The organism is Pseudomonas sp. FBCC-B1565 (genome assembly GCF_059133265.1).
In genome coordinates this window covers 6,573,911-6,628,817 of record NZ_CP101438.1, presented here as the reverse complement: position 1 = coordinate 6,628,817, position 54,907 = coordinate 6,573,911, and the positions used below count along the sequence as shown (strand labels likewise).

55 protein-coding genes and 1 pseudogene (2 of these 56 cut by a window edge) are annotated in these 54,907 nt (G+C 60.9%); 34 read left to right on the top strand and 22 right to left on the bottom strand.

Translation table 11 applies throughout. The annotated features are described in order from the left end of the window. Positions 1-474 carry the start of an LLM class flavin-dependent oxidoreductase gene (locus NL123_RS30505; RefSeq protein WP_021491416.1) on the bottom strand. 528 nt of this gene lie to the left of the window's left edge, so only the first 474 of its 1,002 coding nucleotides appear in the window; the start codon lies at positions 472-474; its stop codon lies beyond the left edge, outside the window. A gap of 218 nt (positions 475-692) precedes the next feature. Between NL123_RS30505 and NL123_RS30500 the strand changes: the two genes are divergently transcribed. Together NL123_RS30500 and NL123_RS30495 are read left to right on the top strand one after the other, a co-directional pair. After that, on the top strand, positions 693-1,124 hold the full coding sequence (locus NL123_RS30500) for an OsmC family protein (RefSeq protein ID WP_027608131.1): 432 nt from the start codon (positions 693-695) through the stop codon (positions 1,122-1,124). Between the two features lie 236 nt (positions 1,125-1,360). Then, on the top strand, positions 1,361-1,600 hold the full coding sequence (locus NL123_RS30495; protein ID WP_010207769.1) for a DUF1161 domain-containing protein: 240 nt from the start codon (positions 1,361-1,363) through the stop codon (positions 1,598-1,600). On the opposite strand, the gene NL123_RS30490 is transcribed toward NL123_RS30495, so the two are convergent. Next, a complete protein-coding gene (locus tag NL123_RS30490) occupies positions 1,601-2,023 on the bottom strand; it encodes a PA0061/PA0062 family lipoprotein (RefSeq protein ID WP_248485545.1) in 423 nt (140 codons plus the stop codon). Positions 2,024-2,163: 140 nt separating this feature from the next. Between NL123_RS30490 and NL123_RS30485 the strand changes: the two genes are divergently transcribed. Beyond that, on the top strand, positions 2,164-3,207 hold the full coding sequence (locus NL123_RS30485; RefSeq protein ID WP_494356967.1) for an aminopeptidase: 1,044 nt from the start codon (positions 2,164-2,166) through the stop codon (positions 3,205-3,207). 100 nt (positions 3,208-3,307) lie between these two features. Here the strand turns inward: NL123_RS30485 and NL123_RS30480 are convergent, their stop codons facing one another. Both NL123_RS30480 and NL123_RS30475 read right to left on the bottom strand, forming a co-directional pair. After that, a complete protein-coding gene (locus tag NL123_RS30480) occupies positions 3,308-3,967 on the bottom strand; it encodes an HAD family hydrolase (RefSeq protein WP_248485547.1) in 660 nt (219 codons plus the stop codon). Beyond that, a complete protein-coding gene (locus tag NL123_RS30475) occupies positions 3,964-4,506 on the bottom strand; it encodes a gamma carbonic anhydrase family protein (RefSeq protein WP_058424404.1) in 543 nt (180 codons plus the stop codon). Before NL123_RS30475 ends, NL123_RS30480 begins: the two co-directional genes overlap by 4 nt. 102 nt (positions 4,507-4,608) lie before the next feature. Between NL123_RS30475 and prlC the strand changes: the two genes are divergently transcribed. Both prlC and NL123_RS30465 read left to right on the top strand, forming a co-directional pair. Continuing rightward, positions 4,609-6,660, top strand: coding sequence for an oligopeptidase A (gene prlC / locus NL123_RS30470; protein ID WP_494356966.1), 2,052 nt, complete (start codon positions 4,609-4,611; stop codon positions 6,658-6,660). Beyond that, positions 6,657-6,932: a YheV family putative zinc ribbon protein gene (locus NL123_RS30465; RefSeq protein WP_020301415.1), complete on the top strand. Its 276-nt coding sequence runs from the start codon at positions 6,657-6,659 to the stop codon at positions 6,930-6,932. The genes prlC and NL123_RS30465 overlap by 4 nt, the downstream gene beginning before the upstream one ends. 7 nt (positions 6,933-6,939) lie before the next feature. Here the strand turns inward: NL123_RS30465 and NL123_RS30460 are convergent, their stop codons facing one another. Continuing rightward, positions 6,940-7,626, bottom strand: a complete 687-nt coding sequence (locus NL123_RS30460; protein WP_494356965.1) for a dual specificity protein phosphatase family protein — start codon at positions 7,624-7,626, stop codon at positions 6,940-6,942. A gap of 265 nt (positions 7,627-7,891) precedes the next feature. Between NL123_RS30460 and NL123_RS30455 the strand changes: the two genes are divergently transcribed. The 6 genes and pseudogenes from NL123_RS30455 (at position 7,892) to NL123_RS30430 (ending at position 15,468) form a co-directional block, all read left to right on the top strand. Beyond that, entirely contained in the window at positions 7,892-8,644 is a 753-nt protein-coding gene (locus NL123_RS30455) for a gluconate 2-dehydrogenase subunit 3 family protein (RefSeq protein ID WP_494356964.1), read from the top strand. A 2-nt stretch (positions 8,645-8,646) separates the two neighbouring features. Further along, positions 8,647-10,431, top strand: coding sequence for a GMC family oxidoreductase (locus NL123_RS30450; RefSeq protein ID WP_494358356.1), 1,785 nt, complete (start codon positions 8,647-8,649; stop codon positions 10,429-10,431). A 6-nt stretch (positions 10,432-10,437) separates the two neighbouring features. After that, a pseudogene (locus NL123_RS30445) lies at positions 10,438-11,753 on the top strand (c-type cytochrome). Positions 11,754-11,823: 70 nt separating this feature from the next. Beyond that, a complete protein-coding gene (locus NL123_RS30440; protein WP_494356963.1) occupies positions 11,824-12,882 on the top strand; it encodes a PA0069 family radical SAM protein in 1,059 nt (352 codons plus the stop codon). Positions 12,883-13,109: 227 nt separating this feature from the next. Next, positions 13,110-13,841 (top strand): carbonic anhydrase, encoded by a 732-nt coding sequence (locus NL123_RS30435; protein WP_248485554.1) that lies wholly within the window; start codon positions 13,110-13,112, stop codon positions 13,839-13,841. Between the two features lie 85 nt (positions 13,842-13,926). Beyond that, a complete protein-coding gene (locus NL123_RS30430) occupies positions 13,927-15,468 on the top strand; it encodes a SulP family inorganic anion transporter (RefSeq protein WP_494356962.1) in 1,542 nt (513 codons plus the stop codon). Positions 15,469-15,520: 52 nt separating this feature from the next. Here NL123_RS30430 and NL123_RS30425 read toward each other — a convergent pair whose 3' ends face one another. Next, a complete protein-coding gene (locus tag NL123_RS30425; protein WP_248485556.1) occupies positions 15,521-16,168 on the bottom strand; it encodes a hypothetical protein in 648 nt (215 codons plus the stop codon). A 367-nt stretch (positions 16,169-16,535) separates the two neighbouring features. Between NL123_RS30425 and coxB the strand changes: the two genes are divergently transcribed. The 4 genes from coxB to NL123_RS30405 all read left to right on the top strand — a co-directional run bounded on the left by coxB (position 16,536) and on the right by NL123_RS30405 (position 20,930). Beyond that, the gene (gene coxB, locus NL123_RS30420) at positions 16,536-17,663 is read left to right on the top strand and encodes a cytochrome c oxidase subunit II (RefSeq protein ID WP_494356961.1); all 1,128 of its coding nucleotides are present in this window, start codon (positions 16,536-16,538) and stop codon (positions 17,661-17,663) included. 58 nt (positions 17,664-17,721) lie between these two features. Beyond that, positions 17,722-19,308 carry a cytochrome c oxidase subunit I gene (gene ctaD, locus NL123_RS30415; RefSeq protein ID WP_016978771.1) on the top strand — a complete coding sequence of 529 codons (1,587 nt, stop codon included), beginning with the start codon at positions 17,722-17,724 and terminating at the stop codon, positions 19,306-19,308. Positions 19,309-19,455: 147 nt separating this feature from the next. Then, complete coding sequence (locus tag NL123_RS30410; RefSeq protein ID WP_179030113.1) at positions 19,456-20,007, top strand: cytochrome c oxidase assembly protein; 552 nt, start codon at positions 19,456-19,458, stop codon at positions 20,005-20,007. Between the two features lie 35 nt (positions 20,008-20,042). Beyond that, complete coding sequence (locus NL123_RS30405; protein WP_494356960.1) at positions 20,043-20,930, top strand: cytochrome c oxidase subunit 3; 888 nt, start codon at positions 20,043-20,045, stop codon at positions 20,928-20,930. A 6-nt stretch (positions 20,931-20,936) separates the two neighbouring features. On the opposite strand, the gene NL123_RS30400 is transcribed toward NL123_RS30405, so the two are convergent. Beyond that, positions 20,937-21,140 carry a twin transmembrane helix small protein gene (locus tag NL123_RS30400; RefSeq protein WP_058424417.1) on the bottom strand — a complete coding sequence of 68 codons (204 nt, stop codon included), beginning with the start codon at positions 21,138-21,140 and terminating at the stop codon, positions 20,937-20,939. A gap of 28 nt (positions 21,141-21,168) precedes the next feature. Between NL123_RS30400 and NL123_RS30395 the strand changes: the two genes are divergently transcribed. Genes NL123_RS30395 through NL123_RS30375 form a run of 5 tightly spaced genes read left to right on the top strand, consistent with a single transcriptional unit; the run spans position 21,169 to position 25,092 of the window. Then, positions 21,169-21,933, top strand: coding sequence for an SURF1 family protein (locus NL123_RS30395; protein WP_494356959.1), 765 nt, complete (start codon positions 21,169-21,171; stop codon positions 21,931-21,933). Further along, on the top strand, positions 21,899-22,483 hold the full coding sequence (locus NL123_RS30390; protein ID WP_494356958.1) for a PA_0111/PP_0108 family redox-active disulfide protein: 585 nt from the start codon (positions 21,899-21,901) through the stop codon (positions 22,481-22,483). Before NL123_RS30395 ends, NL123_RS30390 begins: the two co-directional genes overlap by 35 nt. Before the next feature lie 10 nt (positions 22,484-22,493). Beyond that, positions 22,494-23,573: a COX15/CtaA family protein gene (locus tag NL123_RS30385; RefSeq protein ID WP_494356957.1), complete on the top strand. Its 1,080-nt coding sequence runs from the start codon at positions 22,494-22,496 to the stop codon at positions 23,571-23,573. Then, positions 23,561-24,460 carry a heme o synthase gene (gene cyoE, locus NL123_RS30380; protein ID WP_071494776.1) on the top strand — a complete coding sequence of 300 codons (900 nt, stop codon included), beginning with the start codon at positions 23,561-23,563 and terminating at the stop codon, positions 24,458-24,460. Before NL123_RS30385 ends, cyoE begins: the two co-directional genes overlap by 13 nt. Next, positions 24,457-25,092: an SCO family protein gene (locus NL123_RS30375; protein WP_248485561.1), complete on the top strand. Its 636-nt coding sequence runs from the start codon at positions 24,457-24,459 to the stop codon at positions 25,090-25,092. Before cyoE ends, NL123_RS30375 begins: the two co-directional genes overlap by 4 nt. A 143-nt stretch (positions 25,093-25,235) precedes the next feature. On the opposite strand, the gene NL123_RS30370 is transcribed toward NL123_RS30375, so the two are convergent. The 3 genes from NL123_RS30370 to NL123_RS30360 are packed head-to-tail and all read right to left on the bottom strand — an operon-like array spanning position 25,236 to position 27,739. Further along, positions 25,236-26,006: a MetQ/NlpA family ABC transporter substrate-binding protein gene (locus NL123_RS30370; RefSeq protein WP_092241435.1), complete on the bottom strand. Its 771-nt coding sequence runs from the start codon at positions 26,004-26,006 to the stop codon at positions 25,236-25,238. A gap of 51 nt (positions 26,007-26,057) precedes the next feature. Then, positions 26,058-26,732, bottom strand: a complete 675-nt coding sequence (locus tag NL123_RS30365; protein ID WP_010207814.1) for a methionine ABC transporter permease — start codon at positions 26,730-26,732, stop codon at positions 26,058-26,060. Further along, positions 26,732-27,739, bottom strand: a complete 1,008-nt coding sequence (locus NL123_RS30360) for a methionine ABC transporter ATP-binding protein (RefSeq protein ID WP_494356956.1) — start codon at positions 27,737-27,739, stop codon at positions 26,732-26,734. The genes NL123_RS30365 and NL123_RS30360 overlap by 1 nt, the downstream gene beginning before the upstream one ends. 228 nt (positions 27,740-27,967) lie before the next feature. On the opposite strand from NL123_RS30360, the gene katE reads away from it, so the two are divergent. Beyond that, positions 27,968-30,097, top strand: a complete 2,130-nt coding sequence (gene katE, locus NL123_RS30355) for a catalase HPII (protein ID WP_248485564.1) — start codon at positions 27,968-27,970, stop codon at positions 30,095-30,097. 102 nt (positions 30,098-30,199) lie between these two features. Here the strand turns inward: katE and NL123_RS30350 are convergent, their stop codons facing one another. Genes NL123_RS30350 through NL123_RS30335 form a run of 4 tightly spaced genes read right to left on the bottom strand, consistent with a single transcriptional unit; the run spans position 30,200 to position 33,005 of the window. After that, complete coding sequence (locus NL123_RS30350; protein ID WP_071490943.1) at positions 30,200-30,919, bottom strand: PA5502 family lipoprotein; 720 nt, start codon at positions 30,917-30,919, stop codon at positions 30,200-30,202. Positions 30,920-30,956: 37 nt separating this feature from the next. Further along, positions 30,957-31,745 (bottom strand): zinc ABC transporter permease subunit ZnuB, encoded by a 789-nt coding sequence (gene znuB, locus NL123_RS30345; protein ID WP_248485566.1) that lies wholly within the window; start codon positions 31,743-31,745, stop codon positions 30,957-30,959. Next, the gene (gene znuC, locus NL123_RS30340; protein ID WP_058424427.1) at positions 31,738-32,523 is read right to left on the bottom strand and encodes a zinc ABC transporter ATP-binding protein ZnuC; all 786 of its coding nucleotides are present in this window, start codon (positions 32,521-32,523) and stop codon (positions 31,738-31,740) included. Before znuC ends, znuB begins: the two co-directional genes overlap by 8 nt. Further along, positions 32,523-33,005 (bottom strand): Fur family transcriptional regulator, encoded by a 483-nt coding sequence (locus NL123_RS30335; RefSeq protein WP_025854323.1) that lies wholly within the window; start codon positions 33,003-33,005, stop codon positions 32,523-32,525. The genes znuC and NL123_RS30335 overlap by 1 nt, the downstream gene beginning before the upstream one ends. Before the next feature lie 58 nt (positions 33,006-33,063). Here NL123_RS30335 and NL123_RS30330 point away from each other — a divergent pair, with 58 nt between their 5' ends. Further along, complete coding sequence (locus NL123_RS30330) at positions 33,064-33,993, top strand: zinc ABC transporter substrate-binding protein (protein ID WP_494356955.1); 930 nt, start codon at positions 33,064-33,066, stop codon at positions 33,991-33,993. A gap of 127 nt (positions 33,994-34,120) precedes the next feature. On the opposite strand, the gene NL123_RS30325 is transcribed toward NL123_RS30330, so the two are convergent. Further along, positions 34,121-35,074: a homoserine kinase gene (locus NL123_RS30325; protein WP_494356954.1), complete on the bottom strand. Its 954-nt coding sequence runs from the start codon at positions 35,072-35,074 to the stop codon at positions 34,121-34,123. A 56-nt stretch (positions 35,075-35,130) separates the two neighbouring features. Beyond that, a complete protein-coding gene (locus NL123_RS30320) occupies positions 35,131-35,421 on the bottom strand; it encodes a DUF2782 domain-containing protein (RefSeq protein WP_494356953.1) in 291 nt (96 codons plus the stop codon). A 74-nt stretch (positions 35,422-35,495) separates the two neighbouring features. On the opposite strand from NL123_RS30320, the gene polA reads away from it, so the two are divergent. Then, positions 35,496-38,273, top strand: coding sequence for a DNA polymerase I (gene polA, locus NL123_RS30315; RefSeq protein ID WP_494356952.1), 2,778 nt, complete (start codon positions 35,496-35,498; stop codon positions 38,271-38,273). A gap of 269 nt (positions 38,274-38,542) precedes the next feature. Here the strand turns inward: polA and yihA are convergent, their stop codons facing one another. Beyond that, positions 38,543-39,184, bottom strand: a complete 642-nt coding sequence (gene yihA, locus NL123_RS30310) for a ribosome biogenesis GTP-binding protein YihA/YsxC (protein ID WP_494356951.1) — start codon at positions 39,182-39,184, stop codon at positions 38,543-38,545. Positions 39,185-39,376: 192 nt separating this feature from the next. On the opposite strand from yihA, the gene NL123_RS30305 reads away from it, so the two are divergent. From NL123_RS30305 to NL123_RS30280, 6 genes are all read left to right on the top strand, one after another. Next, positions 39,377-39,679 (top strand): c-type cytochrome, encoded by a 303-nt coding sequence (locus tag NL123_RS30305; RefSeq protein WP_248485570.1) that lies wholly within the window; start codon positions 39,377-39,379, stop codon positions 39,677-39,679. A gap of 34 nt (positions 39,680-39,713) precedes the next feature. Then, positions 39,714-40,325, top strand: a complete 612-nt coding sequence (locus tag NL123_RS30300; protein WP_058424433.1) for a c-type cytochrome — start codon at positions 39,714-39,716, stop codon at positions 40,323-40,325. Between the two features lie 168 nt (positions 40,326-40,493). Continuing rightward, positions 40,494-41,129, top strand: coding sequence for a thiol:disulfide interchange protein DsbA (gene dsbA / locus NL123_RS30295; RefSeq protein ID WP_033899253.1), 636 nt, complete (start codon positions 40,494-40,496; stop codon positions 41,127-41,129). A 10-nt stretch (positions 41,130-41,139) separates the two neighbouring features. After that, the gene (locus NL123_RS30290; protein ID WP_058424434.1) at positions 41,140-42,018 is read left to right on the top strand and encodes an endonuclease/exonuclease/phosphatase family protein; all 879 of its coding nucleotides are present in this window, start codon (positions 41,140-41,142) and stop codon (positions 42,016-42,018) included. Beyond that, positions 42,015-44,057: a GGDEF domain-containing protein gene (locus tag NL123_RS30285; protein ID WP_494356950.1), complete on the top strand. Its 2,043-nt coding sequence runs from the start codon at positions 42,015-42,017 to the stop codon at positions 44,055-44,057. Before NL123_RS30290 ends, NL123_RS30285 begins: the two co-directional genes overlap by 4 nt. Before the next feature lie 88 nt (positions 44,058-44,145). Continuing rightward, positions 44,146-44,922, top strand: coding sequence for an N-acetylmuramoyl-L-alanine amidase (locus NL123_RS30280; protein WP_494356949.1), 777 nt, complete (start codon positions 44,146-44,148; stop codon positions 44,920-44,922). Here the strand turns inward: NL123_RS30280 and NL123_RS30275 are convergent. Then, positions 44,919-46,706 carry a KinB sensor domain-containing domain gene (locus tag NL123_RS30275; RefSeq protein ID WP_494356948.1) on the bottom strand — a complete coding sequence of 596 codons (1,788 nt, stop codon included), beginning with the start codon at positions 46,704-46,706 and terminating at the stop codon, positions 44,919-44,921. The two genes, NL123_RS30280 and NL123_RS30275, sit on opposite strands and share 4 nt — an antisense overlap. Positions 46,707-46,716: 10 nt before the next feature. After that, positions 46,717-48,063 carry a sigma-54-dependent response regulator transcription factor AlgB gene (gene algB / locus NL123_RS30270; RefSeq protein ID WP_058424438.1) on the bottom strand — a complete coding sequence of 449 codons (1,347 nt, stop codon included), beginning with the start codon at positions 48,061-48,063 and terminating at the stop codon, positions 46,717-46,719. 378 nt (positions 48,064-48,441) lie between these two features. Between algB and NL123_RS30265 the strand changes: the two genes are divergently transcribed. The 5 genes from NL123_RS30265 to NL123_RS30245 all read left to right on the top strand — a co-directional run bounded on the left by NL123_RS30265 (position 48,442) and on the right by NL123_RS30245 (position 52,819). After that, positions 48,442-48,726 (top strand): hypothetical protein, encoded by a 285-nt coding sequence (locus tag NL123_RS30265; RefSeq protein WP_494356947.1) that lies wholly within the window; start codon positions 48,442-48,444, stop codon positions 48,724-48,726. 72 nt (positions 48,727-48,798) lie between these two features. Next, entirely contained in the window at positions 48,799-48,963 is a 165-nt protein-coding gene (locus tag NL123_RS30260) for a DUF1328 domain-containing protein (protein WP_003170804.1), read from the top strand. A gap of 2 nt (positions 48,964-48,965) precedes the next feature. Then, entirely contained in the window at positions 48,966-49,433 is a 468-nt protein-coding gene (locus NL123_RS30255; RefSeq protein ID WP_071494790.1) for an inhibitor of vertebrate lysozyme family protein, read from the top strand. Positions 49,434-50,159: 726 nt separating this feature from the next. Beyond that, complete coding sequence (gene gltP / locus NL123_RS30250) at positions 50,160-51,491, top strand: glutamate/aspartate:proton symporter GltP (protein WP_058424440.1); 1,332 nt, start codon at positions 50,160-50,162, stop codon at positions 51,489-51,491. 98 nt (positions 51,492-51,589) lie between these two features. Then, a complete protein-coding gene (locus NL123_RS30245; protein ID WP_248485577.1) occupies positions 51,590-52,819 on the top strand; it encodes a nucleoside recognition domain-containing protein in 1,230 nt (409 codons plus the stop codon). Between the two features lie 92 nt (positions 52,820-52,911). Here the strand turns inward: NL123_RS30245 and NL123_RS30240 are convergent, their stop codons facing one another. The 3 genes in view from NL123_RS30240 to NL123_RS30230 are tightly spaced (at most 1 nt apart) and all read right to left on the bottom strand, a layout consistent with a single transcriptional unit that may run on beyond the window. Beyond that, on the bottom strand, positions 52,912-53,523 hold the full coding sequence (locus NL123_RS30240) for an ABC-type transport auxiliary lipoprotein family protein (protein ID WP_248485578.1): 612 nt from the start codon (positions 53,521-53,523) through the stop codon (positions 52,912-52,914). Beyond that, positions 53,520-54,458 (bottom strand): MlaD family protein, encoded by a 939-nt coding sequence (locus NL123_RS30235; protein WP_058424442.1) that lies wholly within the window; start codon positions 54,456-54,458, stop codon positions 53,520-53,522. Before NL123_RS30235 ends, NL123_RS30240 begins: the two co-directional genes overlap by 4 nt. Before the next feature lies 1 nt (position 54,459). Continuing rightward, on the bottom strand, positions 54,460-54,907 hold the 3' portion of the coding sequence (locus NL123_RS30230; RefSeq protein WP_071494793.1) for an ABC transporter ATP-binding protein. 356 nt of this gene lie beyond the right edge of the window; the window shows 448 of its 804 coding nt (coding positions 357-804); the start codon falls outside the window, past its right edge; its stop codon occupies positions 54,460-54,462.

The following is a 54,907-nucleotide window of genomic DNA, read 5'->3' as shown; positions in this document are numbered from 1 at the left end:
GGCGATCACCCGTTGGTCGGGCGTGCGTGGGCCGAGGTAGGCCATCAGCTCCGCCACGTCTTCGGGGAAATCGTCGGCACTGCCGGAGCGCTCACGGCGCAGGGCGCGGGCGGTCATCTGGTCGGAGCCGGGCGCGCGGCCCAGGCCCAGGTCGATTCGGCCGGGGTAGAGGCTTTCCAGGGTGCCGAACTGTTCGGCGATCACCAGTGGCGCATGGTTGGGCAGCATCACGCCGCCGGAGCCGACGCGAATCGTCGAGGTGCCGCCGGCCAGGTAACCCAGCAGCACCGAGGTGGCCGAACTGGCGATACCGTCCATGTTGTGGTGTTCAGCCACCCAGAAACGGTTGTAGCCGAACTTTTCCACGTGTTGGGCCAGGTCCAGGGAATTGCGCAGCGACTGCGCCGGACTGCCGTTGGCGCGCACGGGCACCAGGTCGAGGGTCGAGAACTTTACGTCGGACAGCGATTTCATAAGCCTGCTTCTCCAAAAGGGCCGCAGGCTTTTTAGACGAACCAAAACCTGCCGCTTCATGTGCATGCTCTATGCAATGAGGGCATATACCCGAGATTCAATAGCAGCCCAGGAAATTTCCTACTGAATCGCTAGGTTTCTCTTACAAGATGAACTTTGCCTGGCCGACTATCCTCAGAACCCTTACTGACGCAAAACCACCGTTTGAGGAGACCGCTATGAGTATCGTTAAAAAAGCATCCGCGCATTGGGAAGGTGACCTGAAGACTGGCCTGGGCTCCATTTCCACGGAAACCGGCGTGCTGCGTGAAGCGCCTTACGGCTTCAAGGCCCGTTTCGAGGGCGGTAAGGGCACCAACCCGGAAGAATTGATCGGTGCGGCCCACGCCGGCTGTTTCTCCATGGCGTTTTCCATGATTCTCGGCGATGCCGGGCTCAAGGCTGACAGCATTGACACCCAGGCCGAAGTGACCCTGGACCAGGTTGACGGTGGTTTTGCGATCACCGCTGTGCACCTGGTGCTCAAGGCCAAGATTCCGGGCGCGAGCCAGGCGCAGTTCGATGAACTGAGCAAAAAAGCCAAGGAAGGGTGCCCGGTGTCCAAAGTGCTGAACGCGAAAATCAGCCTGGATGCCACCCTGGTCAGCTAACGCAGCAGGTCCAATGTGGGAGGGGCGGTGCGACGATTCGACTTGCCCCCGATGGCGGTCTATCAGCAACAGAGATGTTGACTGACTCACCGCTATCGGGGGCAAGTCGAATCGTCGCACCGCCCCTCCCACATTTAGTTCTGCGTTAGATCAGAACTCGTGTTTTGTCAGTGTGGTCCTATTACCATGCAGCCTAGGCGCACACTCGTGCGCAGCGCATTCAGGGAGCTTCACACATGAAACGTTTTGCCTTGGCAATCATCTGCGGTGTATTGGCCACGTCGGCTGTGGCCGCGCCAAAAGACTGCGAAGAGCTCAGGAAGGAGATTGAGGTCAAGATCCAGGCTAACGCGGTGCCGTCCTACACCCTGGAGATCGTCAGCAAGGAAGAAGCCGACAAGCACGACAGCGCCATGGTGGTCGGCAGCTGTGAGAACGGCACCAAGGCCATCGTCTACCAGAAGAACAACGACTGATCAGATGCAGTTGACGCTGCGTTCTTCTGCGAGCAACTGACGCGCCGAGTCATACAACCGGATGTTGGGTGTGAAGGCCAGCGAGCGCCCTTCCAGCACATAGCGCTGGCCGGCCTGGAAGTGGTCGTATTCCAGGGTCATGAAGCAGGTGCGGTACATCATCTGGCTGAGCCCACCCAAACCGCCGCCGGCGGGGACTTCAAAGTCGAAACGCACCATCAGTTCATGATGGCCGGGCGGCATTTGGAAGAAACGTCCGTCATCCAGGTTCTTGCCGTCCAAGCGTTGCGCCATTACCAGCTTGGACCCCGGCGTCGGCGTGGTGAAATCAACCCACGCCTGCTGCGGGTCTGCCGGTGGCACCGGGGTGGTGGTGCAGGCACTGAGGAACAGGGCGGCGACGGGAAACCAGAGCTGACGCATGGCAGGCACTCACGTAGGAAAGAGTTCAGCCTGATGCCAGCGGCGACAGACTTCTTGTAAGTATAAACACGTCGTGCCATGGAAAAATTCCGCCTGGGCGCGATAGTCTGGCGAGCAAATTACCCAGGAGCGGTCGGGGCATGGTCAGGCGTTTTCTTCCAGGGTTGATGGTTGTGCTGCTCAGCGGCTGTTCCAGTGTCAGTTATTACGGTCAGTTGGCCAGTGGTCAATGGCAATTGCTGCGCGCCCGGGAGCCGGTGGCGCAGGTGATCGCTGACCCTTCCCGCCCAGTGCTGTTGCGCGAGCATCTGGCGCAATCGCAAAAGGCGCGTACGTTCGCCAGTGAACACCTGCATCTGCCTGACAACCAGAGCTACAGGTTGTATGCCGACATCGGCCGGCCTTATGTGGTCTGGAATGTCTTCGCCACGCAGGAGTTTTCCCTGTCTCCCGAAACCCATTGCTTCCCTATCGCGGGCTGTGTGGCCTATCGCGGCTACTACAACCAGGGCGCGGCGCGTGGTGAGGCGGCGTTGTTGAAGCAGCGAGGCATGGACGTGTCGATCGGCGGTGTCGAGGCCTATTCAACCTTGGGCTGGTTCAACGACCCGATCATGAATTCGATGATGAACTGGGGTGATGAGCGGCTGGCCACGTTGATCTTCCATGAGCTGGCGCACCAGCGTTTCTATGTGAAGGACGACACCGAGTTCAATGAGTCGTTTGCCAATTTCGTCGAGCAGGAAGGCACGCGCCAGTGGCGTGCTGCACGGGGCTTGGCGCCGCAGAGCCTGTCGGCGTCGAAGCAGCGTGATGAGTTCATTCAGCTGATCCTCGATACCCGCCAGCGCTTGGAAAAACTCTATGCCCAACCCTTGGCAACTGATGTGATGCGCCAGGCGAAGTCGGCCGAGTTCGAGCGTCTGCGTCGCGATTACCGGCAGCTGCGCGACAGCCAGTGGGGCGGGGACAAACGGTATGACGCGTGGATCAACCAACCCATGAACAATGCGCGGTTGCTACCGTTTGGGCTGTACGACCAGTGGGTGCCGGCGTTTGCGGCGTTGTTTGCGCGGGAAGGTGGGGATTGGGTGAGGTTTTATAAGGCGGTGGAGAAGCTGGGTGGGTTGCCGGTGGTGCAGCGCAAGGCGGCGTTGAGGCAGTTGGAAGGGGGTGCTCTTTAGGGCCTCATCGGGGGCAAGTCGAGTCGTCGCACCGCCCCTCACACATTTTGACCGTGTGCGCCGGTCAATTGTGGGAGGGGGCTTGCCCCCGATGGCGGTCTCAAAGTCGCTGCAAAAACGCCTGATGCATCTGATCCAGCGTTTCAAAATGCCAGGTCGGCGCCTCGGCATTCAGCTCCTCGAAACTGCCGAACCCATACCCCACCGCCGCCGAATCCAGCCCATTCTTGTGGGCGCCGATCAAGTCATGCTTGCGATCACCGATCATCAAGGTGGTGGCCGGGTCCAGGCCTTCCTCACTCATCAGGTGGGCAATCAGTTCGACTTTGTTGGTGCGCGTCCCGTCCAGCTCGCTGCCGTAGATCACCTTGAAGTGCTTGGCGAAATCGAAGTGCCGGGCGATTTCGCGGGCGAAGACCCAGGGCTTGGAGGTGGCGACATAGAGCTGGCGGCCTTGACCGTTCAACGCTTCCAGCAGCGGCATCACGCCGTCGAACACACGATTCTCATAAAGCCCGGTGACCTTGAAACGCTCGCGATAGAAATTCACCGCTTCCCAGGCCTTGGCCTCGTCGAAGCCGTAGAACTGCATGAACGCTTGCAGCAAGGGCGGGCCGATGAAATGTTCGAGTTTGGTCAGGTCCGGCTCGTCGATCCCCAGCTTGCCGAGGGCGTACTGGATCGAGCGGGTGATGCCCTCGCGTGGGTCGGTGAGCGTGCCGTCCAGGTCGAACAGGACGGTTTGGTAAGGCAGGGTCATCGGTCGAATCCTTCAGCCAGGTGCAGGTCTTTGAGCTTCACGTAGTTCGCGGCGCTGTAGGTGAAAAAGGCGCGTTCCTTGTCAGTCAATGGGCGAATCTGTTTGACCGGGCTACCGACATACAGGAAGCCGCTTTCGAGTTTCTTGCCCGGCGGCACCAGGCTGCCGGCGCCGATGATCACGTCGTCCTCGACCACGGCGCCGTCCATCACGATGCTGCCCATGCCGATCAGGATGCGGCTGCCGACTGTGCAGCCATGCAGCATGACCTTGTGGGCGATGGTCACGTCGTCGCCGATCAGCAGCGGGAAACCGTCCGGGTTGAACGGCCCGGCATGGGTGATATGCAGCACGCAGCCATCCTGCACGCTGGTGCGTGCACCGATGCGGATGCGGTGCATGTCGCCACGGATCACGGTCAGTGGCCAGACCGAGCTGTCGGCGCCGATTTCGACATCGCCGATCACCACCGCCGAAATATCGACAAAAGCCCCGGCGCCCAGGGCTGGCGTGTGGTTCTGATAGGTGCGAAGGGTCACGATAGCCTCTCTCTCTTCTGCTGATAGCTGCGGTGGGCGTTGATTGTAATTAAGATGGCCCCATCTTTGTTCTTACATGTTTCTTCAGCCAAGGTGCCCACCGTGAGCGCGAACAACCCTCTTCTGCAGTCCTACGACCTGCCGCCGTTCTCGGCGATCCGTGCCGAGCACGTCCAGCCGGCCATCGAACAGATCCTCGCCGACAACCGCGTTGCCATCGAAGGCATCCTGCAAAGCCAGGGCAAAAATCCGACATGGGCCGGTCTGGTCCTGGCGATGGACGAACTGAATGACCGCCTGGGCGCCGCCTGGAGCCCGGTCAGCCACCTCAACGCCGTGTGCAACAGCGCTGAACTGCGTGAAGCCTACGAAAGCTGCCTGCCGGCATTGAGCGCGTACTCTACCGAGATGGGCCAGAACCGCGCACTGTTCCAGGCCTTTGAAGCCTTGGCCAATAGCCCGGAAGCCGCCGGTTTCGACGTGGCGCAAAAAACCATCCTGGAACACTCCCTGCGTGACTTCCGCCTGTCCGGCATCGATCTGCCGCCAGAGCAGCAAAAACGCTACGCCGAAGTGCAGAGCAAGCTGTCGGAGCTGGGCAGCAAGTTCTCCAACCAGTTGCTGGACGCGACCCAGGCCTGGACCAAACACGTCACCGATGAAGCCACCCTCGCGGGCCTGACCGACTCGGCCAAGGCGCAGATGGCCGCCGCCGCCCAGGCCAAAGGCCTCGACGGCTGGCTGATCACCCTGGAATTCCCTAGCTACTACGCCGTCATGACCTACGCCCAGGATCGCGCGCTGCGTGAAGAAGTCTACGCAGCCTACTGCACCCGTGCGTCGGACCAAGGCCCGAATGCCGGTCAGAACGATAACGGCGCGGTGATGGAACAGATCCTCGACTTGCGCCAAGAGCTGGCTCAGTTGCTGGGTTACGCGTCGTTCTCCGAACTGAGCCTGGCCACCAAGATGGCCGAGTCCAGCGACCAAGTGCTGAGCTTCCTGCGTGACCTGGCCAAGCGCAGCAAGCCGTTCGCCGCCCAGGACCTGCAACAGCTCAAGGCCTATGCTGCCGAACAAGGCTGCGCCGACCTGCAAAGCTGGGACAGCGGTTTCTACGGCGAAAAACTCCGCGAGCAGCGCTACAGCGTGTCCCAGGAAGCCCTGCGCGCTTACTTCCCGATCGACAAAGTGCTGGGCGGCCTGTTCGCCATCGTGCAGCGCCTGTACGGCATCGAGATCGCCGAGCAGAAAGGCTTCGACACTTGGCACCCGGATGTGCGCCTGTTTGAAATCAAGGAAAACGGCCAGCACGTGGGCCGCTTCTTCTTTGACCTGTATGCCCGTGCCAACAAGCGCGGCGGTGCCTGGATGGACGGTGCCCGCGACCGTCGCCGCACCATCGACGGTGTGCTGCAAAGCCCGGTGGCCAACCTGGTGTGCAACTTCACCCCGGCCGACAGCGGCAAGCCTGCCCTGCTGACTCACGACGAAGTCACTACGCTGTTCCACGAATTCGGCCACGGCCTGCATCACCTGCTGACCCGCGTTGAACACGCTGGCGTGTCTGGCATCAACGGTGTGGCCTGGGATGCGGTGGAACTGCCGAGCCAGTTCATGGAGAACTGGTGCTGGGAGCCGGAAGGCCTGGCGCTGATCTCCGGTCACTATGAAACCGGCGAGCCGCTGCCCCAAGACCTGCTGGAAAAAATGCTCGCAGCGAAAAACTTCCAGTCCGGCCTGATGATGGTGCGCCAGCTGGAATTCTCGCTGTTCGACTTCGAACTGCATGCCACCCACGGTGATGGCCGCAGCGTGGCGCAGGTGCTGGAAGGCGTGCGCGATGAGGTATCGGTAATGCGTCCGCCGGCCTACAACCGCTTCCCCAACAGCTTTGCGCACATCTTTGCCGGCGGTTATGCGGCGGGTTACTACAGCTACAAGTGGGCCGAAGTGCTCTCGGCGGATGCCTTCTCCAAGTTCGAAGAAGACGGCGTACTCAACGCCGAAACCGGTCGTGCTTTCCGCGAGGCGATCCTGGCGCGTGGTGGCTCCCAGGAGCCGATGGTGCTGTTCGTCGACTTCCGCGGACGTGCGCCGTCGATTGACGCACTCTTGCGCCACAGCGGCCTGAGTGAGGACGCGGCAGCATGAGTGAAGGGCCTGTGATTACCAAAAAGCAGTTTATCGCCGGGGCGGTCTGCCCGGCGTGCAGTGAGCCGGACAAACTGAAGATGTGGACCGAGGACAGCGTGCCGCACCGTGAGTGTGTGGCCTGCGGTTATACCGACACGCTGAATGATCAAGGGTTGTCGGTGCCCAAGGAATTGGGCACGCGGGTCAATACCACGGCGTTGAAAGCGCCGGCGGACCCGAAGGTGCAGGCGGTGCAGTTTTTCCCCAATCCCAAGCTGAAAAAGGACTGATACCCGCTTAGGGTGTCAGCACCAATTCAGCGTCTTTCTTGGGTTCGACACGGCTGCTGCCGGCCGTGTTGAGCCAGCTTTTCATTGAGCACAGCGCGAATTCACTGGTGCTGCAGTCGCCATTTGCCAAGGCGGTGCGCAACTTGTCGATATCAGCCTTCATCATGTAGCGAACCCCGTCCTTGAAGCCGTTGCTGGTGCCAAACCCGCCCAGGGTCATTTCGTTCAGCGCGTCTTCCTTGCTCCACCCCTGAATCACCACTCGATACATCGCGGCCATCAGGCCGGTGCGATCAGAGCCATGCTTGCAATGCATCAGCACCGGGCCGTTGGCTTCGGCGTCCTGGATGGCCCTGAGTGCCGCCAGTACGTCGGAATCGTCGACATGGTTAGTGCGATAAGTCAGCTGTACCCGTTTGATATCAGATGACTTCAACCAGGCGGCATCAGATTCCGGCAAAAAGTTGATCACTGTACCGATCTTGAGTTTTTCCAACTCAGGCACGGCGCTGCTATCGGGCAAAGCGCTGCGATAGAGCGTTGGCGTCATTTGGTGCAGGTTGAATTGGTTGCCCACTGGCTGGGCCCACTCGGGTGAGCGAATGGACGAAGTCTCATCGGCCTGGGCGTGAACGGCGCCGAGCAGTGCCATGAGTGCCAGGCCGAGAGCAGGCAGCAATCGAGTGTTGGACATGCGCTTTGTGACCCAATAGGGAAATGGCTGATGGAGCGCAGATTCGCCCAGGGGGGGTCAACACCGTGTGAGGTGCTCGTCAAAGAAACGTGAATGGCCTCATCTGATCCGGTGTTTTTACCGCTCAAGCGATTCGTCCTGATGCTTAGGCTGCTATCATTTGTAACTATTGTTTGCCGGTGCCTGATATCCCACTGGCTTGCCACACATCACGCTGCTCCCAGAAGCGGCGGATAAACCCGTGACCACATGATGAGGTGCCACCATGTCTGATCAAGATCAAGACAACCCCCGGCGTGACTTTTTGCGCAAATCCTTGACCTTGATCCCGATGGTCACGGTTGCCAGCACCGGCCTTGGCGGCTCGATGCTGATGGCAACGCCTGAACCGGCGCAGGCCGCTCCCGCCAAGCCTGCGCCGAGTGAAAAGGCCTACGAGCCTACTTACTTCACGGCTGAGGAATGGGCGTTTATCAACGCCGCCGTCGAGCGCTTGATCCCCGCCGATGACCAAGGCCCGGGTGCCCTGGAAGCCGGGGCGCCGGAATACATCGACCGTCAGATGAACACCCCGTACGCCAGCGGTGCCCTGTGGTTTATGCAAGGCCCGTTCAACGCGGATGCTGCTCCAGAGATGGGCTGGCAGTCCAAACTGGTACCCAAGGACATCTATCGCCTGGGCATTGCCGCGACGGATGCCTGGTCGAAAGCCTTCAACGGTAAAACTTTTGCTGCGCAAGACAGCGCTACCCGAGACGACATGTTGCGTCGTCTGGAGGCTGGCGGAAGTGAAGTGACGGCGCATTTTGACGCGGTGCCGCCGAAGATGTTCTTCAACCTGTTGCTGCAAAACACCAAGGAAGGGTTCTTTTGCGACCCCATCCACGGTGGCAACAAAGGTATGGTCGGCTGGACCATGATCGGCTTCCCCGGCGCCCGCGCCGATTTCATGGACTGGGTTGAACGCAACGAGCAATACCCCTTCCCGGCAGTTTCCATCCGCGGCGAGAGGGCTTGAACGTGGCGACCATCATGAAGAAAGTGGATGCGGTGATCGTCGGTTTCGGCTGGACCGGCGCGATCATGGCCAAGGAACTGACCGAAGCAGGCCTCAACGTGGTCGCGCTGGAGCGTGGCCCGATGCAGGACACCTACCCGGACGGCAACTATCCCCAGGTCATCGACGAACTGACCTACAGCGTGCGTAAAAAACTCTTCCAGGATATTTCCAAAGAGACCGTGACCATTCGCCATAGCGTGAAGGACGTCGCCTTGCCCAACCGTCAGTTGGGCGCGTTCTTGCCGGGCAACGGCGTGGGCGGTGCGGGCCTGCATTGGTCGGGCGTGCATTTCCGTGTCGACCCGATCGAGCTGCGTATGCGCAGCCACTATGAGGAGCGCTACGGCAAACACTTCATCCCCAAGGACATGACCATCCAGGACTTCGGCGTAAGCTATGAAGAGCTGGAGCCGTTTTTCGACTACGCGGAAAAAGTCTTCGGCACCTCCGGTCAGGCCTGGACCGTGAATGGTCGGTTGGTAGGCGAAGGCCGTGGCGGCAACCCGTATGCACCGGACCGTTCCAATCCGTTTCCGTTGGAAGCGCAGAAGAATACCGTCTCCGCACAACTGTTTCAGAAAGCGGCTGCCGAGGTGGGTTACAAACCCTACAACCTGCCGTCCGCCAATACCTCGGGGCCGTATACCAATCCTTACGGTGCGCAGATGGGGCCGTGCAACTTCTGCGGTTTCTGTAGCGGCTATGTCTGCTACATGTATTCCAAGGCCTCGCCGAACGTGAACATCCTGCCGGCGCTGCGCCAGGTACCGAACTTTGAGCTGCGGCCCAATTCCCACGTGCTCAAGGTCAATCTCGACAGCACCAAGAGCAAGGCCACTGGCGTGACTTACATCGACGCCCAGGGCCGGGAATGTGAGCAGCCGGCGGACCTGGTGATCCTTGGCGCGTTCCAGTTCCACAACGTGCGTTTGATGCTGTTGTCGGGTATCGGCAAGCCCTATGACCCGATAACCAATGAGGGCGTGGTGGGCAGGAACTTCGCCTACCAGAACATGGCCACCATCAAGGCCTTCTTCGACAAAGATACCCATACCAACAACTTCATCGGTGCAGGCGGCAATGGCGTGGCCATCGATGACTTCAACGCCGACAACTTCGACCACGGCCCCCATGGCTTCGTGGGCGGTTCGCCGATGTGGGTCAACCAGGCTGGCAGCCGGCCGATTGCCGGCACGTCTAACCCTCCGGGCACTCCGGCCTGGGGTAGCGCGTGGAAGCGCGCCACGGCCGATTACTACACCCACCAGGTGTCGATGGATGCCCACGGCGCCCATCAATCCTACCGGGGCAACTATCTGGATCTGGACCCGGTGTACCGCGATGCCTACGGCCTGCCGCTGCTGCGGATGACGTTCGACTGGCAGGAAAACGACATCAAGATGAACCGCTTCATGGTCGAGAAAATGAGCAAGGTCGCCGAGGCGATGAACCCCAAGGCGATTGCCCTGCTCGGCAAAAAGGTCGGTGAGCATTTCAACACGGCGTCCTACCAGACCACCCACCTCAACGGCGGCGCGATCATGGGCACCGATCCGAAAACCAGTGCGTTGAACCGCTATTTGCAGTGCTGGGATGTGCACAACGTGTTTGTCCCTGGCGCGTCCGCTTTCCCACAAGGTTTGGGCTACAACCCTACCGGTCTGGTGGCGGCGCTGACCTACTGGTCGGCGCGGGCCATTCGCGAGCAGTACCTGAAAAACCCCGGCCCACTGGTTCAGGCATAAGGAGCGATGACCATGAAAGCACTTGTTATCGCCACCTTCGCCCTTTTCAGCAGCTGCTCTGTCAGTGCCGCTGAAAGCGATTTGATCAAGCAGGGTGAATACCTGGCCCGCGCCGGTGACTGCGTGGCCTGCCACACCGCCAAAGGCGGCAAACCCTTCGCCGGCGGCCTGCCAATGGAAACGCCGATTGGCGTGATCTATTCCACCAACATCACCCCGGACAAGACCGGCCTGGGCGACTACAGCTTCGAGGACTTCGACAAGGCCGTGCGCCATGGCGTCGCCAAGAGCGGTAGTACGCTTTACCCGGCAATGCCCTACCCGTCTTACGCGCGCGTCAGCGACAGCGACATGCAGGCGTTGTATGCGTATTTCATGAAGGGGGTCGAGCCGGTTGCTCAGCAGAACAAGGACAGCGATATTCCGTGGCCCTTGAGCATGCGTTGGCCGCTAGCGGCGTGGCGTTGGATGTTTGCGCCGGCGGTCGAAGCGCATCAGGCGCAAGCCGCCGCGGACCCGGTGGTGAGCCGCGGTGCCTACCTGGTGGAAGGTCTCGGCCACTGCGGCGCTTGCCATACCCCACGGGCCCTGACCATGCAGGAAAAAGCCTTGAGTGCCACCGACGGCAACGCTTTCCTGTCCGGCAGCGCGCCACTGGAGGGCTGGATCGCCAAAAGCCTGCGCGGTGACCACAAGGATGGCCTCGGCAGTTGGAGTGAGGAACAGTTGGTGCAATTCCTCAAGACCGGCCGCAGTGATCGCAGTGCGGTGTTTGGTGGCATGAGCGACGTTGTCGTCCACAGCATGCAGTACATGTCGGAGGATGACCTGACGGCTATCGCCCGTTACCTCAAGAGCTTGCCGGCGGTGGACTCCAAGGACCAGCCGCATCAGTACGACAAGCAGGTGGCCGAGGCGCTGTGGAAAGGCGATGACCGCAAGCCGGGCGCGTCGGTCTATATCGACAACTGCGCGGCCTGCCACCGTACCGACGGGCATGGCTATACGCGGGTGTTCCCGGCGCTGGCGGGTAACCCGGTGGTGCAGACGGCGGATGCCACGTCGTTGATCAACATCGTGTTGAACGGCGGCACCTTGCCGGCTACCCACGCGGCGCCCTCGACCTTCACCATGCCGGCGTTCGCCTGGCGTCTGTCGGATCAGGAAGTGGCGGATGTGGTCAGTTTCATTCGGGGCAGTTGGGGCAATAAAGGTGCGCCGGTGAAAGCTAACGATGTGGCGGACTTGCGCAAGAACGATATGCGCACCACCTCGGGCGATGACCTGGGCCAGGTCACGCAACGGCACTGATCGCTGGCTGACCGCCAAACGGCACTGGTCAGAAGCCCTGCGCCTCGATACTGTATATAAAAACAGTATCGAGGCGCTTTCATGTCTACTCCGCTGCCGCCCCGAGGCCGGGGCACGGCCACCAACCTGCACAACCGCTTCGCACCGACTGTCAGCGTGGTCGAGGATGACGGCTGGTTCCAGGAAGTGCCGCCGACCCAGGGCACTGAAGTGCGCATCGAAACGGCCAAGAGCATCATCACCCGCAACAACTCGCCGGACTTGCCGTTCGATCGTTCGATCAACCCCTACCGTGGTTGTGAGCATGGCTGTATCTACTGCTACGCGCGGCCGAGCCATGCCTATTGGGACATGTCGCCGGGGCTGGATTTCGAAACCAGACTGATCGCCAAGACCAACGCTGCCGATGTGCTGGAACAGCAGCTGTCGAAACCGGGTTACGTGTGCGCGCCGATCAACCTTGGGTCCAACACTGACCCGTACCAACCGATCGAGCGCGAATACAAGATCACCCGGCAAACCCTGCAAGTGCTGCTGCGCTATCGCCACCCGGTGACCATCATCACCAAGGGGTCGCTGATTTTACGCGATCTGGACCTGCTCACCGAGTTGGCGCGCCAGCGACTGGTGGCCGTGATGATCAGCCTCACCAGCCTGGACGACGAACTCAAGCGCATCCTGGAGCCACGCACGGCAGCGCCCAAGGCACGCCTGCGAGCGATCCGGGTGATGCGTGAGGCGGGGATCCCGGTGGGTGTGCTGTGCTCGCCGATGATCCCGATGATCAACGACAGTGAGTTGGAAAGCCTGTTGGCCGAAGCTCACGCAGCGGGCGCGCAAAGTGCGGCGTACATGATGCTGCGCCTGCCGCTGGAGGTGGCGCCGTTGTTCGAGGAGTGGCTGGCGGCGCATTACCCGCAGCGTGCGGCCCATGTGATGAGCCTGGTGCGCCAGGTGCGTGGCGGCGAGGTGTATGACAGCCGCTTCGGCGTGCGCATGCGTGGCGAAGGGCCGTTTGCCGATTTGCTGGCGCAGCGCTTCAGCAAGGCCATCAAGCGGCTGGGGCTCAACCGCCGGGAAGGGTTTAACCTGGATTGCACGGCGTTCTGTCCTCCGGGCAGACAGATGGCATTGTTGTAGACTGACAAGGAGGAATGCATCGTTCCTGTAGGAATAGTCGCGTTTTGACATCACTGAAACCCGCGATCTAGAGCGGTTCATTCAGTTTGAGTTAAGTTTCGACGGTTACCTTGTTCAGCGAGTGACTGATGAGTCGGCACTCTGGCCCCTGGCGTTTTACAACTAATCCACTGGCCAAGCGTCCAACTGACCTGAACACTCCCCTGCATTAATCAAGAGGATGAATCATGAGTGACAAGGATAAACAGCCGTTGGCTGCGTCGGCTTCTGCCCCTCAGGTGGCTGAAACCGCCGATGCAGCGCTAAAGCACATTGTTGACGGCTTTTTGCATTTCCATCACGACGTCTTCCCCCAGCAGGAAGAACTCTTCAAGAAACTCGCCACGGCCCAGAGCCCACGGGCGATGTTCATTACCTGCGCCGACTCGCGCATCGTGCCCGAGCTGATCACCCAAAGTTCTCCGGGCGATCTGTTCGTGACCCGTAACGTCGGCAACGTCGTACCGCCTTACGGCCAGATGAACGGCGGTGTTTCCACGGCTATCGAGTACGCGGTACTCGCCCTGGGCGTGCAGCACATCATCGTCTGCGGGCACTCCGATTGCGGCGCCATGCGCGCGGTGCTCAACCCCGACAGCCTGGAAAAGATGCCGACGGTCAAGGCCTGGCTGCGGCACGCCGAGGTCGCCAAGACCATGGTCCATGACAACTGCGACTGCGCCAATGAAGGCGAGAGCATGAAGGTGCTCACCGAAGAAAACGTCATCGCCCAACTGCAACATTTGCGTACCCACCCCTCCGTGGCTTCGCGCATGGCCAATGGTCATTTGTTTATCCACGGTTGGATCTACAACATCGAGACCAGCGAAATCAGCGCCTACGATGCCGATCAGTCGACGTTCCGACCGTTGAGCGGCGACGGACCGATCCCTTGCGCGACGCCTAAAGCGCGCTTCTAAAACACTTCCCTGCCGGGTAAAGCGGTGGCTGCCATGGACGCAGCCAGGCTTTACCGCGCCCGGCGAATGCCTCGGGAGAGCCATCATGCGTGCTGCTCAATTGAAAGCTGTATTGCCAAGGGAGCTGCTCGCTTCCGTGGTTGTGTTTCTGGTCGCCCTGCCCTTGTGCATGGGGATTGCGATCGCCTCCGGCATGCCACCGGCCAAAGGCCTGATTACCGGGATTATCGGTGGCCTGGTGGTGGGCTGGCTGGCGGGCTCGCCGTTGCAGGTCAGCGGCCCCGCGGCAGGGCTGGCGGTGCTGGTGTTCGAGTTGGTGCGCCAGCATGGCATGCTGATGCTCGGACCGATCCTGCTGCTGGCGGGATTCCTGCAGCTGGTTGCCGGGCGTTTGCGCCTGGGCTGCTGGTTTCGCGTCACGGCACCGGCGGTGGTGTACGGCATGCTGGCGGGGATTGGCGTGCTGATTGTGCTGTCGCAGATTCATGTGATGCTCGACGGCGCGCCCAAGCCTTCCGGGTTGGATAACCTGGCAGGCTTCCCGGCGGCACTGGCCGACGCAATCCCGACCCTGGGCGGTGGCCTCGGCTGGCAGGCAGGGTTACTCGGTTTGTCGACGATGCTGGTGATGTACGCCTGGGACAAATTGCGCCCGCAGAAGCTGCGCTTTGTGCCTGGCGCTTTGCTGGGCGTGGGCCTGACCACGGTGGTCAGCCTGGTGCTGGCGTTGCAGGTCAAGCGTGTCGAAGTCCCGGAAAACCTCGCCGATGCTATCGACTGGCTACGCCCCAGCGACCTGTTGAACCTCGCCGATCCCCAGCTGTTGATCGCGGCATTTGCCGTGGCGTTTATCGCGAGCGCTGAAACGCTGCTGTCTGCCGCGGCGGTCGACCGCATGCACAGCGGTCAGCGTTCGGATTTCGACAAGGAATTGTCTGCTCAAGGTGTCGGCAACATGCTCTGCGGCCTGGTCGGCGCCCTGCCGATGACCGGCGTGATTGTACGCAGCTCGGCCAACGTGCAGGCCGGCGCTACCACGCGCTTGTCGGCGATGTTCCATGGCCTGTGGCTGCTGGCGTTCGTGCTGTTGCTGTCGAGCGTGCTGCAAAGCATCCCGGTGGCGAGCCTGGCGGGAGTGCTGGTGTACACCGGTATCAAGCTGGTGGACATCAAGGCGTTCAAGGCACTGGGACGTTATGGGCGGATGCCGATGTTTACCTACGCGGCCACAGCGCTGGCAATCATCTTTACCGACCTGCTGACCGGCGTATTGGTGGGCTTCGGGTTGACGTTGGTCAAGCTGGCGTTCAAGGCTTCACGGCTCAAGGTCAGCCTGATCGACTTGCCTCAGGACGGTGAGATGGAGCTGCGCCTGACGGGTGCGGCGACCTTTCTGAAAGTGCCTGCGTTGACTCAAGTGTTGTCGACGGTGCCTGCCGGGACGACCGTGCATGTTCCGCTGAGCAACCTGAGTTACATCGACCATTCCTGCCTGGAGTTGCTGGAGGAATGGGGGCGGGCCAATGCGGCCAAGGGCTCGAAGCTGGTGATTGAGGCGCGCGGGTTGAAACGTAGGCTGGAAGGTCGGGTGAGGACGACGACAGGGATTGGCTCAGCGCCAGCCTGAACAGCAAACAACACCCCTTTAGGAGCTGGCAAGCCAGCTCCTAAAGGCGGGATCAGGCCGGCTGATCCAGCGCCAACTCAACCCCCAGCTGTCGCGACAGGCATGGCCAGCGCTTCCACGCGGCTTCGGTGTCCGGGCTCTTGAGCTGCTCGCGATAAGCCTCCACGGACTCCAGCGCAAAGCTGTCTTCGTTGAGCATTTCATCCACTGCGTGGTGCACCGCTTCATCCAGCTGGTTGGCGAAGGCTTCGCCGATCAGCTGATGGGCAATGACATTGGCCACTGTGGTATCGGCCGGAATCAACGGCTGGCCAAAGTGCTTGATATACAGATCGTTGACCTCTTCGACCAGGCGATGAGCCAGGTAGGCCTCATCCAGCAGGCCATCGAGACCTTCATGGCCGGCCAGGATAGCGGGCGGTTGCAGGAAGAAATGCTCGGCGATCTTCAGTACCGGCTTGATCTGGCTTTCGATACCGGCCTCGCGGGCCACGTCGTTGGCGGCGTCCAGCAAGTCCGGGACTAGGTCGATGTAGGCGGTGACAAAGCGTGTCATGACAATGTTGCGATCACCGTCAGCCAGAGATATGGCCGAATGCAGGTGCGGCAATTGTTTTTCCAGTTGCAGGGCAAGCTGGCCAGTGCTGGCTTCGTGTTGATGGGCACGGGAAATCTGCTCGCGCAATGCGGCGGTGTTCATGAAAGCTCCAGTGATGCAGGCGTAGGAAAAGGGAGAAGATAAGGTAGCTCGTTTATACGAGCGCCTCAGACGCATTTGTCATAATTATTTCATGGTTATGCGCCTGCGTTATATCGAATTGCCATCGTTCGTCGGATAAACGATTCCGTGCCCGGTTTTATTGGCTCCAGCCAGTCATTTCTACTCATTTGCCCCTACACATTGCGGGGTTGCAGAGCCTGTCTATACTCGGATTTGTACGCGATTAGCTGATGACGCCAGACTGCATAAGCAGGCAAGGCCAGGCGGTTGTAAGCAGTATGGAAGCCGCTCCCTTCGACGCAGGTGCAAACCGGCGGGATAACAAGAACGATAAGGGGAACCCGCAATGATGCGACATCCACATGTTTGGATGGGCCTCCTGTTGTGGTCGGTATTCGGCCAGGCACATGCCGCCTGGACAACGAATATGGCGCCAGGGGCGACAGAAGTCAGTCACGCTGTGTTCGACCTGCACATGACCATTTTCTGGATCTGTGTGGTGATTGGCATCATCGTGTTTGGCGCAATGTTCTGGTCGATGATCGTTCATCGCCGGTCCACGGGCCAGGTGGCGGCCAAGTTCCACGAGAGCACCACCGTGGAAATCCTCTGGACCGTCGTACCCTTGCTGATCCTGATCGCGATGGCCATTCCGGCGACCAAGACCCTGATCAATATCTACGACAGCAGTGAGTCGGATATCGACATCCAGGTCACCGGCTACCAGTGGAAGTGGCATTACAAATACCTGGGCCAGGATGTGGAGTTCTTCAGCAACCTGGCCACGCCCGCCGAACAGATCCACAACCAGGCGACCAAGGGCGAACATTACCTGCTGGAAGTCGACCAGCCGCTGGTGCTGCCAGTGGGCGCCAAGGTGCGCTTCCTGGTGACGGCCGCCGACGTGATCCACTCCTGGTGGGTGCCGGCGTTTGCGGTCAAGCGCGACGCCATCCCTGGCTTCGTCAACGAGGCCTGGACCCGTGTCGAGAAGCCTGGCATCTACCGTGGCCAGTGCGCCGAACTGTGCGGCAAGGACCACGGCTTCATGCCTATCGTGGTCGAGGTCAAGTCCAAGGCCGACTACGACACCTGGCTCGGCGAGCGCAAGGCAGAGGCCGCCAAGCTCAAGGAACTGACCTCCAAAGAGTGGACCCTGGAAGAGTTGGTGGCCCGTGGCGACAAGGTCTACCACACCACCTGCGTGGCCTGTCACCAGGCCGAAGGCCAGGGCCTGCCGCCGATGTTCCCGGCGCTCAAGGGTTCGAAGATCGCCACCGGTCCTGCCGCCGATCACCTGAGCCTCGTGTACCACGGCAAGCCCGGCACCGCGATGGCGGCATTCGGCAAGCAGCTCTCGGAAGTGGACATCGCCGCCGTGGTGACCTATGAGCGCAACGCCTGGGGCAACAACAAAGGCAACATGGTCACGCCTAAAGACGTGCTGGCCATCAAGCAGGCGGAAAGCAAATGACCTCTCCCATGGCATTGACCTCGACCCGCCCCGCCCACTCGCTTGCAGGAGAACGACCATGAGCGCTGTGATCGACGACCATGGTCACGCCGACCATGCCCACGGCCCCGCCAAGGGTCTGATGCGCTGGGTGCTGACCACCAACCACAAAGACATCGGCACCATGTACCTGTGGTTCGCCTTCGCCATGTTCCTGCTCGGCGGCTCGTTCGCCATGGTGATCCGTGCCGAGCTGTTCCAGCCCGGCCTGCAGATCGTGCAGCCGGCGTTCTTCAACCAGATGACCACCATGCACGGGCTGATCATGGTGTTCGGCGCAGTGATGCCGGCGTTTGTCGGCCTGGCCAACTGGATGATCCCGTTGATGATCGGCGCGCCTGACATGGCCCTGCCGCGCATGAACAACTTCAGTTTCTGGCTGTTGCCGGCGGCCTTCCTGCTGCTGGTCTCGACGCTGTTCACGCCAGGCGGTGGGCCGAACTTCGGCTGGACCTTCTATGCGCCGCTCTCCACCACCTACGCGCCGGAAAGCGTGACGTTCTTTATCTTCGCCATCCACCTGATGGGCATCAGCTCGATCATGGGCGCGATCAACGTGGTTGCCACCATCCTCAACCTGCGTGCGCCGGGCATGACCTTGATGAAAATGCCGCTGTTCGTGTGGACCTGGCTGATCACCGCGTTCCTGCTGATCGCGGTCATGCCGGTGCTGGCCGGTTGCGTGACCATGATGCTGATGGACATCCACTTCGGCACCAGCTTCTTCAGCGCGGCCGGCGGTGGTGACCCGGTGCTGTTCCAGCACGTGTTCTGGTTCTTCGGCCACCCCGAGGTGTACATCATGATCCTGCCGGCCTTCGGCGCCGTCAGTTCGATCATCCCGACCTTTTCGCGCAAGCCATTGTTCGGCTACACGTCGATGGTCTACGCCACGGCGAGCATTGCGTTCCTGTCGTTCATCGTGTGGGCGCACCACATGTTCGTGGTGGGCATCCCGTTGGTGGGCGAGCTGTTCTTCATGTACGCCACCCTGCTGATTGCCGTGCCCACCGGGGTGAAGGTGTTCAACTGGGTCAGCACCATGTGGCAAGGCTCGCTGACCTTCGAGACGCCGATGCTGTTTGCCGTGGCCTTCGTGATCCTGTTCACCATCGGCGGTTTCTCCGGGCTGATGCTGGCGATTGCCCCGGCGGACTTCCAGTACCACGACACCTATTTCGTGGTGGCGCACTTCCATTACGTACTGGTGCCCGGTGCGATCTTCGGCATCTTCGCCTCGGCCTACTACTGGCTGCCGAAATGGACCGGCCACATGTACGACGAAACCCTGGGCAAGCTGCACTTCTGGCTGTCTTTCGTGGGCATGAACATGGCGTTCTTCCCCATGCACTTCGTCGGGCTGGCGGGCATGCCGCGCCGGGTGCCGGACTACAACCTGCAGTTCGCTGACTTCAACATGGTCTCGTCGATCGGCGCATTCATGTTCGGCGCCACGCAGATCTTCTTCCTGTTTATCGTGATCAAGTGCATCCGTGGCGGCCCGCCGGCGCCGGCCAAGCCCTGGGATGGCGCTGAAGGCCTGGAGTGGAGTATCCCTTCGCCGGCGCCGTACCACACCTTCACCACGCCGCCGGAGGTCAAATGAACACGCCTTGGCACTGCGTACACGGCCAATGTGGGAGGGGGCTTGCCCCCGATGGCGGTGTGTCAGCCGACATCACGATTGGCTGTAAAACACCTATCGGGAGCAAGTCCCCTCCCACAATGGCCTCATTCACATTGGGTGGGCGTCATGGCTGAATCCTTGCCGATCAAGCGCCTGGTCACGCGCCTGCTGATCCTGGTGGTGGCAATGTTCGCCTTCGGCTTTGCGCTGGTGCCGATCTACGACGTGATGTGCAAGGCGTTCGGCATCAACGGCAAGACCGCCGGGCAGTATGAGGGCGAGCAGGTTGTCGACCCGACGCGACAGGTGCGCGTGCAGTTCCTGTCCACCAACGCCATCGACATGGTCTGGGATTTCTACGCCAAGGCTGACGAAGTGGTGGTCAACCCGGGTGCGGTAACCGAGATGCTCTTCGTGGCCCACAACCCCACCGACAAGCCGATGACCGCCCAGGCCGTACCGAGCATTTCCCCGGCCGAAGCGGCGATGTATTTCCACAAGACCGAATGCTTTTGCTTCACCCAGCAAGTGCTGCAGCCGGGCCAGCGCATCGAGATGCCGGTGCGTTTCATCGTCGACCGCGACATGCCCAAGGATGTGAAGCATCTGACCCTGGCGTACACGCTGTTCGATATCACTGCGCGCCAACCGCCCGTGGCTGTGCACAGCGGCGGCTAGCTACTGTTTGCCCCCTCAATCAGGAGAGCGAATACATGTCGACTCATGATACGTACTACGTACCGGCGCAAAGCAAATGGCCGATAATTGCCACGATTGGCCTGCTGGTCACCGTGTATGGACTGGCTGTGTGGTTCAACGACTTGAAGGCGGCACGCCCGGAATCCCACGGCCCGTGGATCTTTTTCGTCGGCGGGCTGCTGCTGGCCTACATGCTGTTCGGCTGGTTTGGTGCGGTGATCAAGGAAAGCCGCGCCGGTTTGTACAGTTCGCAGATGGACCGCTCGTTCCGCTGGGGCATGACCTGGTTCATCTTTTCCGAAGTGATGTTCTTTATCGCCTTCTTCGGTGCGCTGTTTTATGTGCGGCATATGTCCGGCCCGTGGTTGGGCGGTGAGGGTCACAAGGGCATTGCGCACATGCTGTGGCCGAACTTCGAGTTTGCCTGGCCGTTGCTCAACAACCCTGACCCCAAAATGTATCCCGCGCCTGAAGGCACCATCAGCCCTTGGGGTCTGCCGCTGGTCAATACCATCCTGCTGGTGAGTTCCAGCGTGACCATCACTATCGCTCACCATGCCCTGCGCAAAGGCCATCGCGGCGCGCTGAAAATCTGGTTGGCGATCACCGTCCTGCTGGGTATGGCGTTCCTGGGCTTCCAGGCCGAGGAATACATCCACGCGTACAAAGAGTTGGGGCTGACGCTCGGCTCCGGCGTCTATGGCGCGACCTTCTTCATGCTCACCGGCTTCCACGGCGCCCACGTGACCATCGGCACCCTCATTCTGTTCGTGATGCTGATGCGCATCCTCAAGGGGCATTTCAATGCCGAGCACCAGTTCGGCTTCGAGGCGGCAAGCTGGTATTGGCACTTTGTGGACGTGGTGTGGATCGGGCTGTTTTTCTTCGTCTACGTGTTGTGAGACGGCTTACCACGGCGCATGAGAAACCAGTTGGCCGCTGAAAAAGCCCCAGGTGATCAAGGCCAGGGTGATCACGGCCAGTACGACACGCACGGTCAGGGCGTTGACGAGGCGGTTGGAGTTGCCCTCGTCCTTGACCAGAAAGAACAAGCCACTGAACAGGCTCACGACGGTCGCGATCAGCATCAGGGCAATGGCGGCTTTGAGCATGGTCGGGCTCCACGGGGATGGGCGGGCAATGAAAACAAGTATAGCCAGCGCCGCAAAACGCTTTCGTCCAGGGATCGCACCCACCCTAGTGGTGCTGGTGCTGCTGCCCCTGATGGTGGGGTTGGGGTTCTGGCAACTGTCGCGCGGCCATGAAAAGCAGCGGCTGGTGGATAGTTATGCCGAGCGGCGCGCAGCCGAGCCGGTCAGTAGTGCGCAACTCAATGACATGCCAGACCCGGCCTTTCGCCGCGTGCGCCTGCGCGGGCAGTTGGATGCCGAGCACAGCGTGTTTCTCGATAACCGCATGCGCGACGGCAAGGCCGGCGTAGAGCTGCTGCAACCCTTCCACGATCAGGCCAGCGGCCTGTGGCTGTTGCTCAACCGCGGCTGGCTGCCTTGGCCGGACCGGCGCACACCGCCAGCCTTCAGCACCCCGGAGCAGACGTTGAATCTGGATGCCTGGGTCTACGTCGCCCCTGGCGAAACCTTCCAACTGCACGCCGACCCCGTCAGCGCGCAATGGCCACGCCTGCTGACGGCGCTGCACCCTGCCGCGTTGTGGGCGCAATTGGGCCGCAGCGGTTTCGCCTACGAACTGCGCGCCGAACCCGGCCCCGGCACTTACGAAACCACCTGGCCCATCGTGGCCATGGGCCCGGAAAAACACCTGGCGTATGCCGTGCAGTGGTTCGCCATGTCGCTGGCGTTGCTGGCGCTTTACCTCTACCTCGGATGGCACAACAAAAAGGAGAAGCCCCATGGGAGCGGCCATGAATCCACCCAACATGTCTGAGGTGCCTGATCGGCGCAAAGGCCGTTGGCAGTTGATCCTGATCCTGATGATGGTGATCGGCCCGATGGCGCTGGCCACCTTCATGTACAAGCTGCAGTTCTGGGTGCCGGACAGTCGCAGCTACCACGGCGAGATGATCGGCAACGGCCAGACCCGCGCCGACATTGGCGTGCCGGCCGATGAGCAGCGCTGGCAACTGCTGGTCACCGCGCCCGCCGCGTGTGCCGCCGATTGCCAGCAACTGGTCTACCTCGCACGCCAATTGCAGATTGGCCTGGGGCGCGACGCTTCCCGTGCCAGCCATGCCTTGGCCAGTGCGCAGCCGCTGGGCAGCGACTATGACGCCAAGCTCAAGGCCGAGTACCCGCAACTGCAACGCTACCCGCTGGACTTGTCGACCTTCAGTAAAAATGCCGCTGCGCCGGGCGATGCGCAGCTGTGGATCGTCGACCCCCACGGCAACCTGGTGCTGCGCTACGACGCCAGGGTCAAGGGCAAGGACTTGCTCAACGACCTGCGCCATCTGCTGAAACTGTCGAACATCGGATAGGGGCATCGTCATGGCCAAACCTGGATTTCGCCTCGCGTTGTTTGCGACCTTGCTGGCGCTGATTGTCGTGCTGCTGGGGGCGTATACCCGCCTGACCCACGCCGGCCTGGGGTGCCCGGATTGGCCCGGCTGCTACGGCTTTATCAGCGTGCCCAACACCGAAGCCCAGTTGGCCCATGCCGAGCTGCATTTCCCCGATACACCGGTGGAGGCCGACAAGGGCTGGGCCGAGATGACGCATCGCTACTTCGCCGGCACCTTGGGCTTGTTGATTGTGTTGCTGGCGGCGCGCTCGTGGAGCCATCGGCGCAATCCGGGCCAGCCGGTGAAACTGCCGCTGTTCGTGCTGGCGGTGGTGTTCGCCCAGGCGGCATTTGGCATGTGGACGGTGACATTGAAGCTATGGCCGCAGGTGGTGACGGGGCATTTGCTGGGTGGTTTTGCGACCTTGAGCCTGCTGTTCTTGCTGACCCTGCGTTTGTCCGGCGTATTGCCCGCCTTGATCGTGCCCAAGCGCCTGCAATATTGGGCGACGGCAGGCCTGGTGCTGGTGATCGGCCAGATTGCATTGGGCGGCTGGGTCAGTTCGAACTATGCGGCGGTGGCCTGTATCGATTTGCCGACCTGTCATGGCGAGTGGTGGCCGGCAGCCGATTTTGCCAATGGCTTCCATCTCACCCAACACATCGGCCCCAATTACCTCGGTGGGCAGTTGGACAGCGAAGCGCGCACCGCCATCCACCTGACCCACCGCATCGGTGCCGTGATCGTCAGCCTGGTGCTGCTGGGGCTTGCCTGGCAATTGCGCGCGGTCGGCATGACGCGGTTGGCTGGCTTGCTGCTGATCGCCCTGGCGGCGCAAATCTGCCTGGGCCTGAGCAATGTGTATTTCCATCTGCCGCTGCCGGTTGCAGTGGGCCATAACGCGGGCGGTGCGGCGTTGTTGCTCACGCTGGTACTGGTCAACTACCACGCCCGCACCAGCCTGGTCCGGGTGCGCAACCAGCTGCCGTTCGGCTGGCGCTTTATCCCGCGCAAGCACGTATCGGGCCTCGTTACCCTTAAAGGAGAGATGCCATGGCGACCTTGATCGGCGCGCGTCACGGTCAGGCCATCTGGCGTGATTATCTGGAGCTGACCAAGCCGAAGGTGGTGGTGCTGATGCTCATCACCTCGCTGGTGGGGATGTTCCTGGCGACCCGCGCCGGTGTGCCGTGGACCGTACTGGTGTTTGGCAACCTGGGGATTGCCCTGTGTGCCGGTGGCGCGGCGGCGGTGAATCATGTGGTGGATCGGCGGATCGATGCGGTGATGGCGCGCACCCACAAGCGGCCGTTGGCGCAAGGCCGTGTGTCGCCGCTGGCGGCGCTGGCCTTTGCTTTGTTTCTGGCTGTTGCAGGGTTGGCTCTGCTGCTGGCGTTTACCAACCCTCTGGCGGCTTGGCTGACGCTGGCCTCGCTGCTCGGCTATGCAGTGATCTACACCGGCTTTCTCAAGCGTGCGACCCCGCAGAATATTGTCATCGGCGGCTTGGCCGGGGCTGCGCCGCCTCTGTTGGGCTGGGTCGCCGTGACCGGGCATATCAGCGCCGAGCCCCTGCTGTTGGTGCTGATCATCTTCGCCTGGACCCCGCCACACTTCTGGGCCTTGGCCATCCATCGCAAGGAAGAATACGCCAAGGCCGATATCCCGATGCTGCCGGTTACCCACGGCGAGCACTACACCAAGGTGCACATCCTGCTCTACACCTTCGCCCTGCTGGCGGTGAGCCTGATGCCCTACGTGATCCACATGAGCGGCCTGCTGTACCTCGGCTGCGCCCTGGTATTGGGCGGGCGCTTTCTGCAATGGGCCTGGGTGTTGTACCGTGGCGGTCGGCCGCACGCGGCGATCAACACCTTCAAGTACTCTATCTGGTACCTGCTGCTGCTGTTTATCGCCCTGCTCGTAGACCACTACCTACTGTTGAACCTATGACTCGAACTCAAAAGACTGTCTTCATCCTGGTGGCCCTGGTGGCATTGATCATGGGCCTGACCGTTAACAAAGTGCTCTCGGGCAAGGGCCAGGGCGACCCCACTGCCTTGATCGACGCCGGCATCATCCTGCTGCCGCAAAGTCGTCAACTGCCGCCGGTGACCATGACCAACCAGGACGGCCAGCCAGTGCTGGTCAATGAATTGAAAGGCAAGTGGAGCCTGTTGTTCTTCGGCTACACCTTCTGCCCGGACATCTGCCCGACTACCCTCGCCCAGCTGCGCCAGATCAAGAGCGAGCTGCCTAAAGAGGCTGTGGATAAGTTGCAGGTGATTTTGGTCAGTGTGGACCCGAACCGCGATACGTCGACCCAGCTCAAGCAGTACCTGGGCTACTTCGACCCGCAGTTCCAGGGCCTGACGGGCGCGAATGTGGAGGAGGTGCAGAAGGTCTCGAATGCGGTGAGCATCCCGTTTATTCCGGCGGACACCAGTAAGCCGAACTACACCGTCGACCACAGCGGCAACCTGGCGCTGATCGGGCCGGATGGAACGCAGCGTGGGTTTATTCGTGCGCCGCTGAACAACCAGAAGCTGGTGGCGCAGTTGCCAGCGTTGCTGCAGCGTCAATAACAGGCGACACATAACAAATGTGGGAGGGGGCTTGCCCCCGATAGCAGTGGGTCAGCCACCAAAGCAGTGACTGACACTCAGCAATCGGGGGCAAGCCCCCTCCCACATTTTTTGATCTCCAGTACTTGGGAGATCGGGTTACATCAGAACGCCGGCTTGATCGCGCCTTTGTACTTCTCTTCGATGAATTGCTTCACTTCAGGCGTGTGCAGGGCTGCAACCAGCTTCTTCACGGCGTCCGAGTCCTTGTTGTCTTCGCGGGTCACCAGGATGTTCACGTAAGGCGAGTCGCTGCCCTCGATCACCAGCGCATCCTTGGACGGGTCCAGCTTGGCTTCCAGCGCGTAGTTGGTGTTGATCAGCGCCAAGTCGACCTGGGTCAGTACGCGCGGCAGGGTAGCGGCTTCCAGCTCGCGGAATTTCAGGCCTTTAGGGTTGGCGGTGATGTCCTTGATGGTCGACAGGATATTGGTCGGGTCCTTCAAGGTGATCAGGCCGTTCTTGGCCAGCAGCAACAGTGCGCGACCACCGTTGGTGGCGTCGTTGGGGATCACCACGTTGGCACCGCTAGGCAGCTCGTCCAGCTTCTTGTACTTGCTGGAGTACGCGCCCAGAGGCTCCAGGTGCACCGCGCCAACGCTCACCAGGTGAGTGCCCTTGGCTTTATTGAATTCATCCAGGTACGGCTGGTGTTGGAAGAAGTTGGCGTCCAGGCGCTTTTCCGCGACCTGTACGTTCGGCTGCACGTAGTCGGTGAAGACTTTGACCTGCAGGTCCACGCCTTCTTTGGCGAGGGCAGGCTTCACGAATTCGAGGATTTCCGCGTGTGGGACCGGCGAAGCGGCGACCGTGATGGTCTCGGCGTGGGCGGAAAACGCGGCAACGGCGGCGAAAGCAACCAGTAGTTTTTTCATCCAACAAGCTCCTTGTTCGGGCATGTGCCGGCATGTCACCGGCAATGGCCGTTATTTTCGAGAAAAGTGCACCACCAGCTTGTCGCCGACGGTTTGCAGAATTTGCACCAGGATCAACAGCATCACCACTGTGACCACCATCACGTCAGTCTGGAAACGCTGGTAACCGAAACGGATCGCCAGGTCGCCCAGGCCACCGGCACCCACCACACCGGCCATGGCCGTGTAGGACACCAGTGTAATCGCCGTCACCGTGATCGCCGCGAAAATGCCCGGGCGGGCTTCGGGCAGCAAGGCGTTGGTGATGATCTGGCGCGTGCTGGCGCCCATGGACTGGGTGGCTTCGATGATGCCGCGGTCCACTTCGCGCAGCGCGGTTTCCACCAGGCGTGCAAAGAACGGGGTCGCGCCCACCACCAGTGGCGGAATCGCACCGGCCACGCCCAGCGAAGTGCCGGTGATCAGCACGGTGAACGGGATCATCACGATCAGCAGGATGATGAACGGCAGCGAGCGCAGGATATTCACGATCAGCGACAGCAGCGCGTACAGGCCTTTCTGTTCGAACAGTTGGCGCGGGCTGGTCAGGAACAGCAGCACGCCCAGGGGCAGGCCCAGCACCACGGTGAAGAACAGCGAGCCGAACAGCATGGTCATGGTGTCGCCGGTGGCCAGCCAGATTTCGGACCAGTCGATATTGGCGAAGAAACTCAACAGGACGTCCATTAGCGCAGGATCTCCATGTGGACATCAGCGGCGGTGAAGCGCGCAAACGCGGCTTCCATGTCTCCACCGGTGACGGCGAGGGTCAATTGCCCGTAAGGGATGTCTTTGATGCGGTCGATACGACCGGCGAGGATGCTGTAGTCCACGCCTGTTTCGCGGGCGACGGTGCCCAGCAGCGGCGCGTAGGTCGCTTCGCCCTGGAACGTCAGGCGCACGATACGGCCTGGCACGTGGGCGAAGTCGTCGCGCTGCTCGTTTTCGTCGACCTGCTCGGACTCTTGCACGAAGCGCTTGGTCGTCGCGTGCTTGGGGTGCAGGAACACATCGGCCACCGAGCCTTGCTCGACGATCACGCCAGCGTCCATCACCGCCACCTGGTCGCAGACGCGGCGGATCACGTCCATTTCATGGGTGATCAGCACGATGGTGAGCTTCAACTCGCGGTTGATCTCGGCCAGCAGTTGCAATACCGAGGCGGTGGTCTGCGGGTCAAGGGCGCTGGTGGCTTCGTCGCACAGCAGGATCTTTGGTTTGGTCGCCAGGGCGCGGGCGATGCCGACGCGTTGTTTCTGGCCACCGGACAACTGCGCCGGATACTTTTTGGCGTGGTCCGACAGGCCGACGCGGGCGAGCAGTTCTGCGACGCGCAGGTCGATGTCCTTGCGCGACAGTTCGCCGGCCAGGGTCAGCGGCAGTGCCACGTTGTCGGCCACGGTCTTGGAGGCCAGCAGGTTGAAGTGCTGGAAGATCATCCCGACCTGCTGACGGAAGCGGCGCAGACCGTTGGCGTCCAGGGCGGTGACTTCTTCGCCGTCTACCGTGATCTTGCCACCGCTCGGTTCCTCGAGGCGGTTGATCAGGCGCAGCAGGGTGCTTTTACCCGCACCGGAGTGGCCGATCAGGCCGAACACCTGGCCGTTTGCAACACTCAGGCTGGTGGCGTGCAGTGCGGGAATATCCCTACCGGCGACGCGGTAGGTTTTATGGACGTTTTGAAACTCGATCACGTAGCGAACCTTGTGGGGCGCATGGAAAAGGGATCAGCGGTTAGCCGGGCGCGCATTTTAGCCTGTCCGTATAGCGTTTCTTAGCATTTATTTCGCATTCAACCAGCGATTTGGCAATAACGCGATCAAAGGTCATAAAAAAGGAACGGCCCAAAACCCCATCAGTCACTACTTAAGCAATGCGATTCCCGGGTGCCGTGCCTGGGTCTGAATAAGGAGTTTTGACTGATGAGTACGAAAAAGCCAAAGAGCGAACTCGCAGGGACCGACACCCTGGACCGTAAGAACACCAATGCCAAGCTAGAGTCTTTGGAAGAATTCCGCTCCGACGCTACCGGCCAGGCCCTGCGTACCAACCAGGGTGTGAAGATCTCCGACAACCAGAACAGCTTGAAGGTCGGCGCACGCGGGCCGTCGCTGCTCGAAGATTTCATCATGCGTGAAAAAATCACGCACTTTGACCATGAGCGTATCCCGGAGCGCATCGTGCATGCCCGTGGTACTGGCGCCCATGGCTATTTTCAGACTTACGAGAACCATTCGGCGCTGACCAAGGCCGGGTTCCTGCGTAACCCTGGGCATAAAACGCCGGTCTTCACGCGTTTTTCCACCGTGCAAGGCCCGCGTGGTTCGGGTGACACCGTACGTGACGTGCGCGGTTTTGCCGTGAAGTTCTTCACCGAAGAAGGCAACTTCGATCTGGTGGGCAACAACATGCCGGTGTTTTTCATTCAGGACGCGATCAAGTTTCCTGACTTCGTGCACGCCGTGAAGCCCGAGCCGCACAATGAAATCCCTACAGGCGGCTCGGCGCACGATACGTTCTGGGACTTCGTCTCGTTGCAGCCTGAATCGGCGCACATGGTGATCTGGGCGATGTCTGACCGCGCCATTCCAAAAAGCCTGCGCAGCATGCAGGGTTTCGGCGTGCACACCTTTCGCCTGGTAAACGCCGAAGGCAAATCCAACTTCGTCAAATTCCACTGGCGCCCTACAGCCGGTACCTGCTCGCTGGTGTGGGACGAAGCGCAAAAGTTGGCCGGTAAAGATACCGACTACCACCGCCGCGACCTCTGGGAAGCCATTGAGATGGGCGACTACCCCGAGTGGGAGTTGGGCGTACAGGTGATTCCCGAGGACAAGGAGCATGCGTTCGACTTCGATATCCTCGACCCGACCAAGCTGATTCCTGAGGAACTGGTGCCGATCACGCCGCTGGGTAAGATGGTGCTCAACCGCAACCCGGACAACTTCTTCGCTGAAGTCGAGCAGGTGGCGTTCTGCCCAGGCCATATCGTGCCGGGTATCGACTTCTCCAATGACCCACTGCTGCAAGGTCGGTTGTTTTCCTACACCGATACGCAAATCAGCCGACTCGGCGGGCCGAATTTTCACCAGTTGCCGATCAACCAGCCTGTGACGCCGCTGCATAACAACCAGCGCGATGCCATGCACCGCAGCACCATCGATAAAGGGCGCGCCGCTTATGAGCCGAACTCCATCGATGGCGGCTGGCCGAAAGAAACCCCACCGGCTGCGCAGGATGGCGGTTTTGAGTCCTACCCTGAGCGTATCGACGCGCACAAGATCCGTGAGCGCAGCGAGTCGTTCGGCGATCACTTCTCCCAGGCGCGTCTGTTCTTCCACAGCATGAGCAAGCACGAGCAGGAGCACATCATTGCTGCCTACAGCTTTGAGCTGGGCAAGGTCGAGCGCGAGTTTATCCGTGCGCGTCAGGTCAACGAGATCCTGGCTAATATCGACCTTGAACTGGCCAAACGCGTGGCGCAGAACCTGGGGCTGCCCGCGCCGACCAAAGGCACGGTGCCGGTACGTAAAACCCAGCCGGAGCGTTCGCCTGCGCTGAGCCAGGCGAATTTGCTGCCGGGCGATATCAAGACCCGCAAGGTGGCGATCCTGGCAGCCAACGGGGTGGACGGGGCGGCGATTGCTGCATTGAAGAAGGCGCTGCAGGCCGAAGGTGCGCATGCCAAGCTGCTGGGGCCGACCTCGGCGCCGGTGAAGACGGCCGATGGCAAGAGCCTGCCGGTGGATGCATCGATGGAAGGCCTGCCGTCGGTTGCGTTTGATGCAGTGTTCATCCCTGGCGGGAAAGATTCGGTGAAGGCGCTGAGTGGCGATGGGGTGGCGCTGCATTACGTGCTGGAGGCGTACAAGCACCTGAAGGCGATTGCCGTGGCCAGTGATGCCAAGCCTCTGTTGGATCTGCTGAAGCTTGAGGCGGATGCGGGGTTGATCGTGGGCGCGGACGCTAAGGCGTTCAAGGCGTTCTTTGCCGCGATTGGGCAGCATCGGGTGTGGGATCGTGAGGCGAAGGCCAAGGCGATTCCGGCTTAAGTCTTTGGTTGTTTGTTAGATTGTCATCGGGGGCAAGCCCCCTCCCACATTTTGAGCTGTGAATACATTAAAAGTGTGGGAGGGGGCTTTCCCCCGATGGTTTTATTCCGCCTTGCGCGGAATCAGCACAACCTGCGCCGGAATCTTCTTCAGAATCTGCCGGTGAATCTTCAGGTCATACCCCGAATCAATTCGCTTCACCCGTTTGGTCAGCAACGTGGCCAGCCATGGGTAATCCTCTGTGCGCGGCGCCTGGATGCTTACATCGCACTGGTAATTCACCACATCGGTGGCAATCGCATCCAGCTGATGGCGCAGCTCTTCGATGTTGGTGAGGTTCAGTGCCACGGTGGTGCTGGGTGCCGTGGGGTCGATGACCTTGGCGGCGGGCTTGGCCTCGGCGGCTTTCAGGTCGGCTTCGGCTTTGTCCAGTTCGGCCTTGCGCGCATGGCTGATGGCGCTGTTGACGCCACCGGTCAGCGCGGGTGCCTTGGGCATCAGGGCGCGGGCACGGCTCAGGGCGGTCGCCGCAGCGTTTACGTCGCCCTTTTGCAGCACGATCTGGCTGCGTTGCAAGTAGGCTTCAGCCAATTGCCGCTGGTAGGTTTCCAGCGCCGGGTCGTTGGGCGACTGGGCTTGCAGCGCCGCTAGCTGGTCTTCTGCGGTGGCCAGTTCGCTGCTGGCCAGGTTTTGTTCCAGCTGTGCGATGGCCGCAGCGCGTGCGTCCGGGGCCTCTGGGACGGCGGGCGGTGTGCTTTGACAGGCGCCCAGCAGCAGGGAAAATGCGGCAAGGAGCAGATAACGGGAGGTGAACGGCTTCATTCCTGCGACTCTCTATTTGCGCAAAAAGCGAGCAAGTCTACACCCCTCGACGGGGCAGGACAAAACTCAGCAGAAACAGGGCGGCGGCCGTGACCACAATCGACGGCCCGGCCGGCGTGTCCTTGAACCAGGACAACGCCAGGCCCCCGCACACAGCGAGCATCCCCAGCAGGCTGGCGCCCACCGCCATCTGCTCCGGTGAGCGGGCGTGGCGCTGGGCAGCGGCCGCGGGAATGATCAGCAGCGACGTGATCAACAATACGCCGACAATCTTCATCGCGACAGCGATCACCACGGCGATCAATAACATCAGGGCCATGCGCAGGGCCGGCACGGGCAAGCCTTCTACCGTAGCCAGTTCTTCATGCACGGTAATCGCCAGCAGCGGGCGCCACAGGGCGACCAGCAGCACCAGTACAGCCGCGCTGCCGCCGAGGATCCAGGCAAGGTCGCCGGGGCTGATCGCCAGCAGGTCGCCGAACAGGTAGGCCATCAAGTCGATGCGCACTTCATGCATGAAGCTCAGCACCACCAGGCCCAGGGACAGGGTGCTTGGCGCCAGGATGCCGAGCAAGGTGTCGGAGGCCAGGGGCTGGCGCTGTTGCAGGGTCACCAGCAGTACCGCCAACAACAGGCAGCCGACTGTCACGGCGATGGTCGGGCTGACATCCAACAGAAAGCCCAGGGCCACGCCCAGCAACGCGGCGTGCGACAAGGTGTCGCCAAAATAGGCCATGCGCCGCCAGACCACAAACGAGCCCAATGGGCCCGCCACCAACGCCAAAGCCAAGCCTGCCAGCAGGGCGTAGAGCAGAAAATCAGCCATGCTTGCAGCTATCTCCATGAACGTGGGTGTGAGGGGCGGCGGGGTCATCGACGACGGCGCCGTGCAGATCGTGGGCGTGGTCATGATGATGGTGGTAGATCGCCAGGCTCTGGGCGTTCTTGCCGAACAGCTCGACGAACGCCGGGTCGCCGCTGACCTGTTCCGGATGGCCCGAGCAGCACACGTGGCGGTTGAGGCACACCACCTGATCGGTGGTGCTCATCACCAGGTGCAAATCGTGGGATACCATCAGCACACCGCAACCATGACGGTCGCGCAGGCGGGTGATGAGGCTGTACAGCTCGGCCTGGCCGGCGACGTCGACGCCCTGCACGGGCTCATCCAGCACCAGCAACTCCGGCTCGCGCAGCAGGGCGCGCGCCAGCAGCACGCGCTGCATTTCGCCGCCGGAAATGCTTTGCACTGGGCTGTCGATCACCTGTTCGGCACCGACTTCCTTGAGCGCAGCCTGGGCGCGTGCACGGTCCACGCCAGGCACCAGGCGCAGGAAACGCAGGACGGACAATGGCAGGGTCGGATCCACATGCAGTTTCTGCGGCATGTAGCCAACACGCAGCCTGGGCTTGCGCCACACACTGCCGGTGTCGGGCTTGAGCAGGCCCAGCACGGCGCGCACCAGGGTGGTCTTGCCGGCGCCGTTGGGGCCGATCAGGGTAACGATCTGCCCCGGTTCCACGCTCAGTGCGATGTTATCCAGCACGTTTTGCCCGGCGAACGTGACCCCGACCTGTTCCAGGCGGATTAACGCGTTGCTCATCAAGCCCCCTGGCAGCCCGAGCACAGGCCGACCACTTCGACCGTTTGCCCTTCGACCCGGAAGCCGACCTCGGCAGAACTTTTGATGATGGCGTCGCTGATGCTTTTTTGTTCAAGCTCGATGGCGGCGTGGCACTCGCGGCAGATCAGGAACTGGCCCTGGTGTGCGTGTTCCGGGTGGCTGCAGCCGACGAAGGCGTTCAGCGAGGCGATTCGGTGCACCAGGCCGTTTTCCAGCAGGAAATCCAGCGCGCGGTACACGGTAGGCGGCGCGGCGCGGCGGCCGTCCTGCTCGCTGAGCACGCCGAGAATGTCGTAGGCGCCCAGCGGCTTGTGGCTCTGCCACACCAATTCCAGCACGCGGCGACGCAGTGCGGTCAGGCGCAGACCCTTCTGTGTGCACAGGGTGTCGGCCTCCGACAGCGCGGTATGCACGCAGTGAGAGTGGTCGTGGGGACGGCTGGCAAGCGGTGTTTTAGGCATGAGCGGCGACAGATATTTGATAGAGACGTTATTATGTTACCCGTTCCTACGCCATTGAGTGGTCATCGTGTCCCGACTTTTTCCCGTTTTTGTCGTATTTGTCACCAGTTTGTTCATTACTGGCGCCGCTCAGGCCGAGGTCAAGGTGTTGACCAGCATCAAGCCGTTGCAGTTGATCGCAGCGGCTGTACAGGACGGTGTGGCGGTTCCGGAGGTGCTGTTGCCACCCGGCGCGTCGCCGCATAACTATGCGTTGCGTCCATCCGACGTACGGCGTGTGCAGTCGGTTGACCTGCTGTACTGGATCGGCCCGGATATGGAGAGTTTCCTGCCCCGTGTGCTGAAAGGTCGTGCGGCTGCAACTGTGGCGGTGCAGGATCTGCCAGGCATGAAGTTGCGTCGTTTTGCCGAAGATAGCCACTCACACGCCGATGAAGCCGACGCGCATGATCACGATCACCGTCCAGGCAGCCTCGATGCGCACCTGTGGCTGTCGACCGTCAATGCGCGTGTGATTGCAGCACGTATGGCGACTGACCTGGCCGCCGCCGACCCTGCCAACGCCGCGCGTTACCAGAGCAACGTGAAAACCTTCGACGAGCGTCTGGATGCCCTGGATGCTCGCCTGAAAGCCCGCCTTGCGCCGATCGATGGCAAGCCTTACTTCGTGTTCCACGAAGCCTTCGATTATTTCGAAGACGCTTATGGGCTCAAGCATGCCGGTGTGTTCAGCGTGGCCGCCGAGGTCCAGCCGGGCGCCCAGCATGTGGCGGCGATGCGCACCCGTTTGCAGGAAGTGGGCAAGACGTGTGTGTTCAGTGAACCGCCGTTGCGTCCGCGCCTGGCTGAAACGCTGGTGGCCGGGTTGCCGGTGAAGTTGGCGGAGTTGGATGCGCTGGGGGGTTACACGCCGGCCACGGCTCAGGGTTATGAGCAGGTGCTGGATAAGTTGGGCAACGATCTGGCGGGTTGCCTGGAGTCACTCTGACAGCAAACGACGACCAAATGTGGGAGGGGGCTTGCCCCCGATGGCGGTGTGTCAGTCACTAATATTTCGACTGATTCACTGCAATCGGGGGCAAGCCCCCTCCCACATTTTTTGATCTCACAGGTCTTTAGAGGGCAAATGGCAGTTGCACGGTGACCTGCTGACGCTGCACCAGCCGATGTTCGAACTCCGCCGGGTCATGGATCAACACATCCTGCCCGGCAAACGACTCAGCGGCGATCAAGCGTGACAGCCAGAACCGCACACAGGCCACGCGCAACATCGTCGGCCACAGTTCTGCCTCTTTCGCGGTAAACGGCCGCAGCCCCGCATACGCCCCCAGCAATGCCCGGGCGCGTTGACCATCAAGCACCCCATCGGCGTCCGAGCACCAGTCATTCAGGGCGATTGCCACGTCGTACAACATCGGGCCGGAGCAGGCGTTGTAGAAGTCGATCAGGCCGGTGAGGTGCGTGCCTTCGAACATCGCGTTGTCGCGGAACAGGTCGGCGTGCACGTTGGCGCGTGGCAGGGCGAGGATTTCGGCCTTGTGCGCTGCGATCTCGGTCAGGGCATCTTGCAGCAGGCGCTGCTGTGCGGCGTTCAGGTGCGAAATCAGTTGCGCACCTTCACTGAGCATCCAGTCCAGGCCACGATCGGTCTTGCGTTCGAGGACTTTCTCGCCCTGCGTGGCCAGGTGCAGATGGCCCAGCAGGTCGCCGACCTGGGCGCAATGCTGGGCGTTGGCATCCTTGATGTGCTTGCCGGCCAGGCGCGGTTGCAGCAGCGCCGGTTTGCCTTTGAGTTCGCGCAAGGCCACGCCATCGGTGGTGCGCAGGGCGTAAGGCACCGGCAGGTCGGCGTCGTGGAGCACGTCGAGCAGTTCGATGAAGAACGGCATTTCCGCAACCGGGCCACGCTCGACCAGGGTCAGGACGAACTCACCCTGCTCCAGGCTGACAAAGAAATTGGTGTTTTCGCTACCGGCGGCAATCCCCTGGAAGTCGATCAGGCGGCCGAGGCCGTATGGGGCGAGAAAGGTTTCCAGCTCAGGCCGAGCCAGGGGGGTGAACACAGACATGGTTAAAACTGCCAGTACGGGCGCCGCGGTGTGCGGCGCCAATTGAAGTTAAGAAATCATTTCCATTCGAAGATCTTCCATGACGGGATCAGCATATCCGGCTGGTCAGAACGGATGAAGTTCGCATCGGTTCCGTCCGCGCGCACCAGGAAATACGGCGGCGCGCCTTTTACAGTTACCTTGATCGCGTACAGGAAACCGTTTTGGCGATATTCCTGGATAGTTCTGTCGCCTTCCGTGCGAATGGTCACTTCCGGATCACCCGAAGGCGCGCTGTCCGCCGCCCTGGCAGCCATCGGAGTGAGTGCAATCAAGCCAGTCAACAGCAGGCGATTGAATGTACGCATGATAACCTTGTCCCTTTGTCGTCATTGGTCCGGCTATTCTAGCGCCTGACCCGCCGAAAAGGTTGATTCTGCTCATGAGCCAAGCACCCCTCGTCCTGGTGGACGGTTCTTCCTATCTGTACCGCGCCTTCCATGCGTTGCCACCGCTGACCACCTCTAAAGGCCTGCCTACCGGCGCGGTCAAGGGCGTGTTGAACATGCTCAAGAGCCTGCGCAAGCAGTACCCGGGTAGCCCCTTCGCGGTGGTGTTCGACGCCAAGGGTGGGACCTTTCGCGATGATATGTACGCCGAATACAAGGCCAACCGCCCGAGCATGCCCGATGACATGCGCGTGCAAATCGAGCCGTTGCACCAGAGTGTGATCGCACTGGGCTTCCCGTTGCTGTGCGTCGAAGGCGTCGAGGCCGATGACGTGATCGGCACCCTGGCGCGCAGCAGTGCGGCGGCTGACCGCCCGGTGGTGATCTCCACCGGCGACAAGGACATGGCGCAACTGGTCGACGGGCACATTACCTTGGTCAACACCATGACCGGTAGCGCGATGGACATCGAGGGCGTGAAGGAGAAATTCGGTGTCGCTCCCGAGCAGATCATCGACTATCTGGCGCTGATGGGCGATTCGTCCGACAACATACCGGGCGTTCCGGGCATTGGCCCGAAGACTGCTTCCGGCTTGCTGGTCGGCGTGAACGGCGGCATCAAAGAGCTTTATGAGCAGCTGGATATCGTGCCGACCTTGCCTATCCGTGGCGCCAAGACGCTGCCGGCCAAGCTGGAAGAGCATCGGGAGAGTGCTTTTCTTTCCTACCAGTTGGCGACGATCAAGTGTGATGTGCCGTTGGATGTTGGCCTGGATGATCTGCACCTGACCGAGCCGGATCGCGAGAAGCTGCTGGAGTTGTACACGTTGCTGGAGTTCAAGAGCTGGATTGATGAGATCCAGCGCGACGCCAAGCGTTTGGAGCTCAAGGCTGCGCCGGTTGCCGAGGAAGCTGTTGAGGCGGCAGCACCGGCAGAGACCCTCTACACCACCATCCTCGACCAGGCGACGTTCGACATCTGGTTGAAGAAGCTCAACGACGCGAAGTTGTTCGCCTTCGACACCGAAACCACCGGTATCGATGCCCAGCAGGCGCAGTTGGTCGGCGTCTCCTTCGCTGTGCAGGCCCATGAGGCGGCCTACATCCCGCTGACCCATTCCTACATCGGCGCGCCGGAGCAGTTGGACCGCGACACTGTGCTGCTGGCCCTGAAACCGCTGCTGGAAGACCCGACCAAGCTCAAGGTCGGTCAGCACGCCAAGTTCGACATGAACATCCTGGCCAACTGCGCCATCGGTGGCGACCCGGCGCAGGGCATCACCGTGCGCGGCATCGCGTTCGACACCATGCTTGAATCCTATGTGCTGAACTCCACGGCAACCCGCCATGACATGGACAGCCTGGCCAAGAAGTACCTGGACTACGACACCGTCGCCTTCCAGGACATCGCCGGCAGGGGCGCCAAGCAGTTGACCTTCGACCAGATCGCCCTGGAGCAGGCCGGCCCTTATGCGGCCGAAGATGCCGATGTGACCTTGCGTCTGCACCAGGCGTTGTTTGCACAGCTGACGGCCATCCCGAGCCTGGCGAGTGTACTCACGGATATCGAGATTCCATTGGTATCGGTGTTGGCCCGTATCGAGCGTCAGGGTGCGCTGGTGGACAAGGACCTGCTAGGTGTCCAGAGCATCGAGCTGGGCAACAAGATGGTCGAGCTGGAGCGTCAGGCGTTCGAGATTGCCGGTGAAGAATTCAACCTGGGCTCGCCCAAGCAGCTCGGCGCGATTCTTTACGAAAAACTCGGCCTGCCGGTACTGAAAAAAACCGGCAAGGGCCAGGCGTCCACCGCCGAAGAAGTGCTGGCCAAGTTGGCTGAAGATGACTACCCGTTGCCCAAGGTGCTGATGCAGTACCGCAGCATGAGCAAGCTGAAAAGCACCTACACCGACCGCCTGCCGGAACAGATCAACCCGCGCACAGGGCGTATCCACACCTCCTATCACCAGGCGGTGGCGGCGACCGGCCGCTTGTCTTCCAGTGATCCGAATCTGCAAAACATCCCGGTGCGCACCGCCGAAGGGCGGCGGATTCGCCAGGCGTTTGTCGCGCCCAACGGCTATAAGCTGCTGGCGGCGGACTATTCGCAGATCGAGCTGAGGATCATGGCGCACCTGTCCAAGGACGAAGGCTTGATGAACGCCTTCCGTCACAACCTGGACGTGCACACCGCCACGGCCGCCGAGGTGTTCAAGGTTGAGCTGGGCGAGGTCACCTCCGACCAGCGCCGCAGTGCCAAGGCGATCAACTTCGGTCTGATCTACGGCATGGGCGCGCAGAAGCTGGGCAAGGATATTGGCGTCGATACCAAGACGGCCAAGGCCTACATCGATGTGTATTTCGCCCGTTATCCCGGGGTTCGCGAGTACATGGAGCGCACCCGCGCCCAGGCGGCAGACCAGGGTTACGTGGAAACCTTCTTCGGCCGCCGCCTGTACTTGCCCGACATCAACTCCAACAAGCCCCAGGAGCGCGCGGCCGCTGAGCGCACCGCGATCAACGCGCCGATGCAGGGCACTGCCGCAGATATCATCAAGAAAGCCATGGTGCTGGTGGACAACTGGCTGACGGATTCGGGCCTGGATGCCAAGGTGATCCTGCAGGTGCACGATGAATTGGTACTGGAGGTGCGTGAGGACTTGGTGGCGCAGGTCAGCGAGAAGATTCGCGAGCACATGAGTGCGGCTGCGAAGCTGGACGTACCGCTGCTGGTGGAAGTGGGTGTGGGCAATAACTGGGATGAAGCGCACTGATTTGCGGGCTCTGCCATCGCGTTGAGTGGTGGCAGAGTGCTTTAGTGCGGAAATCACTGTCGGTTATTTCAAATAGTTTTTCTGGCCTGCCGGAACTTAACCCGTGAACTGCTACTCAGAGTTACTGAATGGGTGGTGAAGCCCTTCAATGCTCCTATGTTGTGTTAAGTGTTGGCAGATATCTGGACCCCGCCCTAGCGGTCCGGAACTTGAACCCCGAACTTCCCCTCCCCATACGAAGTCCGGGGTTTTTTTTGCCTGCAGAAAAGTTATTCCGCGAGTTCCGCGCCCTTGTCCGCCAATTCCATCCAGCCAGCCAGCACGGTGTAAGCCTCTTCCAGGCCCATGCGCTTTGGTGCCGAGAACAGCTGGATAGTGATCGCGTCGCCCCAGCCTTTACGGATTTCGGACTGCACTTTGAGCAAGGTGTTCTTGGCCGCGCCGTAGGTGAGCTTGTCTGCCTTGGTCAACAGGATATGCATCGGCATGCCGCTGGCGACCGTCCAATCGAGCATCAACAGGTCGAAATCGGTCATCGGATGGCGGATGTCCATCATCAGAATCAAACCTTTCAAACTCTCCCGGCCACCCAGGTAAGCCTCCAGGTGACGCTGCCAGTGCAGCTTCAACGGGATAGGTACTTTTGCGTAACCGTAGCCCGGCAGGTCGACCAGACGCCGATCATCGTCTAGCTTGAAGAAATTGAGGAGTTGCGTGCGGCCCGGGGTTTTCGAGGTGCGTGCCAGGCTGGCGTGAGTCAGGGTGTTCAGTGCGCTGGACTTACCGGCGTTGGAACGACCGGCAAAGGCGACTTCAAAGCCTTCGTCATCGGGGCATTGGTCAACTTTGGCGGCGCTGAGCATGAACGTGGACTGTTGGCACAGGCCGAGGATGGGATTCTTGAGTTGCATGAGATTTCCGATGTGGGCGGTGCCGAGAAAGGGTGCGGCAAGCGGTGTCGTTTCCGTTTCAGTAGCGCCAGTATATAATGCCGCAGATTTTGTGTGTGCTTTGTCCCAGCGAAGGATGAAGTTCACGGGAGCGATAGACCTTTATTGCGCATTAGAACGCAAAACGCTCTCAAACCCTGAAATGGTCGACGTATGACCAGGTGGTTGCTCGCTATCGGTGTCCTGGTCCCGCTTTGCGGCGCTCAGGCTACACAGGATCCGGAAGCGGTGTACAACCGAGTTTGCGTGGCTTGCCATGCCGGCCAGTTGCCCAACGCCCCCAGACGGGGTGACCAGGCAGCCTGGGCGCCAAGACTGGCGCAGGGCATGGACACGCTGGTGCAACACGTGACCCAGGGTTTCAAGGCAATGCCGCCGCGTGGTTTGTGCATGGACTGCAGTACTGAGGATTACCAGGCCATCATTGAATTGATGGTGAGTAAACCCGGTAGATAACTCTTAAACCCCTTAGCCGTAGTTGGATTAGCTGATGAACAAACTGATCGTGAGTCTGCTGTTGACCTTGGGCATCACCGGTGTTGCCCATGCTGCAGGCGACGCTACAGCGGGCCAGGCGAAAGCCGCCGTATGTGGTGCTTGCCATGGACCGGATGGTAACAGCCCGGCGCCGAACTTCCCCAAACTGGCCGGCCAGGGCGAGCGTTACTTGACCAAGCAGATGCAGGATATCAAGTCCGGCAAGCGCACGGTCCTGGAAATGACCGGCTTGTTGACCAACCTCAGCGATCAGGACCTGGCAGACATCGCGGCGTATTTTGCCAGCCAGAAAGGCAGTGTGGGAGCTGCTGATCCGAAACTGGTGGCCCGCGGCGAGAAACTATTCCGCGGCGGTGACCTGGACAAAGGCCTGCCTGCCTGCACCGGCTGCCATTCGCCCAATGGCGCGGGCATCGCCGCTGCCGGCTTCCCGCACTTGAGTGGCCAGCACGCCACCTACATCGCCAAGCAGCTGACTGATTTCCGCAAGGAAGAGGCCGGGCGCACAAACGATGGCGACGCAGCGATCATGCGCACCATCGCGCGCAAGCTGAGTGACGAGGACATTGCGGCGGTCTCCAGCTACATCCAGGGCCTGCACTGAGGTGCACGCAACGTTAACACTCGATTAATCCCGTGATGCAAGCATAAAAAGGGTGGCCCAGGCCGCCCTTTTTTGTGGCCGGTGCCGTTACACTAACGAACTCATGCCCGCGTAGACCTGTCACAACAAAGGTCGCGTGAGGCGACTTTATTTGTCCAGGAGTAAAGCATGCGTAATCTGATCCTCAGCGCCGCTCTCGTCACTGCCAGCCTCTTCGGCATGACCGCACAAGCTGCCGACGTGCCGCTTGAAGCCGGTAAGACCTACGTTGAATTGGCCAACCCGGTTCCGGTTTCCGAGCCTGGCAAGATCGAAGTGGTGGAGCTGTTCTGGTATGGCTGCCCGCATTGCTACGCTTTTGAACCGACCATCAACCCATGGGTTGAAAAGCTGCCCAAGGACGTGAACTTCAAGCGCATCCCGGCCATGTTCGGCGGTCCATGGGATGCCCACGGCCAACTGTTCCTGACCCTGGAAGCCATGGGTGTGGAGCACAAGGTCCACAACGCGGTTTTCGACGCGATCCAGAAGCAAGGCAAGCGCCTGACCAAGCCTGACGAAATGGCTGACTTCGTGGCCACCCAGGGTGTCGACAAGGACAAGTTCCTGGCCACCTTCAACTCCTTCGCCATCCAGGGCCAGATCAAGCAGGCCAAGGAGCTGGCGCAGAAGTACGGTGTGCAAGGCGTTCCAACCATGATCGTCAACGGCAAGTACCGTTTCGACCTGGGCACTTCCGGTGGTCCTGAGCAGACCCTCAATGTGGCCGACCAACTGATCGCCAAAGAGCGCGCAGCCAAGTAAGGGGCCCGTCATGCGCCGCTGGGGTACCGAACGTGTGGTTGGCCTGCATGATCCGCAGGTCAACGAACATCACCTGGAGTCCACGGGCCTGCCGGCAGACAGTCGTCTGCGCCTGCTCAGCTTCAATATCCAGGTAGGCATCAGTACCGAGAAGTATCGGCATTACCTCACCCGTGGCTGGCAGCACCTGCTGCCCCACAACGGGCGTGCTGGCAACTTGCAAAAAATCGGCAACCTGCTGAACGACTTCGACCTGGTCGCCCTGCAGGAAGCTGATGGCGGCAGCATGCGCTCCGGCTATATCAACCAGGTGGAACACCTGGCCCAGCTGGGTGCCTTCCCCTACTGGTATCAGCAGCTCAACCGTAACCTCGGGCGCCTGGCGCAGCACAGCAATGGTGTGCTCAGTCGCTTGAAGCCCTCAGTCATCGAAGATCACCCGTTACCCGGACCCAAGGGGCGGGGTGCGATCCTCGTGCGCTTTGGCGAAGGCCCGGAGGCCTTGGTGGTCGTGATGATGCACCTGGCACTGGGTGCGCGTACTCGCACGATGCAACTGGCTTACATCCGCGAGCTTATTGGCAATTACAAACACCAGGTGCTGATGGGGGACATGAATACCCACGCCAGCGACCTGTTGCAGAATTCTCCGTTGCGCGACCTCGGGCTACTGGCACCGCAAGCTGAAGCCACGTTTCCCAGCTGGCGCCCGCAACGCTGTCTAGACCATATCCTGCTCAGTCCTACCCTCACACTCGAGAGCGTGCAGGTGCTGGCGCAGCCCATCTCCGATCACCTGCCGGTCGCGGTAGAGATTCGTCTGCCGGGTTCGCTCACGGCTGATGCATTACCCGCGTTGAGCCCAGGCCCCCGCGGACCCCTTGCATGAGCGACGACGCCCAGCGCTGGAAAGAGAAATACCTCAAGAGCATCGAGCAACAAGAGAAACTCGAACGTCGCTGGGCTGCCCGTCTCGACCTGCTGCGCCGTGGACTGGTGCGCAGCACGCTGGCGGCTGAGGGCACTGATCGCGCAGTCGACCAATGCATGAAGGAAATGCGCGACGTTGTCCGTACCGATGACATGGACGCCGCCCTCGCTGCCTTGCTGCCGCGCCTGGAAAAAGCTGTGCTGGACTCCGAGCAGCGCCGCGAAACCCGGGTCGACCAGATCAGCACCGCGCTGACGTCGCTGGTCACGCAACTACAGAAACTTCCGTTGCCCCGTGAGGTGGCCCGGCCGCTGAAGACGTTCGCCAAGCAGTTGGACGGCCGCGTCGGCCAGGCGCGAGAGATCCCGCTGTTGCTCAGCGAGTTGAGCGGCCTGCAAGGCCAGGCGCTGAACAACCTGGAGCCGGACGGCGAAGCTGCGCGACCAGGGCCTGGGCTTTTGCAGCGCCTGTTCGGTGCCAAGGAAGTTGCGAACGAGGCGGTGGCAGACGAATCGACACCCCGACCGGCCCCGCAGCCTGCGGCAGCCAAGCCAGTCGCTGTCGAGCCACAGCCGTCCGAGCAATCCGAGGAACTGACGCAAGCGTTGCGTGCCTTTGCGCCGCAGCCTCAAGAAACGGTCGCTCCTGTCATCGAGCCCGTAGCCCCCGCCCAGGAGGCCGAGCCCTCCAGCGAAACCTTCGTCTATGAAACCCCGCCTCGAGCCGACGCTATTGAAACACCCGGAGCGCGTGTCGAGCCCAAGCCTCAAGACGAAGAACCCGCACCGGAAAGCGCCCTCGCAGCCTTAATCGAAACGCCTGAAGTTCAGGTCGAGACCCCGGATGAGACCACCATTGGCAGCTTGTCGCTTCCACCGGTGCTAGAAGAGCTTGATCCTGACGAATTGCAAGCGGATGGAGCCTATGCCCTGCCCGACTCGCCAGAACCGTCCTACAGCTCCGTGGCCAAGCACATCGAAGACACTCTGCTCGGCCTGCTCGAAGAACTCTCGTTGCCCGAACGTCACCGACCCCAGGCCGAAGCCATGCGCGAGCGCCTGGCCCATGGTTTGAACTGGTACGAACTGCTGCCGATCCTCGACGATCTGGCAATCTTGATGCTGGCGATCACCGACAGCGGCCAGCATGAGTTCGAGGCTTACCTCAAGCAGCTCAACGAACGGCTCGAGGCGTTTCAGGGTCACTTGCAAGTCGCCAGCGAGGGGCATGCCGACAGCCGCTCCGCCGCCCGTGAGCTGGACACACAGATCCGCGAACAGGTCGATGGCCTGCAAAGCAGCGTGCAGGAAGCTGCCGACCTGGACAGCCTCAAGCACGTGTTGGAAAGTCACCTTGAGGGCCTGCTCGGTACCATGGATGAGCATCAGCAGCAGCGCGACCTGCGCGAGCAGGAGACGGCGGCACGCCTCAAAGGTCTGGCTGAGCGGGTTGCCAACATGGAGCAGGAAGCCCAGGGCTATCGCGAGCACCTGGAGGTGCAGCGCCAGAAGGCGTTGATCGATCCGCTCACGGGCCTGCCCAATCGTGCCGCCTGGAGCGAGCGCCTCGATTATGAGGTAAACACCTGGCACCAGCACGGCAACAACCTGTCGTTGGCGATGCTGGACCTGGATCACTTCAAGCGTATCAACGATGGCTACGGCCACCTCGCCGGCGACAAGGTGCTGAAGATCATCGCCAACGTGCTGCGCAAGCGCCTGCGCCCGACCGACTTTATCGCGCGCTTTGGTGGTGAAGAGTTTGTCTTGCTGATGCCCGACTCATCCCTGGCGGATGCCCTGGCCGTGGGCGAGGTGTTGCGTGCGGCGATTGAAGCGTGCCCGTTTCACTTCAAGGGCGAGCCGGTGACGATCACCGTGTCCATGGGCGTGGCGCAGTTCCAGCTGGGAGAGCGCAGTGATCTTGCGCTCAAGCGTGCCGACGAAGCGTTGTATCGGGCCAAGGCCGCCGGGCGAAACCAGGTGCAGGCCGCCTGAAAGATGTTCCATTTTGTGATTTGACCGCTGGCTCGCGATCGGTACGTTACACTGTTGCATTATCGTCTTCTGCGTAACGTCTACCGCCATGAAATCCTTGTACTTCGCTTTTGTGTTCATTCTGCTCGCAGGCTGTGCCAGCGGCCCTCGCCTGGACACCAGCCACCCCTCGGTGAACCACGACAACCGCGTGCAGTTCGTAGTCGTGCATTACACCTCCACCAACCTTGAGCGCTCCCTGGCCTTGCTCACCCATGGTCAGGTCAGCAGCCATTACCTGATCGGCGACGACGCCTCGGCCACCATCTACAAGCTGGTGGACGAGAGCCAGCGCGCCTGGCATGCCGGGGAAAGCGAGTGGATGGGCCGCACCTGGCTCAACTCCAGCTCGATTGGCATCGAGATCGTCAATCCTGGCTACAAGGACACACCTACGGGCCGCTTGTGGTACCCCTACTCAGAGGCGCAGGTGAAGTCCCTGGTGGTGTTGCTCAAGGACATCAGCAAGCGCAATGGTATCGACCCCAAGAACATTATTGGCCACAGCGATATTGCGCCGTTGCGCAAGCTTGATCCGGGCCCGTTGTTCCCCTGGAAGCGGCTGGCCGCCGAAGGGTTGGGCGTTTGGCCGGATGCCCAGGCCGTTGCGCGCTTCCAGGTGCAATACGCCGCCGAGCTGCCAAGCGTCACCTGGTTCCAGGAAGAACTGGCCCGCCTGGGCTACCAGACGCCGCAGACCGGCGAGTTGGATGTGGCCACGCGCCATGTGATCGCAGCGTTCCAGATGCATTTCCGGCCGTCGCTGTTTGATGGCACGCCAGATGCGGAAAGTGCCGCGATCCTGCGAGCGTTGAACCGAAGCTAGAGTGGCAACGCCATATAGAACTGAGTGCCCTGCCCTGGCCGCGAGTACACGCCCATGCGGCCGCCGTGCAATTGCACGATTTCCTTGCACAGCGCCAGCCCCAGGCCGGCGCCGCCTTTCTTGCGGCCCACCTGGACAAAGGGTTCGAAGATCCGTCCCTGCTGCCCATAGGCGATACCTTCGCCGTTATCCTCGACGCTGACGATCACTCGCTCGCCATGGCGCCGTGCCTGCAGGCGTATCTGCCCGCCCGCGGGAGTGTGGCGCAGGGCGTTGCCCAGTAGATTGTCGAGCACCCGCTCCAGTTGGACTTGGTCCGCATATAGCCGAGGCAGGTCGGATTGGGCTTCCACCAGCAGTTCGATATTTTGCGCGTTGGCTGGCTCGGCGAAGCGTGCTCGGGCGTGTTCGAGCAGATCGGTGACGTCGCACGGCCCCAGCGTGAGTTTCTGCAGTCCATTCTGATAGCGCGAAAAGTTGAGCAGGTCGTTGATCAACTGCATCAAGCGCTGCATCTCTTCATTGACGGTATCCAGCAAGTCCGCTTCGCGGGACTCCGCCGGGAACTTCGCACGCTCGCGGAACAGCCCGAAGGCCATATGCATGCCGGTCACCGGCGTACGCAGCTCATGGGAGGCGCGCAATACGAACTCGCTGCGCACCCGCTCGAAGGCGCGTTGTTCGGTTACGTCGTGCAGCACCATCACTGCGCCAAGAATATGCCCCTGGGTATGGCTCACCGGGGTCAGGCTGTAGGTCAGCAGACGCAGTTCGCCCTCGACCTCCACTTCCAGGTCGTCCGGCGCGCGCTCCAGGTTGCCGCCGCGCAGCACCAGTTGCAGTTGTTCATCCAGCTCCGGACGCGACAAGGCTTCGCCCAGGCCTTGGCCGAGGCGCTCCTCGTCCCAACCCAGTTGGCGCTGGGCCACAGGGTTGAGGTGCTCCAGGCGACCTTGGCGGTCAATCATCAGTAAGCCATCGTCGATGCTGTCGAGCACGGCCTGCAGGCGCTGCTGGCCGGCCAGCAGTTCATCGACATTGGTCGCCTGATGCTGGCGCAGCGCCTCGGCCATGATGCCGAAGCGGCGGGTCAGCTGGTTCATTTCCGCTGCCGAGGAGATCGGCAGCGTTACCTCAAAATCCCCTTGTCCGATTTTATCTGCCGCTTTGGCCAGTGCTTCGATTGGTCCACCAAAACGCCGGGCGATGCCATGGGCCGTCACAAATCCGATGATCAGTACAGCAAGCCCCACCAACCCCAGCAAACCGGCGATCCACAACGCGCGTTCGCGGGACTTGTGCTCGCTGTTGCTGATGTTTTCCAAGGCCTGCTTGTGTTCGGCGATCAGGCCATTGCGCAGCGTGTTGAAAGTGTCGGTGAGTTTGTCCTTGGCGCCGGGCGGCGGCGTCGGTTGCTGGGATTCATCAAAGGCCTCCAGCAGCGCCTGATATTGGCCTCGGGCCTGGCTGAATCCCGTCCCGCGACCGTCGCGCTGTTCATGGGCAATGCCTTGATCCAGCAGGTCGAAGTAGCGCCGTTCCGAGGATTGCAGCGCCTCGGGGTCCGGCCGGTCTTCCAGCATCATGATCAATTGATCGCCCAGGCTCTGGCGTAGCTTGAGGCCCAGGTCCAGGGTGACGAAGTTGCTGCGAATCAGGGACTCCTGGGTCTTGGCCATTTGCATGACACTTACCAGGCCCAGGATCAAACCCAGCAGGGCAACGGTAATCAGCGCTGAGATGCTCAGGAATAATCGAGTGCGCAACTTCATCGCTAACTTCATAGAGTACAGCTCACAGGTTGTACTGTTTGCGTTTGCGGTACAGGGTCGACGCGTCGATGCCGAGGGTGCGGGCCGCCTGGTCCAGGGTATCGCTGGTGGCAAGCACTGCGCCGATGTGGGCTTTCTCCAACTGGTCCAGACTGAGTGCCGCGCCAATGCGTGGAGCATTGTTGCTAGGTTGTTCGGCCATGCCCAGGTGGCTGATTTCCACCTTCTCCTGCGGGCAAATGATGCTGGCGCGCTCCACCACGTTACGCAGTTCGCGAATGTTGCCCGGCCAGCGGTAGTTGAGCAGCGCTTCGCGCGCTTCATCGCTGAAACCGCGTGCTGGTCGGGCATATTCCTTGACGAAGCGCGCCAGGAACCGGTCGGCCAGGGTCAGGATGTCTTCACTGCGCTCGCGCAACGGTGGCAGATGCAAGGTGATTACATTGAGGCGGTACAGCAAGTCTTCACGGAAGCGGCCGTCACGCACCATGTCTTCCAGGTTCAGGTTGGTGGCGGCGAGGATGCGCACATCGGCACGGCGGGTGACAGGGTCGCCCACGCGCTCGTACTCCTTGTCCTGGATGAACCTCAGTAACTTGGGTTGCAAGGTGAGGGGAAAGTCGCCGATCTCGTCGAGAAACAGCGTGCCGCCGTCCGCTTGGTTGACGCGGCCCAGGGTGCTTTCACTGGCGCCGGTAAACGCCCCTCGACTATGGCCGAACAGCTCGCTTTCCATCAGTTCTGCCGTCAAAGAGGGGCAGTTGATGGTCACGCAGGATTTCTTCGAACGCTTGCTCCAGCCGTGAATTGCGCGGGCCAGTTCGCCTTTACCCGTGCCTGACTCGCCAAGGATCAGGATGTTCGCATCTGTCCCAGCCACCTGGCGCGCCGTTTCCAGCACCACCATCATTGATGGGCTGTGAGAGTCGAGGCCGTCTTTCGGCTGGCGCACTTCGCCCTCCAGGGCTTCGAGCCGCGCAGACAGTTGGCGCACTTCCAATTGTTTGGCGGTGGCCAGGCGCAATTGATCGGGGCTGCAGGGCTTGACCAGGTAGTCGGCGGCGCCGGCCTGGATCGCATCGACGGCGGTATCGACGGCCGAATGGGCGGTGACGATCACCACGCGCATCCACGGCGCCTGGATTCGCATCTGAGCCAGCACATCCAGGCCATTGTCTTCGCCCAGGCGCAAGTCCAGGAAGCACAGGTCGAACACCTGGCGCTGCATCAAGGCGTCGGCCTGGGCCGCGCTGTTCGCAGTGGCGACGGTGTAGCCTTCATCTTCCAGGCAATAACGGAAGGTGCGGAGGATCGCGGACTCGTCGTCCACTAAAAGAATGCGGCCTTGAAGTTCCTTGGCTGATTCCATCTGTCCCGCGCTCCTTAAACTATGAATGATGGTGTTTAGTCCCGGAATAATCGGGCAAGTTGCATGGTTTATTCTGATCGATAAATAGCAGCGTCGTGCAGGTATCTGCATGACTTCCTACAAAGCCCCGTCTGATGGCGTTTCCATGCCGTCTTGCCACTTCGGCAACACCCTCTTCGTTTTCTATCCCTCGACCCGACCGCTGGCCATCGTGCATTTCGCACGGCGCCTGAAGGGGCATCGTGCAGGATGCTGGGGATGCGATTAAGTGTTAATTCATAACTATATGATTTTATTAGAATTTATTTTGTAAAAAAGCTGGCACGCGCTCTGCAATAGCTCTCCCAACGAATAATCAGAATGCGGGAGAACAACAGCATGACTCGCCAAGACCTCAACCAACTGCGTGTGTCGCCCCTGCATTTGCAACAAGGCTTGTTTGCCAGCCTGGCGCTCATGGTCACGTTGATTGGCGGCCAGCAGCTCAGCCATTGGCAGCAGAGTAAGCAGCAGATTCCCCAATTCGAACGTCCGGCCATGACCCAGACCCATTTCCGTTCCGTTGGCAGCGTTGCTGCCGATGCAACAGCCCCGCAACTGCGGATGGTTGACCAGGAGTCTTCCCTGAGTGAGCTGCCATCCCAGGAGCGTTGGGTGTTCTAGGCACCAAGGCCACTTATGTGGCCGCAAAGCACTACCGCTGTTACCTCTTAAAGAAGCATAAGGAGAATCACCATGTTGAGTTGGGCAATCACATTTCTGATCATCGCCATTGTGGCTGCAGTCCTGGGCTTCGGTGGTATCGCGGGCACCGCCACGGGTATCGCAAAAATTCTGTTTGTGGTTTTCCTGGTGATGTTCATCGCTTCCTTCTTCTTTGGTCGTCGCGGCCGAGGCTGAACATGACCACTTTGTCCTTCAAAGCCATTACTGCCGCCCTGCTTCTGGGCGGCAGCGGCTTGGCGTTGGCCGCCAACGACGGCCAGTCCCGAGCCAACGAATTGCTCAGCGCGGACCCGCAATACCGTGAAACCTGGCAAGGCGTGGTGAAGAAAGAAGAGCGCCTGCCGGAATGGGTGATGAACCTGTCGGGCACGGCCGAGCAGATGAATGCCGTGGAAGAAGATGGCGACAAGTATTTGGTCGGGCCGCTCTGTGAAACTGCGGACACCTGCCTGAACAAACGCCTGATCGTTGCCTTCAGCCTCGACAAGGAAGATGCCTACGCCATGTTGGTGGAAGTCCCGGCCGGTCTGCCGAAGGACAAGTCGCCGACGCGGCACGCCGATTACCGTTTTATCGGTAAGCCGGATGAAGGCATGCAAAAGCTGCTGATGGAGCAGCTGAAGAAAGATCCGAATTGGTACTAGGTTCCGTCTGACACGCTTGTTGTCTGCGGGGCCGGCGTCCATAGAAAGAAGCCGTCGCTTCTTTCTGTTTGCACCGCTCGCCAAGGGTGGTGCATGACCAAGGGGCCGGGTTGCTCTGATCACCTGCGATCGGCGTGACCTACGGGTACAGGGAGTGCCTGCGCAAGGGCCGGGTCAGGCGAAAAGCTGCGACGCAGGTTCACAAGCCATCGGCTTGCTGAACTTGCGGCGGGCTTTAACGCTCCTTCTCTGCTTCTCATGCCACCCATAGTCGTAATTTCCTTTTTTGCTTGTGCCCAACCATTACTTGGTGTGTCGGGTAGACCATCTATCGATAAAATTTGGTGGGCGCCATAGGACATTTCCGACACTAAACTGTGGAATTCTCAGGCATTTCCGCCAACGCTCCGCAGACGTCCTGAATCTCTGAGCGAGCCGGGTTTGGCCGGTTCACGGCATTTTTGTCGGACAAAATGTCACATTTGAACTGACCGTTCGGACAGTTATTATTAAAAAATCTCATGCCGATTCGGCATAGGGTAGGCGTTTACGGCATTAGACGTCGCCCCCTTGCATGGGAATAGTTGCGCCTTTTTTCGCCTGCCAGTAAGCCATTTCGGCCACGCTGCGGTGACCTTCCATGGAGGCAGATGCACACACTTTTTCGCTCTCGAGCGTTGCGGCTGGCGCATTTGCCTTAAGTTCACTTGAAGTAAGGGTAATGACATGAAGAAGGCAAAGCTAAGCCTCGCCTGGCAGATCCTCATCGGTTTGGTGCTGGGGATCGCAATCGGTGCAGTGCTTAACCATTTCAGTGCTGAAAAGGCCTGGTGGATCAGCAATGTGTTGCAGCCAGCGGGCGATATCTTTATCCGCCTGATCAAGATGATCGTGATCCCGATTGTGATTTCCTCGCTGATCGTCGGCATCGCCGGTGTCGGTGACGCGAAGAAACTCGGGCGCATCGGCGTCAAGACCATCCTTTACTTCGAGATCGTCACCACCATCGCCATCGTGGTCGGCCTGCTGCTGGCCAACCTGTTCCACCCGGGCGCGGGCATCGACATGAGTACCCTGGGTACCGTCGACATCTCCAAATACACCGCTACCGCCGCCGAAGTGCAGCATGAGCATGCGTTTATCCAGACCATCCTCAACCTGATCCCATCGAACATCTTTGCCGCCGTTGCCCGTGGCGAGATGCTGCCGATCATCTTCTTCTCGGTGTTGTTCGGCCTTGGCTTGTCGAGCCTCAAGCCTGAGCTGCGTGAGCCTCTGGTAACGATGTTCCAGGGCGTGTCCGAGAGCATGTTCAAAGTCACCCACATGATCATGAAGTACGCCCCGATCGGCGTGTTCGCACTGATCGCGGTGACCGTCGCCAACTTCGGCTTCGCCTCGCTGCTGCCACTGGCCAAGCTGGTGATCCTGGTTTACGTCGCCATCCTGTTCTTCGCTTTTGTGATCCTCGGCCTGATTGCCCGCCTGTTCGGCTTCTCGGTGATCAAGCTGATGCGCATCTTCAAGGATGAGCTGGTACTGGCCTACTCCACTGCCAGTTCCGAAACCGTGTTGCCGCGTGTGATCGAGAAGATGGAAGCCTACGGCGCGCCGAAAGCCATTTGCAGTTTCGTGGTGCCGACCGGTTACTCGTTCAACCTCGACGGTTCGACCCTGTACCAGAGCATCGCGGCGATCTTCATTGCCCAGCTGTATGGCATCGACCTGTCGATCGGCCAGCAACTGATGCTGGTGCTGACCCTGATGGTCACCTCCAAGGGCATCGCCGGCGTACCGGGTGTGTCCTTCGTAGTGCTGCTGGCCACCCTGGGCAGCGTGGGCATTCCGCTGGAAGGCCTGGCGTTCATCGCTGGTGTCGACCGCATCATGGACATGGCGCGCACCGCCCTGAACGTGATCGGCAACGCCCTGGCCGTGCTGGTGATCTCCCGTTGGGAAGGTATGTACGACGACGCCAAGGGCGAGCGCTACTGGAACTCGCTGCCGCACTGGCGTACCAAGACCGCCGCACCGGTCGCCCAGGCCACCCGCAGCTGACAGCGTGACGGCTTAAAGACAAACCCCGGAAAATTCCGGGGTTTGTCGTTTCTGCCAGCCCCGCTATCATTCGCCCCATTCTTCGGGGGATTCAACTGATGCTCAATGGCCTGTGGCTTGGCTTCTTTGTCGTGGCAATGGTGTCGGCACTGGCGCAATGGCTGGTCGGCGGTAACGCCGGGATTTTTGCAGCGATGGTCGAAAGCATTTTCGCCATGGCCAAATTGTCGGTGGAAGTCATGGTGCTGCTGTTCGGCACCCTGACGTTGTGGCTGGGCTTTCTGCGCATCGCCGAAAAGGCCGGGATCGTCGATTGGCTGGCCAAGGCCCTCGGCCCGCTGTTCCGCCGCCTGATGCCGGAAGTGCCCGCCGGCCACCCGGCGATCGGCTTGATCACCCTCAACTTTGCCGCCAACGGCCTGGGCCTGGATAACGCCGCCACCCCCATCGGCCTCAAGGCCATGAAGGCGTTGCAGGAGCTTAACCCCATACCCAACACCGCCAGTAACGCGCAGATCCTGTTCCTGGTGCTCAACGCGTCGTCGCTGACGCTGTTGCCGGTGACCATCTTCATGTACCGCGCTCAGCAAGGTGCCGCCGACCCGACGCTGGTGTTCCTGCCGATTCTGCTGGCCACCAGCGCATCCACGCTGGTGGGGCTGCTCTCGGTGGCGATCATGCAGCGCCTGCGGCTATGGGACCCGGTGGTGCTGGCGTACCTGATTCCGGGTGCGTTGGTATTGGGCGGCTTTATGGCGCTGCTCGCGACCCTCTCCGCCACGGCGCTGGCCGGGCTGTCCTCGATCCTCGGCAACCTCACATTGTTTGGCCTGATCATGCTGTTCCTGGGGATCGGTGCGCTGCGCAAGGTCAAGGTGTACGAGGCGTTTGTAGAAGGCGCCAAGGAAGGCTTTGACGTAGCCAAGAACCTGCTGCCGTACCTGGTGGCGATGCTTTGCGCCGTGGGGGTGTTGCGAGCCTCTGGCGCGTTGGATTTTGGCCTGGAAGGCATTCGCCATGTGGTCGGCTGGACGGGCATGGACACGCGCTTTGTCGATGCCTTGCCGACCGCGATGGTCAAGCCGTTCTCCGGCAGCGCCGCGCGGGCGATGTTGATCGAGACCATGCAGACCCAGGGCGTGGACAGCTTTCCGGCGTTGGTGGCGGCGACGATTCAGGGCAGTACCGAGACCACCTTCTATGTGTTGGCGGTGTACTTTGGTTCGGTGGGTATTCAGCGGGCCAGGCATGCCGTGGGCTGTGCGTTGTTGGCGGAGTTTGCCGGCGTCGTTGCGGCGATTGCGGTGTGCTACTGGTTCTTCGGTTAAGGCTCGGATTGCTATCGGGGGCAAGCCCCCTCCCACATTTGAATGTGTTCACAGATCAACCTGTGGGAGGGGGCTTGCCCCCGATGAGGCCCTCAGTGTTTAGCTGCACTATTGCCTTGCTGAACCACCCACTCCACCACCTGCTTATTCAACTGATCCCCCGCCTGTCCAAACCCAGCCACCACCGCCGGCACTTTGGTGTCCCCCACCGGCTGGTGCACTTCGAACCGTCGGCTGGCAATAATCCGCTGATCACGCCCGCGCACCAGGCGCGCATCCAGGCGAATCACAACCTCCACCACACTGCCATGATATTCACTCTGGAACGCCTGCAATTGCCCGCCCAGTTCATAGTCGGACTGCAGGTTAGTGTCATCGGTGCTCAGCAGCGTCACCCGGCCATCGCGCTGGAAGCCATCCATAAAGCGGTTGCGCAACAGCACCGGCGCCGGGTCGCTCCAGCGTGAGTTGGCATAGCTGCTGATCAGGTCGCCATTGGGCACCACGGCGATGCGTGGGCTGTCGAGAAACTCGCTGGTCTGCGGCTTGTTCACGCGCAGTGACCAACTGACCGGCGCGCCCTGGCTGGTGGTCTGCGCCGAAGCCAGGCGATACACGTCCGAAGGGTCAGCCTTGGGCAGAATCGAACACGCGCTCACGAGCGCCAGTGCTAGAGGGGCAATCAGTTGGTAAGCACGCTTCATGGCGTGAACTCCTTGTTCTTGTCGCTGCCCAGCAGGTAACCGCTGGGGTTGGCTTCCAGGCGGCGGGAGATGGCGCGCAGCGAGCCTAGGGTTTCGCGCAGCTCGCGCACCGCCGGCGCCAGTTCGTTGAGGCCTTGCATGCCGCTGTTCACCGAGTCCTTGTTGTTGGTCAGCAAGGTGTTGATGGTCGCGGTGCTTTGTTCAAGGGATTTCATGGCCTGCTCGGCGCTGCCGAAGGCCTGCTTGCCTTGTTCGTTGAGCAAGCCATTGGCGTTGCGCATGAGCACGGTGGTCTGTTCCAGGGCGGCGGTCGCCTGTTTGCTCACCTGCATCAGTTGCTGCATCACCACTTTGATATCGCCACGCTGATCGGCAATGGCGCCAGTGGTTTGCTGCAGGTTCTCCAGGGTGTTGCTCAGGCGCTCGACGTTCTCGCGGGAGAACATGTGATTGGCGTTGTGCAACAGCAGGTTGACGCTGGTCATCAGGTCGTTGCTGTTGTTGAGCAAGCGTGCGATGGGCGATGGCGAGGCGATGATCTGCGGCAGGTTGCCGTCCTTGCCCTTGAGCTCGGGGCTTTGCGGGGTGCCGCCGCTGAGCTGGATGATCGAGGTGCCGGTGATGCCGGTCAGGGCGAGCTTGGCCTGGGTGTCCTCCTTGACCGGCGTCTGCCCGGCCAGGCGGATGCGCGCCAGCACGCGGCGCGGGTCCTTGGGGTCCAGGCTCAGGCTGATCACATCGCCCACCTTGATCCCGCTGTACTGCACCGAGCTGCCCTGGGACAGGCCGCTGACCGCCTCGTTGAAGATCACTTCATAGTCCTGGAAGGCGCTGTCGACGCTGGACTTGGCCAGCCACAGGCCGAACAGCATCGCGCCGACCACCACGATCACGCTGAACAGACCGATCATCACATGATGGGCTCGGGTTTCCATGTCATACCTCGTTGAGCGATTGAGCGGCATCCAATGCCGCGCGGCCACGGGGGCCGTGGAAATATTCGTGGATCCATGCGTCGTCGGTTTCCGAGACAACATCGATGGCATCGGCCACCAGCACTTTCTTTTGTGCCAGCACCGCCACGCGGTCGGTAATGGTGTACAGCGTGTCCAGGTCGTGGGTGACCAGGAACACGCTCAGGCCTAGCGCATCGCGCAGGGTCAGGATCAGTTGGTCGAATTGCGCCGCGCCGATCGGGTCGAGGCCGGCGGTGGGTTCGTCGAGGAACAGAATGTCCGGGTCCAGCGCCAACGCGCGGGCCAGGGCGGCGCGCTTGATCATGCCGCCGGACAGCGAGGCCGGGTATTTGTCGGCCGCCGACAGCGGCAGCCCGGCCAGGGCCAGTTTGACGGCGGCCAAGTGCTCGGCGTCGCGACGGCTGAGG

Excerpts from the sequence above, each read along its gene's own strand:
- ctaD (WP_016978771.1), top strand. The coding sequence starts at position 17,722 with ATGAGCGCTGTGATCGACGACCATGGTCACGCCGACCATGCCCACGGC.
- NL123_RS30300 (WP_058424433.1), top strand. The coding sequence starts at position 39,714 with ATGAACAAACTGATCGTGAGTCTGCTGTTGACCTTGGGCATCACCGGT.
- algB (WP_058424438.1), bottom strand. The coding sequence starts at position 48,063 with ATGGAATCAGCCAAGGAACTTCAAGGCCGCATTCTTTTAGTGGACGAC.
- NL123_RS30255 (WP_071494790.1), top strand. The coding sequence starts at position 48,966 with ATGACCACTTTGTCCTTCAAAGCCATTACTGCCGCCCTGCTTCTGGGC.
- NL123_RS30335 (WP_025854323.1), bottom strand. The coding sequence starts at position 33,005 with ATGCCTAAAACACCGCTTGCCAGCCGTCCCCACGACCACTCTCACTGC.
- NL123_RS30385 (WP_494356957.1), top strand. The coding sequence starts at position 22,494 with ATGGCCAAACCTGGATTTCGCCTCGCGTTGTTTGCGACCTTGCTGGCG.
- NL123_RS30500 (WP_027608131.1), top strand. The coding sequence starts at position 693 with ATGAGTATCGTTAAAAAAGCATCCGCGCATTGGGAAGGTGACCTGAAG.
- NL123_RS30495 (WP_010207769.1), top strand. The coding sequence starts at position 1,361 with ATGAAACGTTTTGCCTTGGCAATCATCTGCGGTGTATTGGCCACGTCG.
- NL123_RS30440 (WP_494356963.1), top strand. The coding sequence starts at position 11,824 with ATGTCTACTCCGCTGCCGCCCCGAGGCCGGGGCACGGCCACCAACCTG.
- znuC (WP_058424427.1), bottom strand. The coding sequence starts at position 32,523 with ATGAGCAACGCGTTAATCCGCCTGGAACAGGTCGGGGTCACGTTCGCC.
- NL123_RS30240 (WP_248485578.1), bottom strand. The coding sequence starts at position 53,523 with ATGAAGCGTGCTTACCAACTGATTGCCCCTCTAGCACTGGCGCTCGTG.
- NL123_RS30265 (WP_494356947.1), top strand. The coding sequence starts at position 48,442 with ATGACTCGCCAAGACCTCAACCAACTGCGTGTGTCGCCCCTGCATTTG.
- NL123_RS30435 (WP_248485554.1), top strand. The coding sequence starts at position 13,110 with ATGAGTGACAAGGATAAACAGCCGTTGGCTGCGTCGGCTTCTGCCCCT.
- NL123_RS30365 (WP_010207814.1), bottom strand. The coding sequence starts at position 26,732 with ATGGACGTCCTGTTGAGTTTCTTCGCCAATATCGACTGGTCCGAAATC.
- NL123_RS30405 (WP_494356960.1), top strand. The coding sequence starts at position 20,043 with ATGTCGACTCATGATACGTACTACGTACCGGCGCAAAGCAAATGGCCG.
- NL123_RS30455 (WP_494356964.1), top strand. The coding sequence starts at position 7,892 with ATGTCTGATCAAGATCAAGACAACCCCCGGCGTGACTTTTTGCGCAAA.
- NL123_RS30410 (WP_179030113.1), top strand. The coding sequence starts at position 19,456 with ATGGCTGAATCCTTGCCGATCAAGCGCCTGGTCACGCGCCTGCTGATC.
- NL123_RS30285 (WP_494356950.1), top strand. The coding sequence starts at position 42,015 with ATGAGCGACGACGCCCAGCGCTGGAAAGAGAAATACCTCAAGAGCATC.
- NL123_RS30460 (WP_494356965.1), bottom strand. The coding sequence starts at position 7,626 with ATGTCCAACACTCGATTGCTGCCTGCTCTCGGCCTGGCACTCATGGCA.
- coxB (WP_494356961.1), top strand. The coding sequence starts at position 16,536 with ATGATGCGACATCCACATGTTTGGATGGGCCTCCTGTTGTGGTCGGTA.
- NL123_RS30370 (WP_092241435.1), bottom strand. The coding sequence starts at position 26,006 with ATGAAAAAACTACTGGTTGCTTTCGCCGCCGTTGCCGCGTTTTCCGCC.
- polA (WP_494356952.1), top strand. The coding sequence starts at position 35,496 with ATGAGCCAAGCACCCCTCGTCCTGGTGGACGGTTCTTCCTATCTGTAC.
- NL123_RS30350 (WP_071490943.1), bottom strand. The coding sequence starts at position 30,919 with ATGAAGCCGTTCACCTCCCGTTATCTGCTCCTTGCCGCATTTTCCCTG.
- NL123_RS30375 (WP_248485561.1), top strand. The coding sequence starts at position 24,457 with ATGACTCGAACTCAAAAGACTGTCTTCATCCTGGTGGCCCTGGTGGCA.
- dsbA (WP_033899253.1), top strand. The coding sequence starts at position 40,494 with ATGCGTAATCTGATCCTCAGCGCCGCTCTCGTCACTGCCAGCCTCTTC.
- NL123_RS30485 (WP_494356967.1), top strand. The coding sequence starts at position 2,164 with ATGGTCAGGCGTTTTCTTCCAGGGTTGATGGTTGTGCTGCTCAGCGGC.
- NL123_RS30260 (WP_003170804.1), top strand. The coding sequence starts at position 48,799 with ATGTTGAGTTGGGCAATCACATTTCTGATCATCGCCATTGTGGCTGCA.
- NL123_RS30275 (WP_494356948.1), bottom strand. The coding sequence starts at position 46,706 with ATGAAGTTAGCGATGAAGTTGCGCACTCGATTATTCCTGAGCATCTCA.
- NL123_RS30480 (WP_248485547.1), bottom strand. The coding sequence starts at position 3,967 with ATGACCCTGCCTTACCAAACCGTCCTGTTCGACCTGGACGGCACGCTC.
- NL123_RS30390 (WP_494356958.1), top strand. The coding sequence starts at position 21,899 with ATGGGAGCGGCCATGAATCCACCCAACATGTCTGAGGTGCCTGATCGG.
- NL123_RS30290 (WP_058424434.1), top strand. The coding sequence starts at position 41,140 with ATGCGCCGCTGGGGTACCGAACGTGTGGTTGGCCTGCATGATCCGCAG.
- znuB (WP_248485566.1), bottom strand. The coding sequence starts at position 31,745 with ATGGCTGATTTTCTGCTCTACGCCCTGCTGGCAGGCTTGGCTTTGGCG.
- NL123_RS30400 (WP_058424417.1), bottom strand. The coding sequence starts at position 21,140 with ATGCTCAAAGCCGCCATTGCCCTGATGCTGATCGCGACCGTCGTGAGC.
- NL123_RS30245 (WP_248485577.1), top strand. The coding sequence starts at position 51,590 with ATGCTCAATGGCCTGTGGCTTGGCTTCTTTGTCGTGGCAATGGTGTCG.
- NL123_RS30490 (WP_248485545.1), bottom strand. The coding sequence starts at position 2,023 with ATGCGTCAGCTCTGGTTTCCCGTCGCCGCCCTGTTCCTCAGTGCCTGC.
- NL123_RS30325 (WP_494356954.1), bottom strand. The coding sequence starts at position 35,074 with ATGTCTGTGTTCACCCCCCTGGCTCGGCCTGAGCTGGAAACCTTTCTC.
- katE (WP_248485564.1), top strand. The coding sequence starts at position 27,968 with ATGAGTACGAAAAAGCCAAAGAGCGAACTCGCAGGGACCGACACCCTG.
- NL123_RS30235 (WP_058424442.1), bottom strand. The coding sequence starts at position 54,458 with ATGGAAACCCGAGCCCATCATGTGATGATCGGTCTGTTCAGCGTGATC.
- cyoE (WP_071494776.1), top strand. The coding sequence starts at position 23,561 with ATGGCGACCTTGATCGGCGCGCGTCACGGTCAGGCCATCTGGCGTGAT.
- NL123_RS30305 (WP_248485570.1), top strand. The coding sequence starts at position 39,377 with ATGACCAGGTGGTTGCTCGCTATCGGTGTCCTGGTCCCGCTTTGCGGC.
- NL123_RS30320 (WP_494356953.1), bottom strand. The coding sequence starts at position 35,421 with ATGCGTACATTCAATCGCCTGCTGTTGACTGGCTTGATTGCACTCACT.
- NL123_RS30425 (WP_248485556.1), bottom strand. The coding sequence starts at position 16,168 with ATGAACACCGCCGCATTGCGCGAGCAGATTTCCCGTGCCCATCAACAC.
- NL123_RS30465 (WP_020301415.1), top strand. The coding sequence starts at position 6,657 with ATGAGTGAAGGGCCTGTGATTACCAAAAAGCAGTTTATCGCCGGGGCG.
- NL123_RS30280 (WP_494356949.1), top strand. The coding sequence starts at position 44,146 with ATGAAATCCTTGTACTTCGCTTTTGTGTTCATTCTGCTCGCAGGCTGT.
- yihA (WP_494356951.1), bottom strand. The coding sequence starts at position 39,184 with ATGCAACTCAAGAATCCCATCCTCGGCCTGTGCCAACAGTCCACGTTC.
- NL123_RS30395 (WP_494356959.1), top strand. The coding sequence starts at position 21,169 with ATGAAAACAAGTATAGCCAGCGCCGCAAAACGCTTTCGTCCAGGGATC.
- NL123_RS30430 (WP_494356962.1), top strand. The coding sequence starts at position 13,927 with ATGCGTGCTGCTCAATTGAAAGCTGTATTGCCAAGGGAGCTGCTCGCT.
- gltP (WP_058424440.1), top strand. The coding sequence starts at position 50,160 with ATGAAGAAGGCAAAGCTAAGCCTCGCCTGGCAGATCCTCATCGGTTTG.